Here is a 51,411-nt window from a genome sequence, read left to right on the forward strand (position 1 = left end):
GTCCGTGCCCGTCCGTGCGCGCGTTTCGCCGGGATCAAGGCAGGTCACCGGCGCCCCGCGCGCCGCCATCTGGGCGCGCCGTGCCTCCAGCTGCGCGACACCGCCCGGTGCATGGGCCAGATGCAGCGTGCCGTTGCGCACCGCCTCGCACGCGATCCCGTGCCGCTCGATCAGGCCGAAAACCAGGTCGGGGCCGGCCGCAAGCGCCGCGTTCAACCGCTCGCCGGCCTCCTGTCCCATCTCGTCGCAGACGGCGTCGGGCGGCAGCCACAGCCCGGCATTGACCAGCCCGACATTCCGGCCCGAGCCGCCATGGCCCACGCGCTCGGCCTCAAGCAGAACCACATCGGCTCCCTGCCCCGCGGCCTCCAGCGCCGCCGAACAGCCGGTGAAGCCGCCACCGACGATGGCCAGATCAACATGGCACTCACCTTCGAAAACGCGGCTCTCGACATGCTCCGCGGCCGTGCTCTGCCACAGGATACCAAGCCCGCTCATTGCGCCAGTACCCGTTTCGCGGCCGCGATGATGCTGTCGCGTGACGGTAGGGTCGCACCATAGGCCGGCCCGGTGGCGATGAAGCTGTCGCGCGCCGCCTCGCGGGCCAACCGCGCGCGTGTGCGCTGCGACAGGATCGTCATCAACGCCTCGGACTGCGATCCGGTGGCGCGGCATTCGTCCACCACGAGGATGCGCGCACACCCCGCCACCGCCTTCAGCAGCGCGTCCTCGTCCAGCGGCGCCAGCCATCGCAGGTCCACGATGCGCGTCTCCGCCGGGATGTCGGGCAGCGCCTGATGGCTCAGGTAACTGCCGTTGCCGTAGCTCACGATGGCCAGTTCACGCCCCTGCCCCGTCACGCCCATGTCCCCCGGTGCCAGCCGCTCGCCCTCGGCCGGGTAGCGCCGCATCCAGCCGCCGTCGCCCTCGGCGTGCAGGTCGCGCACGGGGTAAAGCGCGATGGGTTCCACCATCACCACGACGCAGCCTTCCTCGCGGGCCAGCCGGACCGCCTCGCGGTACATGCAGACCGCGTCGTAACCGTTTGACGGACAACCGATAACGATACCCGGGATATCGCGCAGCACGGCCAGCGAATTGTCATTGTGGAAATGCCCGCCAAAGCCCTGCTGATACCCCAGCCCGGCGATCCGCAGAACCATCGGGTTGGCGAACTGGCCGTCGGAAAAGAACGGCAGCGTGGCCGCCTCGCCGCGCAGCTGGTCCTCGGCGTTGTGCAGGTAGGCGAGGAACTGGATTTCGGGCATCGGGACATAGCCGTTCTGCGCCAGCCCCAGTGACAGGCCGAGGATGCTTTGTTCATCCAGCAGGCTGTCGATGACGCGCCGCGTGCCGAACCGCGCCTGAAGCCCCTTCGTGATTCCGTAAACGCCCCCCTTGCGCCCGATATCCTCGCCCGCCATGACGATCTCGGGGAATTGCAGCATCAGGTCGCCAAGGCCGAGATTGATCAGCTTGTTCAGCGGCTGCGGCGCGTCCAGCGCGCGCATGTCCGACGGGCCGAACGCGGCTGCGCGGTCCTCGGGGCTCGGCGTGTTCGCTGCCGGCCGCAATCGGGCAGGCGGCAGCAGCGACGCCATCACCTCGTCGGCCGTCCGCAGCCTCGGCCGCGTGACGGCCGCATCGCATTTGCGCGAAGTTTCTTCCCAAACCTCTTGATAAAGGTCTGCTATTTCTTCTTTTGACAGGCCGGCTTGCCACAACCGCGCGGCGCTGTGCAGCAACGGGTCACGCGCTTCGTCCGCCTCGATCTCGGCCACCGCGCGATAGGCCGATTCAACGTCCGCGCCCGCATGGCCATAAAGCCGCACACAGCGCATGTGCAGGACCGCCGGCTTGCGCCGGTCGCGCACCCATTTCGCGGCCTCCGCCGCCACAGCGCACGTTTCCACAGGGTCGAGGCCATTACAGGCGAAATAGCGCAGGCCAGGGCGGGCACGCAGCACGGCCTCAATCCAGCCGTCAGGCGATTTAACGGAAATACCTATCCCGTTGTCTTCACAACAAAAAAGCAGCGGCAGCGGGACGCCTTGCCAGCTTGTCCAGCCGGCCGTGTTCAGCGCGCCCTGCGCCGTCGAATGGTTCAGCGACGCATCGCCGAAGCTGCAATAGGCGATGGCATCGGCGGCATAATCCGGCTCGGGCGGCGGATGGCGGCGCATCAACCCGATCGCGTAGGCCGCGCCGACGGCCTTGGGCAGATGGCTGGCGATGGTCGAGGTCTGCGGCGGAATGTTCAGCGCCTTCGAGCCCAGCACCTTGTGCCGGCCGCCGCTGATCGGATCCGCCGAGGACGCGGCAAAGCTCAGCGCCATGTCGGTAATCGCGTCCTGCCCGGGCACTTGCAAGGCGCGGGAAAGCTGGAAGGCGCCGTCGCGGTAATGCAGGAAGGCCGGGTCGGTCGGGCGCAGGGCCGCGGCGATGGCCGCCGTTCCCTCGTGCCCGCTGGACCCGATGGTGTAGAACCCCTGCCCGGCTTTCTGCATGTGCCGCGCCTTGCGGTCCAGATGGCGGCTGGCCAGTTGGGCGCGAAAGATCGCGACGAGCGCATCGCGCTCCGCCCCCTGCCCGCTGACCTCGGGCAGCGCCGGCAGATCGCCTTCCGCGACCCGGCGAAGAAAGTTCTCGTGCACGATCTCGGCGCGGTCCATGCGCTCCCTGCCCGCTTGCGTTTCCACCTGCCTAGCCACGCGGCCGCGGCGGTGCAATACCGACGCGATACCACCGTGACGCGGAACTCAGAAAAACGCCTGCAACCCGGTCTGCGCCCGCCCGAGGATCAGCGCGTGAACGTCGTGCGTGCCCTCGTAGGTGTTCACCGTTTCAAGGTTCATCATGTGCCGGATCACCTGGTATTCACCGGAAATCCCGTTGCCGCCATGCATGTCCCGCGCCATCCGCGCGATGTCGAGGGATTTGCCGCAATTATTTCTTTTTATGAGGGAAATCAGCTCCGGGGCGGCACTCGCCTCGTCCATCATCCGCCCGGTGCGCAGGGCCGCCTGGAGGCCGAGCGCGATCTCGGTCTGCATGTCGGCAAGTTTTTTCTGGAAAAGCTGGGTCTGTGCCAGCGGCCTGCCGAACTGGTGCCGCTCGAGCCCGTAGCTGCGCGCGGCGTGCCAGCAGAACTCGGCCGCCCCCATCACGCCCCACGCGATGCCATAGCGCGCCCGGTTGAGACATCCGAAAGGCCCCTTCAGGCCCTGCACGTTGGGCAGCAGCGCGTCGTCGCCCACCTCGACGTTATCGAGCACGATCTCACCCGTGATCGAGGCGCGAAGGCTTTGTTTTCCCTCGATCTTGGGCGCGCTGAGCCCCTTTGCCCCCTTGTTCAGAACGAACCCCCGGATCTTGCCGTCATGGGCGTCGGACTTGGCCCAGACGATGAAGACATCCGCGATCGGGCTGTTGGAAATCCACATCTTGGCGCCGCGCAGGCGGTAGCCGCCGTTAATCTTCTCGGCGCGTGTCTTCATCCCGGCCGGGTCGCTGCCGGCATCCGGCTCGGTCAGGCCGAAACATCCGATCAAATCGCCTTTTGCCAAGCCCGGCAGGTAGTTGCGGCGCTGCTCCTCGCTGCCATAGGCATAGATCGGGTACATCACCAGCGAGGATTGAACGCTCATCATGCTGCGATAGCCCGAGTCGACGCGCTCGATCTCGCGCGCGACAAGACCGTAGCTCACGTAACCGGCCGACAGTCCGCCGTATTCCTCGGGGATCGTCGTGCCAAGCAGGCCCATTTCGCCCATCTCGCCGAAAATCTCCGGGTCGGTCCTTTCCTCGGCATAGGCGTCGACGACCCGCGGTTGCAGCGTTCCCTGCGCGAAGCTGCTGGCACTCTCGGCGATCATGCGCTCTTCCTCGTGCAGCTGGTCCTGCAGGAGAAACGGGTCATCCCAGTTGAAAGACCCGAGATCGGGCTTGTCCTTGTCACACAGCGACGGGGTATCCAGGCTCATGTCGGTATCCTCATGCAGAAATTGCGCATTTTGGATAGATTACACGTGTTTTATACCCCAGTATAACGAAAAACCAGCAAGAATTCATGACTAAACCGCATATATCCGCCCCGCGCCGTCTTTTGCCCTCGACCGCCTCGCTGCAGGCGCTCGAAGCGCTTGACCGGCTGGGCAGCGCGACGGCCGCCGCGCAGGAGCTTCATCTCAGCCAGAGCGCGGTCAGCCGTCAGTTGCGCACGCTGGAGGATCAGCTCGGCGTCGAGCTCGTCATCCGGGAGGGGCGCGGCATGGTCCTGACGCCCGAGGCCGCGGCCTATGCCGAGGACGTGCGCGCCGCGCTCCGGCAGATCACGCAGGCCTCGCTCAGGCTGACGACCACGCCGTCGGGCGGCAGCGTGAACCTTGCCATCCTGCCCACCTTCGGGATGCGCTGGCTGGTCCCCCGGCTGGCCGATTTCACGCGCCGCCACCCTGCCGTCACGATAAACTTGTCGACCCGGCTCAAGCCATTCAATTTCGGCACCGAACCCTTTGACGCAGCGATACATTTCGGCCAGGAAGACTGGCCCGGCACGCAGGCCATGCGCCTGCGGGGCGAGGCCGTCGTACCGGTATGCGCGCCGGCCCTGCTGGACGGGACACGCATCGCAGCACCGGGCGACCTGCGCCAGCTGCCGCTCATGCATATCGAAACCCGGCCCGACGCGTGGCCGGCATGGTTCGCCGCGCACGGCATCGCCGGGGCGCGGGTGACCGGCACGACCTATGACCAGTTTGGCACGCTGACGCAGGCGGCGCTTCACGGTCTCGGCGTGGCGCTGCTTCCCGATTACCTGGTCGAGCAGGATCTGGCGACCGGCCGGCTTGTCACGGCATGGGGCGGACCGACGCCCATGCCGGGCGCCTATTGGCTGGTCTGGCCGGTGGAGAAATCGCGCAGCCCGGCGCTGATGAAATTCCGCGACTGGCTGGCCGGGCAGGCCGACGACGATGACGGGTTGCCGCGGTGATCGTCGGGGGCCGGCGCGGCCCGCTCATGGTACCAGCGGCAGGATAACCCGGAACTCGCTGCCCTTGCCCAACGTGGATTCGACCCGCAGGCGCCCCCTGTGGCGGTTGATGATGTGCTTGACGATGGCCAGCCCCAGCCCCGTGCCACCCTTCTCGCGCGAGCGGTGGCTGTCCACCCTGTAGAAGCGTTCCGTCAGGCGGGGAATGTGACGCTCGTCAATGCCGGGGCCCTCGTCGTGAACCGCACACACCGCCGCCGGCCCGCGTACCGACGGGGCGTGCTCGTTCCGGCTGGCCAAGACGGTAACCGTCTTGCCGGCGCCGCCGTACTTGATCGCGTTCTCGATGAGGTTGGTGAACACCTGCGACAGCTGGTCGGCATCGCCTGTGACGACAAGCGGCTCGCTCGGCAGGGTCAGCTCGATGCTGACATCCTTTTCATCCGCGAGCGGCTTGAGCGCGTGATGCACGCCCCGCAGCGTCTGTTGCAGCGTGACGCGATCCCTCGGGCGCACGCGCTCCTGATCCTCGACCCGGCTCAGCGACAGCAGGTCCTTTACCAGCCGTTCCATCCGCGCGGCTTCCCTGTGCATGGTGTGCAGAAACCGCTCGGTGGCGGCGGGATCGTTCCGCGCGGGGCCGCGCAGCGTTTCGATGAAGCCCATGAGCGAGGTCAGGGGCGTGCGCAGTTCATGGCTGACATTGGCAACGAAATCGCGGCGCATCTGCCCGGCGGTTTCAAGGTGGGTGATATCCTCGAAACAGACGAGCGCCCCGTTGCCCGTCTGCGTCTCCACCCGGCTGCATGTCACGATGAACGTGGTGTCGCGCGCGCCGTCATTGGTCAGGTACCGTGTCTTGCGCTGCGTGCCGTCCCGAAGGCAGGCCTCGATCGCGTCAAGCACGTTGGGCTGACGCAGCGCGGTGATGAAATGCCGCCCCACGATCGCCTGCCCCAGCAGGTCGCGGGCATCCTTGTTGGCGCCGAGGATACGCTCACCCCGGCCGATCAGGACGGCCGGCAGGGGAATGCCCTCCAGCAGCGTGGCGATCGTCTGATCAGCCATGTCCCTAGAGCGCGACCAGACCCGCGCGGAAGCGGCGCATGTTCTCCTGGTAGTTGCGCGCGGAGGCTTTCAGCCCCTCGATGGCCTCGTCGTCGAGCTGGCGCACCACCTTGCCCGGCGCCCCCATCACGAGGCTGCCATCGGGAATTTCCTTGCCCTCGGTGACCAGCGCGCCGGCCCCGATCAGGCAGTTCCGGCCAATCCGCGCCCCGTTGAGCACCGTCGCCCCCATCCCGATCAGGCTGTTCTCGCCGATGGTGCAGCCGTGCAGCATCGCCTTGTGCCCGATCGTGCAGCCCGGGTCGACCGTCAGCGGATAGCCCATGTCAGTGTGCATCACCGTGTTTTCCTGCACGTTGCTGCCCGCGCCGATCACGATGGGTTCGTTGTCACCGCGCAGAGTGCAGCCGAACCAGACCGACGCGGCCTGTTCCAGAACGATCCTGCCGATCAGGTTGGCATCGGGTGCCACCCAGGTGTCCGCGGCGATCTGCGGCGCGTGGCCGTCCAGTTCATAAAGCGTCATTGCATGTCCTCGAATTCCTGATGCAGGGCCTTTACATGGGCGTTCAGCCCCGGCTGTTGCAACCGCTTCAGCCGCGCGGCGGTGACGATCGTCCTGAGTTTCTCGTCGGTGGCGTCAAGATCGTCGTTGACCAGCACGTAATCGTATTCCGCCCAGTGGCTGATCTCGTCCCAGCTCTTGCGCATCCGCTTGGCGATCACCTCGGGCGTGTCCTGCCCGCGCGTGGTCAGGCGGCGGTGCAATTCCTGGATCGACGGCGGCAGGATGAAGATCGACAGCGTGTGCTGCCCAAGTGCCGAGTTCTGGATCTGCTGCGCACCTTGCCAGTCGATGTCGAAAAGAACGTCGCGGCCCGCGTTGATCGCCGTCTCGACAGGCCCTTTCGGAGAACCATAAAAGTTGCCGAACACGTGCGCATGTTCAAGCATCTCGCCCGCCGCGACGTCGCGCTGAAACTGCTGTTCGCTCAGGAAGTGGTACTCGCGCCCGTCGACTTCACCCTCGCGCGGGGTCCGCGTGGTGGCCGAAACCGAAAAGGAAAGCGTCGGATCCCATTGGCGCAGCCGGCGGGTCAGCGTGGATTTTCCCGCCCCCGAGGGCGATGAAAGGATGATCAGCAATCCGCGCCGTGTGCTCATGCCCTGCCCCTGCCTTCGCTTGCGGCCTTCACGGCCGCGATACCTGTTTCATTCCACATTCTGCACCTGTTCCCGCATCTGGTCGATCACGCTCTTGAGGTTCAGCCCGACCGCCGTCAGGTTCGGGTCCTGCGCCTTGGAACACAGAGTGTTGGCCTCGCGGTTGAACTCCTGGCTCAGGAAATCCAGCTTGCGCCCGACAGGGGACCCTGTCGCAAGCAACTCGCGCGCCGCCTCGACATGGGCACGCAGGCGGTCGATCTCCTCGGTCACGTCGGATTTCACCGACAGGACCGCCAGTTCCTGTGCCACGCGCGCCTCGTCCACCGCCGGGGCGTTTTCGCTCACCCGCGCCAGCGCCTTTTGCAACGCGTCGGCCATGCGGGAGCGCCGCGCCTCGGCGGCGGCGGCGGCGTCATCCGTCAGGCGCGTGATATCGGCAAGCTGCCGCGTCAGCACCTCCTCTAGTGCCGCGCCTTCGCGCTGCCGCATGTCCACGAAGGTTTCCAGAAGCGCGTCGAAATCCGCCAGCAGGGCCGCCGCAAGCTCGGCGGTAGCCTCCGGTGCCGCGGCCGTTTCCATCACCCCGCGCATGCCCAGCACGTCCGCCGCCGTCAACGGCGCGAGGGACATGCCACGCGCCGTTGCCCGTGCCTCGGCCTGCGTGACGGCGTCAAGCGCCGCCTCCAACGCGGCCGCGTTGACCGCGAGGGGGCCACTCTCCGCGCGGGTCTGCACCTTGAGCGAGAGCGTGACATTGCCGCGCGCCAGAACCTTGGCAAGCCGCGCGCGCAGCGCCGGTTCCAGCCCCTCGACCCAGTCCGGGACGCGCAGGCGGACATCAAGGCCCTTGCCGTTGACGCCACGCAATTCCCACGCCCAGTCATGGGCGCCGTCCCCTCCCTTGGCAGAGGCGAATGCCGTCATGGAACAAAGCAAGCGAAGCTCCCCGGATCGTGCGATGGTGTCCTAGCCATTCCCCGCCCAACTGGCAAGCGATGCGCGACCGCGTGGGCGGACCGGTTGCCATCGGGTTAACCAATCGCACAGGAATTTCGACAATTTCGCGCTTAATTGTGGCATATTGTCCTTACGGCCACGACGCGGGGGCCGTCTCGACAAGGGCAAGGGAACCACCATGCAGAACGACCGGCCATCATGGATGTTAGACGAAACGTTGCTTGGCGACGTTCCGGCGAAATCGCACGAGTTGCGGGACCTGCTTGGCTACTGGGACGCGATGCGCGGACAGGACGACGTGCCGCGCCGCGAGGATATCGACCCGCGCCGGATCGAACCCCTGCTGGCCCATGCCTTCATCGCCGAACGCATTGCACCGGGCCAGTCCCGTCTCAGGATCGCCGGCTCGCACCTGCGTGACCTGATGGGCATGGAGGTGCGGGGGATGCCCGTGAGCTGCTTCGTCGAACCGGGCAGCCGTGCGCAATTGGCGGACAGGACGGTCGAGCTCTTCGATGCGCCGGCCCTCGTGCGGTTTTCCCTGCGCGCGGCCGGGACATCCGGAACGCTGCTGATGCTGCCCCTGCGCAGCGATCTGGGCGACATATCCCGCGCGCTTGGCTGCCTCGTCACCGGGGCGTCTGCCGCCCCGCCACCGCGCCGCTTCGAGATATCGGCATCGCGCGTCCTGCGCGTCGGCCGCGACCGCCAGCCGGTGGCAGACGGTCTGTCCGCGCCTGCGGAGGGATTCCAGCACGGCACACGCCACCCGAGCGAACGGCCGTGGCTGCGCGTGGTCAAGTAGGATAGCGCTGCATCCGGCCACCACGGAGGCGGCCGGACAACGGCGTTATCATCACCCTGCCCGCGCCGCCGCGCGTTCCTCGCGCAGGCCCGACAGCTGCTCGGCCACGAGAAAGGCGAGCTCCAGCGATTGCGACGCGTTCAGACGCGGGTCGCAGGCGGTGTGGTAGCGATCGCTGAGGCTTTCCTCGCTCACCGCGCGCACCCCGCCGGTGCATTCCGTCACGTCCTGCCCCGTCATTTCGAAATGCACACCCCCGGGGATCGTGCCTTCGGCGCGATGCACGCCGAAAAATTCCTGCACTTCGCGCAGCACGTTCTCGAAGGGGCGGGTCTTGTACCCGCTGGCCGACTTGATGGTGTTGCCGTGCATCGGATCGCACACCCAGACGACGTTCGCGCCTTCTTCCTCGACGGCCCGGATCAGCCGCGGCAGATTTTCGGCCACCTTGCTTGCGCCGAAGCGTGATATCAGCGTCAGACGCCCGGCCTCGTTGTCAGGGTTCAGGGTGGCCAGCAGCCGCTTGAGGTCGTCGGTCTCCATCGTCGGGCCGCATTTCAGCCCAACGGGATTCAAGACACCGCGGGCGAACTCGACATGCGCACCGTCGGGCTGCCGCGTCCGGTCACCGATCCAGATCATGTGGCCCGATCCGGCCAGCCATTTCCCGCTGGTCGAATCCAGCCGGGTCAGCGCCTCTTCGTATTCCAGCAGCAGCGCCTCGTGGCTAGTGTAGAAATCCACCGTCTGCAACGTGTGCGCGCGATCGCTGTCGACACCCGCCGCTTTCATGAAATCCAGCGCGTCGCTGATGTGGTTGGCCATCTCGCGGTACCTGGTGGCCTTCTCGCTTTCGGTGAAGCCGAGCGTCCATGCATGGACCTGGTGCACATCCGCGTAGCCACCCGTAGAGAAGGCCCGCAGCAGGTTGAGCGTGGCCGCGGCCTGCGTGTATGCCTGCAGCATCTTCTCCGGGTCCGGCACGCGGGACTCTTCTGTGAAGGCCAGTTCGTTGATGATGTCGCCGCGATAGCTGGGCAGTTCCACGCCATCCACGACCTCGGTAGGTGCGCTGCGCGGTTTGGCGAACTGGCCCGCCATCCTGCCGACTTTCACGACCGGCACCTTGGCGCCATAGGTCAGCACCATCGCCATCTGTAGCATCACCTTGAAGGTGTCCCGGATCGCGTCGGCGCTGAATTGTTCGAAGCTCTCCGCGCAGTCCCCGCCTTGCAGCAGGAACGCCTCCCCGCGGGATGCAGCGCCCAGTTGCGCTTTCAGCTTGCGTGCCTCACCGGCGAAAACCAGCGGCGGATACTGCGACAGCCGCTCTTCCACGCGCCTGAGAGCGGCGGCGTCGGTATAGTCGGGCATTTGTATCCGCGGTTTCGCGCGCCAATCGGATTTTTGCCACTCGGCCATCGTGTCTCTCCGCTAAAAACTGTGCCCGCTCTATACTAAACCGGCACCCAAGTTACCATATGGGTGCCAGAGGAAATTTCGCAATTCCGGACGGCGGGACTTGTCAAGTGCGACGGTTTCGTGAAAGTGGCCAACAACGGGATATGACCGGAGAATCGGCAGCAATGCGGACTGAAGCGTCAAAACGCGGCGAGAGCGGCCAGACGCCCCCGCAACGGTTCGTTTTCGTGCTGATGGAGGACTTCACGCTCCTCAGTTTCGCGGCAGCAGTGGAATGTCTCAGGATCGCCAATCGCATGGCCGGGCGGACCCTCTACGAATGGGTCGTGAGCGGCGACGCCGAAGAAGTCATCACCTGCTCCTCCGGCGCGCGCTTCCACCTTGACACCGGTCTCGGCGAATTGACGCGCGACGACATCCTGCTGCTCTGCGGTGGCAGCCACATCCAGAAAGCGACGACCAAGCGTCTTCTCAACTGGGTGCGCCGCGAGGCCCGCCGCGGCCTGCGCATCGGCGGGCTGTGCACGGCGGCCTACACGATGGCCAAGGCCGGGCTTCTCGACGGCAAGAGCGCCACGATCCATTGGGAAAACCACGACAGTTTCTCCGAGGAATTCCTCGAGGTCGAACTGACAAAATCCGTCTTCGTGGTTGACGGGGCCCGAATGACGACGGCGGGCGGGACATCCTCCATCGACCTGATGCTCAAGCTCATTGCCGACGATCACGGTGAGAAACTGGCCAACGAGGTCGCCGATCAGTTGATCTATTCGTCCATCCGGACGGATCAGGACACGCAGCGATTGTCCGTGCCCACGCGCATCGGCGTGCGGCATCCCAAGCTGAGCCAGGTCATCCAGATGATGGAAAGCAATATCGAGGAGCCGATCAGCCCCTCCATACTGGCCAAGGAAGTGGGCATGTCCACGCGCCAGCTTGAACGGCTGTTCCGCCGCTACCTGAACCGCAGCCCCAAGCGGTATTACATGGAATTGCGGCTGCAGAAGGCGCGCAACCTCCTGATGCAGACGGACATGACCGTGATCAACGTGGCACTGGCCTGCGGCTTTGCCTCGCCCTCGCATTTCTCCAAATGCTACCGGTCGCACTACAACACCACGCCCTATCGCGAACGCGGCGCGCAGGCCACACGCCTGTCCGTGTGATCGCGGTGTCCTGTCGATCGTCACCCGGGCTGCCGGCCCGGCGTGAAACCGAACGGCCGCCGGGGGCTTCCCCCGGGCCATCGTGCCCGGTAAGGGTGTGAGGATGACCGAGCCGAGCTGGCACATACCCGATCCGGAAACACAGCCGGAATTTTACAGCGACGTGCCGATGAAACGGATTGTCGCGTGGCTGGTCGACACCGTGCTGATCTTGCTCATTTGCCTCGCCGTGCTGCCGTTCACCGCCTTCACCGGAATACTCTTCTTTCCCTTACTGATGCTGAGCGTCGGTTTCGCCTATCGTGTCATCACCATCGCGCGCGGTTCGGCGACATGGGGCATGCGGCTGGCGGCGATCGAGTTCCGCACGCTCGGGGGTGAACGGTTCGATCTTGCCATGGCGTTCTGGCACACGCTGGGGCTGACGATCTCCTTCGGGTTTCCGGTACTTCAGCTGATCTCGATCGTTCTGATGATGACCACGGCCAGGGGGCAGGGGCTGTCGGACCATGTTCTGGGCACTGTCGCGCTAAACCGCCGCGCTGTCGGATAACGGCCCGATTCCCCCTTGGACAATGCCGGCTTCGCTGCTAGCTTTTTAGTAAAAGGAAGCCGAAACATCATATGCGTCATACACTTCCCATAGCCCCCCAGTTCTATGTGACGGCGCCGCAGCCCTGCCCCTATCTCGAGGGGCGGATGGAACGGAAGCTGTTCACGGCGTTGCAGGGGGACGGCGCGCAGCGTCTCAACGACACGCTGTCAAAGCAAGGTTTCAGGCGGTCACAGAACGTTCTCTACCGGCCTTCCTGCGCCGATTGTGCGGCCTGTCTTTCCGCGCGGATCAACGTGGCCGACTTCACGCCGTCCAAAAGCCAGCGCAAGACGCTGCGCCGCAACCAAGGGCTGGAGCGGCGCGCAACCTCCCCGTGGGCGACCGAGGAACAATACGACCTGTTCCGGCGTTACCTCGAAAGCCGGCACGCGGATGGCGGCATGGCGGATATGGACGCTTTCGAATTCGCGGCCATGATCGAGGAAACCCCGATCCGCACCCGGGTCGTAGAATACACCGACCGCGAGACGGGGGACCTGGTGGCGGTGTGCCTGACCGACGTTCTGGATGACGGCGTCAGCCTCGTCTATTCGTTCTACGATCCCGATCGGCCCCGGGCGTCGCTCGGCACCTATGTCATTCTGGACCATGTCGAGATCGCGCGCCAGAGCGGCCTGCCCCACGTGTACCTCGGATACTGGGTGCCGGGCAGCCCCAAGATGGGGTACAAGGCCGCCTTCTCGGGGCTGGAGGTCTATGTCGGGGGACGGTGGCAGAAGATGAAGAACCCGGCCGATTTCGACTCGCAGCGGCATCCGCTGTCGAACGACCCCATAGCCGAACAGGTGGCCAATATCTCGCTGCCCGACGGGAGCCCCCTCCGCAAAGGCTGAGGACGCCTGCCCACCGGACCGACCATCATCAGCGCGAGCGGGCTCTCCACCCCCCGCGCCGCTTGGGCGTCGTTGGCGCGTCCCGGCCGGCGGCAAGAACGCGCGTCATGGGATGATCCGCCGGTTCATCGCCATGCCGCTCCAGCAGCACGGCGATGGCTTTCGTGCTCTCCAGAGTGTCGGGAAGCGACAGTGCCCAATCAAGGAAAACCGACCGGCATTCCTCGATGGTTATGCCCTCGATGCGATAGGCCTCGCGCACCAGCCCCTTCGGGTCGAGCGTGTCATGTGTCATGGGGCGGCCCGCCCGGTACGCGCGCCAGCGCTGCGTCGATCACCGCGCCGGCTTTCTGCGTGGACGTCTCCAACGCGTTCATCAGTGTTTCCATGCTTTCCTCGCCAGTCGCTTTCAGCACGAAGGCGACCCCGCCCTCGCCCAGCTTTTCCGGATCCAGTGCGGCCTCGCTCAAGAGGCGCGACGCCTGAAGCAAAGACCAGCAAAGCGCATGCGCCCCGGCAAGCGCATTCCTTTCGCCGTCATCCAGCCAGCCGATTGCGACACATGCGTCAAGCCCGGCCGCAACGCTCCTGTCGGTTTCCGGTTTCATCAGGCTGCCGGCTTGTGCGATCAGTTCGACTTCCTGCAAGCGGCCATGGCCCAGCTTGGCATCAAGGGGGCCGTCGGGTGTCTTTGCCCGCGCGATGCGTGCGCGCATCTCGGCGACTTCCCTCAGGATCACCTCGCGGTCGCGGCCCTTGCGCATCAGCATCTCGGCGCGGAATGTCTCGACATCGTCGGCGATCTCGTCCGTCCCGGCAATCACGCGGGCCCGGGTCAGGGCCAGATGTTCCCAGACCCATGCCTCATGCCGTTGATACTCCCGGAACGCCGTCCAGCTTGTCGCCACGGGCCCTTGATTGCCCGACGGGCGCAGCCGCATGTCCACCTCGTACAGCCTGCCCTCCGCCGTGGGCGCCGTGACGGCCGTGATCAGGGCCTGCGTGAGCCTTGCATAATACTGCCGCGCCATGAGCGGTCGCTTGCCGTCCGACATGGCGTCACCGGGTGCGTCGTAGATAACGATCAGGTCGAGGTCTGATCCCGCGTTCAGCCGCGCGGCCCCCAAGGACCCCATCCCGAGAACGACTGCCCCGCGACCGGGCGGGCGCCCGTGCTTGGTCGCGAACTGGTCCAGCACCGCGGGCCACAACGCGGCGATCGTGGCCTGCGCGAGATCGGCATATTGCACGCCCGCCTGATCCGCGTCGACGAGGCCGCGCAGATGATGAACCCCGATCCTGAAATGCCACTCCTTGCACCACCGGCGCGCGGCGTCCAGCTTGCGCTCGTAGTCGTCTTCGCGGTCAAGCCGCCGCGACAGGGCCTCCTGCAAGGCGGGGCGCCCGGGCCACGGGGCAAAGAAATCGCCGGCAATCACGGCGTCCAGAACCGCCGCGTTCTGCGAAAGATGGGCCGCCAGCTTGGGCGATGTGCCGGCGATGTCGACCATCAGGTCGATGAGATGCGGATTCGCCTCGAACAGCGAAAAAACCTGAACCCCAGCGGGCAGCCCGGCAAGGAAACCATCGAACGCCATCAGTGCCTCGTTCGGATGGGCGGTTGCCGCCAGCCGCGACAGGATGTCGGGCCGCAAACGCTTGAAAATCTCGACGGCGCGGGAGGACCGCAGGGCCGGATAACCGTACCAGCGTTCGATGACCTCGCTGTCAAGCCGGGTCTCGGCGGTCGACATCCCGGATGTGTCCTCGGGCGAGAAGAACCCCTCGATCAGGGTGTGCACCTCGGTCAGCCGGTCCAGCAGGTCCGCCTTCAGATCATCGGTCTCTCGGCCCATGAACGCCGCGAGCCGGGCAAATTCGTCCTCCGACGTGGGCAGCGCATGGGTCTGCGCGTCGCGCAACATCTGCAAACGGTGCTCGACCTCGCGGTGAAAGCGATAATGCCGCGTCAGGATCTGCGCCGTGTCGGCGCCGATCCAGCCCTTGTCGGCAAGGCGCGCCAGCCCCTCCACCGTGGCGCGCACCCGCAGGTCCGGGTCGCGCCCGCCCGCGATGATCTGCCGGGTCTGGGTGAAGAACTCGATTTCGCGGATCCCGCCGCGGCCAAGTTTCATGTCGTGACCGGGCAACGTGAGCGGCCCGCCGAGCCCCTTGTGTTCGCGGATGCGCAGCCGCATGTTGTGCGCGTCCTCGATCGCCGCGAAGTCCAGATGCTTGCGCCAGACAAAGGGGCGCAGCACCTCGAGAAACCGGTCGCCGGCAGCCACGTCCCCCGCGCAGGGCCGCGCCTTGACATAGGCCGCGCGTTCCCATGTGCGCCCGAGGCTTTCATAGTAGGTCTCGGCGGCGGCCATGGCCATGCAAACCGGGGTCACGGCCGGATCGGGCCGAAGCCTGAGATCGGTACGGAACACGTACCCTTCGGATGTCTTGTCGCTCAGCATCGACGCCATGCGACGGGTGGCCCGGATCAGCGCTGCACGGGCATCATGATAGTCGGCCGCCGCGAACCCGGTTTCATCGAACAGGCAGATGAGGTCGATATCGGAGCTGTAATTCAGTTCGTGCGCGCCCATCTTGCCCATGGCCAGAACGACCATGCCGGCACAAGTGTCGATATCGGCCTCCGTCTTGCCGGGCAGCTTGCCCCGACGGATCTCGCGCCCCACCGTCGCGGTCAGGGCCGCCTGCACGGCATGATCCGCCAAGTCGGTCAAGGTGCCGGTAACCTCTTCGAGCGGCCAGACGCCGGCCAGATCCGCGAGCCCGGCAAGCAACGCGATCCGGCGCTTGGCCTGTCTCAATGCCGACGCGGTCTGTTCCGGCGACCGGTCTGGATCGTGCATCGAGGCGAAAACCGTGTCGCGCGCCTCCTCGGGGTCGGCGACCGCGGCCGAAAACCAGTCCGCTTCGGCCTCGATCAACATTTTCAGGTAGGGGCTGCATCCTGCCGCACCATTGACGAGATCGGCAAGATCGGGGCCCAAGCCGGGAACCCGTGCCCGGGCTTCCGCCCCGTGATCGGGATCGAACGGGCGCGGCAGGCGCGTGATGCGTGACGAAAATTCCATGGTGCCCGTCATAGCGGCACGCACGGGCGGGTCAATGATCCAATGGAGCCCACGCTAGACCAGCGATGTCACCCAAAGGATCATCGCGTCCTCGTCGCTGACCGACACGACGTTGTGGCCCATCGTGGCATCGTAATACGCGCTGTCGCCGCGGCGCATCTCGATCGGCTCGTAGAACTCGGTGTAAAGACGCACGACACCGGTCAGCACGTACAGGAATTCCTCGCCGTCATGGCGTACCCAGCCGTCGAACTCCTCGACGGACCGCGCCCTGACCCGCGCGCGGTACGGCAGCATCTGCTTCTTGCTGAGCGTCTCGCCCAGCAACTCGTGCTCGTAGGTGACGGTCGCGTGATGGTCGCCCTCGCCCGCGCGCGTCACCGACATGCGGCCGCTGATCTGGTCGCGCTGCGGCGGCGTGAAGAGCTGCGGCACCGAGATTTGCAGACCGACGGCGAGTTTCTTCAGCGCCTCGTAGGTGGGCGACATCTGCCCGTTCTCGATCTTGGACAACGTGGATCGCGCAAGACCTGCCTGGCTCGCGGCCTGTTCAAGCGTCCAGCCGCGCGCCTTGCGCAGCTCGCGCACACGCTCGCCCAGATTCAAAGGCTCGACGGCATCCTTCTCGCCGTTCTGGCGCGCGACGCGGATCAGGTTGACCGGGCTCTTGTCACTCATGCCTGCAGCCTATACGCGCAGGTCCGCGCACTTGCAACTCGCCCCTGTGCCGCCTAAGGCTGCCACATGCTTTCCGTATTCGATCAAGGGCCGCCGTTGCCCTGCCCCGCACCGTTCAACATGGCCGCGCATGTCCTTGCCGCGGGGCATCACAGCCCCGACAAGATCGCGCTGGCTGTTCTGGGCCTGTCCGGCGCCGAGCGCTGGAGTTACGCCCGCCTCCGGGCGACGGTTCTCGGCACCGGTACCGGGCTGCTGCGCCGCGGCCTGACGCCGGGACAGCATGTCCTGATGCGGTTGGGAAACAATGTCGAATTCCCGATCGCCTATCTCGGGGCGATCGCCGTCGGGCTGGTGCCGGTGCCCACCTCGTCGCAATTAACCGAGCGCGAGGTGGCCGACATCATCGACACCATCCGCCCGGCCGCCATCCTGCACGGGGCCGGCATCGCCTGCCCCGACACCGATGTGCCGGTCATCGACCAAACGGAACTGGCGCGGATGCGGGACCTGCCGCCAGCCGATTTCGACATGGGCGATCCGGGCCGGATGGCCTATGTCATCTACACCTCCGGCACATCCGGGGTCCCCCGGGCGTTGGCTCATGCCCACCGGGCGATCTGGGCCCGGCGCATGATGTTCCGTGATTGGTACGGGATCGACGAAAATGACAGGTTGTGCCACGCGGGGGCCTTCAACTGGACCTACACGCTCGGGACCGGCCTGATGGATCCTTGGACGGTTGGCGCGACCGCCTTGATCCCCGAGCCCGGGATCACCCCCGCGCAATTGCCGCTCCTGCTCAAGAGACACGACGCCACGATTTTCGCGGCCGCGCCCGGCGTCTATCGCAAGCTGCTGAAGGATGGCGGCCCGCTCACGCTGCCGAGGTTGCGACACGGCCTCTCGGCCGGAGAAAAGATGTCCGACACGATCCGGACATCGTGGCAGACCGCCACGGGCACCGATGTCTACGAGGCGTACGGCATGTCCGAATGCTCGACCTTCATCTCGTCCGCCCCCGGCCGCCCTGCCCGCGCCGGTACGCTCGGACGGCCCCAGCAGGGCCGGCGCGTCGCCGTCGTGGGCGCCGAAGGCCCGGTGCCCATGGGCGACGAAGGCACGATCGCGGTGCACAAGGACGACCCCGGACTCATGCTGGGCTATCTCGGCGCACCGGAGGCCAAGCGCGCGAAATTCCGGGGCGAATGGTTCCTGACGGGTGATCAGGGCTGCATGAGCGCGGATGGCGATGTCACCTACCTTGGACGCGCCGACGACATGATGAACGCGGGCGGCTACCGGGTATCGCCGATCGAGGTGGAGAACGTGCTCAATGCCCACCCGGGCGTCACGCAGGCCGCGGTGACCGAAATCGAGGTGCGGCGCGACGCGCGGCTGATCATGGCCTTCTACACCGCCCCCGAACCGGTTGCCGACGCCGAGCTGGACCACTATGTGACGGCGAATCTCGCCGCGTACAAACGCCCGCGCGGTTTCTTCCACGTGCAGACCCTGCCCACCGGGGCCAACGGTAAACTCCTGCGTCGCGAATTGCGGCCGATCTACGATGTGCTCCATGGTAAAACTTGACATCATATCCGATCCCGTCTGCCCCTGGTGCTACATCGGCAAGGCGATGCTTGATCAGGCATGCGCCGAACGGCCCGATCATCCCTTCACGCTGCAATGGCACCCCTACCAGCTCAACCCGGAAATGCCCGCGGGCGGGATGGATCGCGCAACCTACCTCGAGCGGAAATTCGGCGGCAAGGAGGCCGCCGTGCAAGCCTACCTGCCGATCGCGGAACAGGCCGCGCAAGCCGGCCTCACGATCAACTTCGACGTCATCGAGCGTATGCCCAACACGCTTGACGCGCATCGGCTCATCCATTGGGCGGGTATCGAGGATCGGCAGACACCTGCGGCGATGGCGTTGTTCCGGGCCTATTTCGAGGATGGACGCGATATCGGCGATCACGAGGTCCTTGCCGACATTGCCGACAGTGTCGGGATGGATGCCGCCGTGATCCTCAAGCTGCTGGCCGCCGACGCCGACACCGAGGATATCCGCAAACGCGACAGCGATTTCCGCGAAATGGGAATCACCGGCGTGCCGACCTTCATCGTGGCCGGACAGCACGCCGTTCCCGGTTGCCAGCCCAAGGATTTGTGGATCAAGGTCATCGACGAGATCTCCGGGCAACTGCAGGGAGGATGAAACGCGATGCGCGGGGCCAAGGCACTCACCTTGCTCGGAATGCTCGTGCTATTCGTGCTGGGCGGCACGGTGTATTTTCGCCTTGTCGAAGGGTGGAGCTGGCTTGACAGCTATTTCTTCACGGTGGTGACCCTGTCCACCGTCGGCTATGGCAGCCTCGTGCCGGCGACGGCGGCCGGCAAGATCGGCACGACGGTTTTCATTTTCCTCGGCCTCGGCGTCTTTGCCGTTGCGATCCAGCAATTCGGATCCTTCGCCATGCGCAAGCGCGAAGAACATACCGAGTGGCTCATCGCGCGGCTCGGCCATCACGAGCGGCCGGACACGACCGAACCCGAGGCCGCGAACGACTCCGAAAGACCCGGCGAATGACCCACCGGGCCGGGCGGCCCGGCAGGGCCGAGTTCGTGGCGCTGATGGCGATGCTCGTGGCCACCGTCGCGTTCTCCATCGACGCGATGCTGCCGGCCATGTCGCTCATCGCGCAGGAACTCAGCCCGGATGCGCCGAACCGTGCGCAGTTGATCGTGACCGGGTTCGTCCTCGGCATGGGAACGGGTACCTTCCTTGCCGGGCCTCTCTCGGACAGCTTCGGGCGCAAGCCCGTCATCATCGCAGGGGCGTCGCTTTACGTTCTCGCGGCCGCCTTGGCGGCGCTCGCGCCCAGCCTCGAATTGCTGATCGCCGCGCGCGTGTTTCAGGGCCTCGGCGCGTCCGCGGCGCGGGTGGTGCCGCTTGCGATCGTGCGCGACATGGCATTGGGCCGCGAAATGGCGCGGATCGTCTCCTTCATCATGATGGTATTCACGCTCGTACCGGCCGTCGCGCCGCTTGCGGGCGACGGCATCATGGCGCTGACCGGATGGCGCGGGATTTTCGGGGGATTTGTCCTTTTCGCGCTTTTTTCGACAATCTGGCTGGTTTTGCGCATCCCCGAGCCGTTGCCGGCCGCGCGACGGCTTCCCTTCCGGATCAAGCCGCTCACGAGGGCCGCGCGGGACGTGCTGGCGCACCCCGCGCTGCGCCTGATCACCGCCGCGCAGGCGCTCTGCATGACCGCTCTTTTCGCCTCTCTCAGCTCGATACACCAGATATTCACCGTTACCTACGACCGCGCGGAAAGTTTCCCGTGGTGGTTCCTGGTGATCGCGATCCTGTCCGGGGTGGCGAGCCTTTTCAACGCCTCCGTCGTCTTGCGGCTCGGGATGCGGCGCGTGGTCGCCGGGGCGATGACGGCGCTTATCGGCCTGACATGCATCGTCCTACTCTACAGCGCCGTGACCGGCGGGGCGAACCTGCCGTTCGGGGTCTATCTCGTTTGGCAGGCCACCGTGTTCACGCACACGGCGCTGACGCTTGGCAATCTCAATGCGCTCGCGCTCGAACCCATGGGGCATATCGCGGGCACTGCCGCCAGCATCTTCAGCGCGACCGCCACGGTGGGCGCCGTCGTGCTGAGCGTTCCCATCGGGTTGATGTTCAACGGAACACCCGTTCCGCTTTTCGCGGGGGCCCTCGTGGCGGTATCCCTCGCGCTCGGACTGATGCGTTACCTCCGCGATCCCGACTGAATGCCGCACGCCGCTCGGGCCCGATATCGCCTTGACCCGACAGGAAATCCACCCCGATAGTGACTCAAAGCCCCGACACGAGGACACCATGACCAAGGCCTACCTGTTCCTAATCATCGCCGTCCTTTGCGAGGGACTGGGCACGACCTCCTTGCAGGCATCGCAACAATTTTCCCGCTTCTGGCCGTCTGTCGGCGTCGTTATCGGGTTCGGCGCCTCCTTCTATCTTCTTATGATTGTTCTGAAATTCCTGCCGCTCGGGATCACGTATGCGGCATGGTCGGGGCTTGGAATCTGCCTGACAGCCTTCCTTGGCTGGGCGGTGTTCCGCCAGTCGATCGACCTGCCCGCGGTCCTCGGGATGTTGCTTATCATCGCCGGGATCGCGGTGATCAACCTTTTCTCGGACACGGCAACACATTGACCACTCAGCACCGGTTGGCAGCGGCGGATTTCTGCGCCTGCTCGCCGCGAATGGCCGCAAAATCATACCGATTCGGCTTCAGGGGTTTCGGGTTCGCGGCCTGAAATGACACCATCTCGATTTATAAATCTCAAATTTAACGGAAATTATCGCATGCCGCCATGAAAGCGATGATGCCGGTCACAGCGCCCCGGCCGCGGACCATTGTCAAACGAGGGCGAACTGGGCCTCTTCCTTGTCGCTCCATCTGACGCGCAGGTCGAACCCGGTTTGCGTCTGCATTTCCTCCTCGACGAGCCCCCTTTCGAAAAGCCATGCCCGGCGCCGTCCTTCCTCGAACCCGAGGTGCAGGCGTGTCTCGTGGGTCCGGGCGCGCAGGATGCTTGTTATCTTCTCGCTCAGAGCCGTCACGCCCTCGCCGGTCATGGCCGAGGTGATGACCACATCGTCGCGCCGCGCGGCCTGCGTGAGCCGTGCCCCGCGCTGATCGGCCTCCAGTCTATCTATCTTGTTCCAGACTTCCAGTTGCGGCGTGCTTTCGCGCACGCCCAGACCTTCGAGGATATCATGAACATCACGGGCCTGTTCCTCGGTCTCGGGGTGCGATATGTCCCGCACGTGGACGATGATGTCGGCCTCAAGCACTTCCTCCAGTGTCGCGCGGAATGCCGCAACGAGTTCGGTCGGCAGATCGCTGATGAACCCGACCGTGTCACTCAGGATCACCTCGGGGCCGCCCCCGGGCAGTTCGATCCGGCGCATCGTCGGATCAAGGGTGGCGAACAACATGTCCTTCGTCATCACCTCTGCGCCGGTCAGCCTATTGAACAGGCTGGATTTACCAGCGTTCGTATATCCCACGAGCGCGACGATGGGGAACGGCACTTTGGCGCGGGCCTTGCGGTGCAGGCCCCGCGTCTGCACGACCTTGTCCAGTTGGCGGCGCAATCGAACCAGCTGCTCGTCGATGGCCCGCCGGTCCGCCTCTATCTGCGTTTCGCCCGGCCCCCCGACGAAACCGAGCCCCCCGCGCTGCCGTTCAAGGTGGGTCCATGCCCGCACCAGCCGGGTGCGCTGATAGGAAAGGGCCGCCATTTCCACTTGGAGGACTCCCTCGCGCGTGGCCGCACGGTCACTGAAAATCTCGAGAATCAAGCCGGTCCGGTCGAGGAGCTTGACACCCCAAGCCCGTTCGAGGTTTCGCTGCTGCACGGGCGTAACCGGGCCGTCGATCAGCACCAGCTCGATACCCGCTTCGGTGACTTTTGACTTGAATTCCTCGATCTTTCCCTTGCCGAAAAGCGTGCCCGGCTGTGGCCGTGTCAGACGCACGACTTCCGAGCCCGACACCACAAGCCCGGGCAACGCGCGGGCCAGCGCGACAGCTTCGTCAAGAGCCAGTTCCGGGTCACGCGGCGCATCCCTGCCGGGAATGTCCGGATGCAACACCCACGCGCGGGTGTCTTTCCCCTCAGTCCGCATCAAGAGGCGTCGTCACCGTCGTACAGGTTCAGGGTCTGGGATGGCATGATCGTTGAAACCGCATGCTTGTAGACAAGCTGGGATTGTCCATCACGCCGCAGCAGGATGCAGAAATTGTCGAACCACGTTATGACCCCCTGCAACTTGACCCCATTGATCAGGAATACGGTGACGGGAATTTTCGTCTTGCGAACCTGGTTCAGAAATGCGTCTTGCAGATTTTGTCGGTCGGAAGCCATTAACCCTCAATACCTTTTTTCTTGCTCTTGCCGCGGCCCGGCAGTTGCCCGCTCTGGTCCCGATAGAGTATGGAGCCGCACGGCCCGAGTTTCCAGCCCAAAAATAAACGCGTCGGCCATCGCGGCGCCCGATGCGTTTCAATCACGCCACAGTGCCGGGTTGAAAACGGCGATTATGGCGAGTGTTTCCAGACGCCCCACAACCATGGCCGCGCTGAAAATCAGCTTCGCGACCGCCCCCATTTCAAGCAGGGCGACGGGCTCGGTGGCGGCGACGCTTGTCAGCGGCCCCGTTGTCGAAAGCGCAGCGATCGACAGGACGAGCGCTGCCTCGAACTCCTGTCCCAATGCCGCCAGCAGGACCGTGACGAGAGCAAGCGAAAGCGCGAACAGCATGAAAAAAATCCATGCGATGAACGCTCCCTGCCGCCGTATCCTGCGGCTTCGTGCGCCGGCACGTCCCATCGACGACGGATGGATCAGCCTTTCCATTTCCCGCTGGCCATTCAAGTACAGGGTGTAGACCCTGAGCAACTTGACACCACCAGCCGTTGTCGCCACCCCGCCGCCCACGAGCGCGAGGCCAAGCAGGATCAGGCCCGGCGTTCCCAGCCCGGACCAGTCCTGCGCCGCATCCCAGTCGGCGCTTTCGAAACCCGTCGTCGAAAGGAAAGAAAGAACAGTAAAGATACTGCCCCAGAGTCCACGCAACCCCTGTTGCAAATCTTCGGACTGGTCCACTTCGAAGGCGCCGAACCAATGCCGCAGGAACAGCAGCATTGGCACCCCGAGGACGAGCACAACGCCGAGGCGGAATTCCGGGTCGTGATGCAGCCCCGGCCGCGCCGATGTCAGGGTGTCGGAGGAAAACGTCAGCCGCGACAGGGCGAAGAACATGAAGAGAAAGATGACCCCCTCGCCGGCAATTCCCGCACTGCCTTCACCCGGCCCGCCGATGGACGAAATGCCGCTTGTTGCCAGCGTGGACATCGCGTGCACGAGCGCCACGAACGAACGTTCGCCACTGATCACCAAAAGAAGCCATGCCGCCGCGGTAAGGCCGAAATAGATCGGCGCAAGCTGCCGCACGGCCTGCTCGATGCGTTTTGCCGCATCCGCCCGTTCGAACCTGTCAAGCCGGGTATCGCCCTGCCCCGGCTCCGCACTCGCCGTGACCTCGAATCCCCCGAGCGCCAGCGGCGCAAGCACCGCCGACGCGGATACCCAGATCAGCAACCCGCCCCCCCAGCCGACAAGCGCGCGCCACAGGTGCAGGCTGTCGACGAGGCGCCCGGGCACGTCGAAAAGGGTGGCGCCCGTGGTCGTGAAGCACGACACCATTTCGACATAAGCGTTCAGAAAACGCGTTGTCGCAAGGCCTTCGTAGAAAGGTATCGCCATGAACAGCGGCAGCAGGGTGTAGGCCAGGAAAAGCGACAACAGGTTGGCAAGATCACCCGATTTCTTGCGCTGCTCCCCGGAAATGGCCAGCCCGATGACGAAAACGACGAAAAGCCCCAGAAGCCCCGAATACGCGAATGCGCGCGCCATGCTGTGATCGTCGCGTATCAGCGCATCCAGTGCCGGCAGGAACATCAGGACCGCCGAAATGCCGGCCAGTACCAGAAGCAGCGGAAAACTCAGGAGTCGGGCTGTCATCGGCCGTCCCGGATCAGAAGAAATCGATGGAGACCTGAAGCAGCCTTTCGACCCGCTCCACATCCGAGGCCATCGCGAAGATCACGATCACATCCCCGGCCTCGATCCGCAAGCCGCCCGAGGGCTTGATGATCGCGTCGCCCTTCTTGACGGCGCCGACGAGGACACCTTCTGGAAAGTCGATGTCGCGGATCGTGCTGCCCGCGATCGAGGAGGTCGACATGACCTCGGCCTCGATCACTTCGGCCTCGGCGTCGCCTATCGAGTAGACGGCCCGGACGCGCCCGTGCCGGATGTGTCGCAGGATAGAGCTGACCGTTGTTGCACGCGGGTTGATATAGGCGTCGATACCCAACGGCTGCATCAGCGGCAGCAAGGTGGGGTCGTTGATCAGCGCGATGGCGAACGGGCAGCCTTCGGCCTTGGCGCGAACAGCCACCAGCATGTTGGTCTTGTCATCATCCGTGACCGCCAGCACCGCGTCGGCCCGTGCGATCCCGGCCTCGGCAAGAAGCGCACTGTCCATCCCGTCACCGTTGAGCACGATCGTGCGCTCAAGCGCATCGGCAGCCCGTTCCGCGCGCCGCCGGTCACGCTCGATCACCTTGCTGCGGACCCTGTGATGGCGAGATTCGAGGGACAGGGCAACAGACAGGCCAACATTGCCCCCGCCAACGATTACCATTCGCTCCTGCTTGCGATCGGCCTTGCCGAAGACTTCGAGCGTGCGGGGAATGTCCTCCATCGGGGCGAACACATAGGCTTCGTCCCCGACGAAAAGCTGGTCGCCGGCCTCGGGCGCAAACAGCCGCCCGTCGCGCCGGATCGCCAGCACGATCACGCGAAGGGTCGAGAAAAGATCGCTTAGTTGCCGCAGGGGCGTGTTGACCACCGGACAATCCTCGGCCAGCCGGAAGCCCATCAACTGCGCCTTGCCGCCAAAGAACCGCTCGGTATCGAAAGCGGCCGGGGCGGCGAGACGCTGAAGCGCGGCCTCGGCGACCTCGCGTTCGGGGCTGATCACGACGTCGATCGGCATGTGGTCGCGGCGGTACAGGTCAGAATAGATCGCGTTGAGGTAGGATTGCGCCCTCAGACGCGCGATCTTTCGCGAGATGGCGAAGACCGAATGCGCCACCTGGCAGGTGACCATGTTCACCTCGTCCGAATAGGTGGCCGCAATGATCATGTCGGCATCCCGCGCACCGGCGCGGTCCAGAATGTCCGGGTAGCTCGCGAATCCGGCGATGCCCTGCACGTCGAGGGTTTCTGTCGCGCGGCGCACGAGGTCGGGATTGCTGTCAACCACCGTCACGTCGTTCTTTTCGCCGCTCAGATGACGCGCGATCTGCCAGCCCACCTGACCGGCCCCGCAGATGATGACCTTCATGCGCCTTGCCTCACCAGTCCTAGCGTCGCTGAATGGCAGACGGGGTATGGTTGGTCAATTGCTTTGTCACCGTCATGGCAAAGCGAAAGGGCCACCCACCGGGCGGCCCTTTGACAACGGGTCGAAGACGACGTCAGCGCTTCGAGAACTGGAAGCTGCGGCGGGCCTTGCGCCGGCCGAATTTCTTGCGCTCGACAACGCGGCTGTCGCGGGTCAGGAACCCGGCCGCCTTGAGCGGCGAGCGCAACGCCGGATCGTAAAGCTGCAGCGCCTTGGAAATGCCGTGCTTGACGGCGCCGGCCTGCCCGCTGAGCCCGCCACCCTTGACCGTGGCCAGGACATCGAACTGGTCCTCGACGCCCGCGACCTCGAAGGGCTGCCGCAGGATCATCTGCAGCACGGGGCGGGCGAAATACTTGTTCAGTTCCTTGCCGTTCACGGTGACGCGGCCCGAGCCCGGCTTGATCCAGACGCGCGCGGCGGCATCCTTGCGCCTGCCCGTCGCGTAGGACCGGCCCAGCTCGTCGCGAACGGGTTCGCGGGGGGTCTCTTCCTCGCCGGCCGGCTTGACGCCGCCTTCGGTCACCGCTTCGAGACCCTCGAGGGTTTTGATTTCTTCAGCCATCAGTATGCCACCCGCGTATTCTTGGAATTCATGGTCTTCACATCGAGCGTTTCGGGTTGCTGCGCCTCGTGCGGATGTTCGGCCCCCGCATAGACACGCAGGCTGGTCATTTGCTGACGTGCGAGGCGGTTGCCCGGCAACATGCGCTTGACCGCGCGGGTCACGACACGCTCGGGGTGCTCACCCTCCAGCAGCTGTGCCTTCGTGCGCGACTTGATGCCGCCCGGGTGGCCGGTGTGCCAGTAGAAGTTTTCCTCGCGCTTCTTGCCGGTCAGCTGAACCTTGTCGGCATTGATCACGATGACGTTGTCGCCCATGTCCATGTTGGGCGTGAAGCTCGGCTTGTGCTTGCCGCGCAGGCGCGTGGCGATGATCGATGCTAGACGGCCGAGAACGACGCCTTCCGCGTCGATCACGATCCATTTCTTGTCGATATCCGCCGGCGTTGCAGAGAATGTTTTCATTACAGGTGATACCCTATCTTGCGTCGGTGCGGGGCCGCATGTGGCGGACCCGTGTTCGATGGATGCGTTATACCGACAAACAATCGTGGGTCAACACAGAGGAAATTGATTTCCGTGTTTAATTTCAATACTTTGCAAATTAGGTAATATAATACCCCATGCACGTGGACCCATTCAACCGCCTCCCAAAGGCCACGATCACCGCGCCGATACCGTTCGATCGTGACACCCGCAAGCCGCTGTTGCCCCGTCCACGCCGGGCGCTCGACCGCCTCAGCCGCCGGATCGGGGCGGGATCGAATAGGTCAGGCTGGCGCGGGCGACGGGGTCGGCCCCGTTTTCGGAAAATATCAGCACCTCCCCCACGGCGAGAACCCGGCCCAGTTTCAGCAGGCGGCATTCGGCGATCAGATCCGTCCGGGCCGCGGGCTTGCGCATGAAGTCGATGGAACAGTTCGTCGTCACGGCAAGCGCCCGCGGCCCGATCATGGCAAGAATGGCAAGGTAGACGGTGACATCAGCCAGCGCAAAGATCGACGGCCCTGATACCGTGCCGCCCGGGCGCAGATGCGCGTCGCCGACGCGCAAGCGCGTGCGTATACGCATCTCGTCAAGGTCCTCGATCGTGAATTCGCCGGCGACTTGCGGAAACTCGCGATTCAGGAACGCGGTCAGCTCCCCGGCGGTCATTTCAAGGCTCATGCTTTCCTCCCTGCCCGATCACGGCTAATGATGGCCATAACGACAAGGGAGAGACAAGATGGCAATACTGGAGCGAACGGACGCCGGCGGGATCGCGCGACTGACCTTGAACCATCCGGAAAAACTCAACGCCTTGAGTGACTTGATGCTTGCCGCCCTGCAGGACGAATTCGATCGGCTGGCCGATGACCACAGCATTCGGGCCGTCACCCTCGCCGGGGCGGGCAAGGCGTTCTGCGCGGGGCATGACCTCAAGGAAATGACGGCGGGACGTCAGGCCGAGGATGGTGGAAAGGCTTATTTCGCCGATCTCTTCTCGCGGTGCAGCAAGGTGATGACCAGCATCCGCAACCTGCCGCAACCGGTGATCGCGCAGCCCCATGGCATCGCCACCGCAGCGGGCTGCCAACTGGTCGCGTCATGTGACATGGCCGTGGCCGCCCACGGGACGCGCTTCGGGGTCAACGGGGTCAATATCGGGTTGTTCTGCTCCACCCCGATGGTGGCGCTGAGCCGGAATATACCGCGAAAACAAGCATTTGAAATGCTCACCACGGGTGCTTTCATCGAAACGGACCGCGCGCTGGAACTGGGGCTCATCAATCGTGCCGTGCCGGCCGAGGCGTTGGAAACGGCCGCTGATGAACTGGCACAAACGGTGGCGGCCAAGCTCGGCGCGGCCGTGCGGATCGGCAAGCGGGCGTTCTATGACCAGTTGGAAATGCCGGTGGACGAGGCATATGCCTATACCGGCCAGGTGATGGTGGAAAACATGATGGAGCGTGACACCGCGGAGGGGATCAGCGCCTTTCTGGAAAAACGCGCGCCGGAATGGGAACAATGACCTGCATCGCGAATCATGGTTAACGCGTCGAGATGCAACGAATTTCGGCCTTGGTATCGCGGCGGCGGCGCGTCTGCATCGCGTCGGTGGGCCGTGGCGCCGGGGCCGCGTTTAACACGCCGTACGCCGGCCCCCCGTTTCGGGACATCGCGGCCGGGCAGCGGGCCTTTTCAACCGCCGCGCGATGCCCTATATCCCGCGCCATGAACGAGAGACTGCATATCATCGGCGGCGGCATGGCCGGATCGGAGGCCGCGTGGCAGGCGGCCGAAATGGGCGTCGACGTGACCGTCCACGAGATGCGGCCCAAGGTGGGCACCTTCGCGCATCGCACGGGCGACCTGGCCGAGATGGTGTGTTCCAACTCCTTCCGGTCGGATGACGACGAACAGAACGCCGTGGGCCTGCTCCACTGGGAAATGCGCGCGGCGGGCGGGCTCGTGATGGGCATGGCCGACCGGCACCGCCTGCCGGCCGGTGGCGCTCTGGCGGTGGACCGTGACCCTTTCGCCCGATCGGTGACCGGGGCCTTGCGCGCGCACCCGAAGATCACCGTTCAAGAAGATGAAATCACGCAACTTCCCGAAAGCGGCCGATGGATCGTGGCGACCGGGCCGCTGACGTCGGAAGGGCTCGGCGCGGCGATCGCGCGGGAAACCGGGCGCGAGGCTCTGGCCTTCTTCGACGCGATCGCGCCGATCGTGCATCACGACAGCATCGACATGTCCAAGGCGTGGATGCAGTCGCGCTATGACAAGGGCGAAACCGAGGACGAGCGCACCGCCTACCTGAACTGCCCGATGGACCGGGACACCTACGAGGCCTTCGTCGACGCCCTGCTGACCGCCGACAAGACGGAATTTCACGAGGGTGAAACGGCGGAGTACTTCGACGGCTGCCTGCCCATCGAGGTCATGGCCGAACGCGGGCGGGAAACGCTGCGCCATGGCCCGATGAAGCCCGTGGGCCTGACCAACCCCCATGCGCCCGAGGTGAAGCCCCATGCCATCGTCCAGCTGAGGCGGGACAACGCGCTCGGGACGCTCTTCAACATGGTCGGGTTCCAGACCAAGATGAAGTACGGCGCGCAAACCGATGTTTTCCGGATGATTCCGGGGCTTGAAAATGCGCGTTTCGCGCGCCTTGGCGGGATTCACCGCAACACGTTCATCAACTCGCCGACGTTGCTGGACAGGCAGATGCGGATGCGCACGCGGCCGCATATCCGTTTCGCGGGCCAGATCACCGGGGTCGAGGGCTATGTCGAGTCGGCCGCGATGGGGCTACTGGCCGGGCGGTTGGCCGCGGCCGAAATCACCGGTCGCGCCCTGCCCGACGTGCCGCAGGACAGCGCGATGGGCGCGCTGATCCATCACATCACCGGCGGGGCCGACGCCAAGACATTCCAGCCGATGAACGTCAATTTCGGGCTGTTCCGCCCGGTCGAGGGGCTGAAAGGCGGGCGCCGCCGCCGCAAGGACCGGTACAAGGCCTATACCGATCGCGCCAAGGCCGCCTGGCGCGAGTGGCTGGCGCATTCGGCACTGGACGCCGCGACACCCGTGTGATTTCGTTCGGCCATGGGGAAGATTTCACGAGAACCCGTGGTCGGGCCGGCACCTGCGCCGCTGCATCGGGGGCGGGAGTCTGCATGATTGAAAAAACGTGACATTCTCGACCCGATTTGCCCCGTCGCCCACCGGACCGCTGCATCTGGGCCATGCCTATTCGGCGATGCTGGCGCATGACATGGCCCGCGCGGCCGACGGCATGTTTTACCTGCGCTTCGACGATCTTGACCGCGCACGCCGCCGCGCGGCGTGGGAGGCGCGGATCGAGGAGGATCTGCACTGGCTGGGGCTGACATGGCCACAGCCGGTCTGGCGCCAATCCGATCGCCTGAACCGTTACCGGGACGCGCTGAAAGTATTGTGGGATCAGGGGCTTGTCTATCCATGCTCATGTTCACGCGCCGATATCCGCGCCGCGGTCGCCGCCCCGCAGGAGGGCGCGCCGGTGCAGGGGCCGGACGGGATCGTCTATCCCGGCACCTGCCGCCCTGGCACCCCGGCGCGCGGCCAGATGCCCGACGGTGTTCTGCGGCTCGACATGCGCCGGGCCCTCGCACGGCTGGGCGCGGCGCCGGAATTCACCGAAACCGGTACCGGCCCGGACGGCGAGACGGGCATCATCCGCGCGGCGGACATGGTGACCCGCGTGGGCGATGTGGTGCTGGCGCGTCGTGACATGGGCGCGGCCTATCATCTGGCGATCGTGGTCGATGATGCCGACCAAGGGATCACCCACGTCATCCGTGGACAGGATTTGTTCGCGGCAACGCTGATCCACGTGGTGCTGCACCGGTTGCTGGGGCTGCCGAGCCCTGTCTATCGCCATCACCGCCTGATCCGCGACGCGGCGGGCCGGCGGCTGGCCAAGCGCGACGACGCGCGCGCCATCGCGACCTACCGCGCCGACGGCTACGCACCCGGGGACATCCGCCGCCTTGTCGGGCTGTGAGCGCCGCGCGCGCTCACTCGGCCACGGGCGCCATGATCTCGTGTTCCTCGCCCCCGCGGATGGCAGTGTAGAAACAGCTGCGCCGCCCGGTATGACAGGCCGGGCCGGTCTGGCGGATTTGCAGCAGCAGGCAATCGCGGTCGCAATCCACGCGCATGTCGACCAGTTCCTGAACGTGGCCGCTGGTCTCGCCCTTGATCCAGAAGGCTTGCCGCGACCGGCTCCAGTACGTGACGCGGCCCGTCTCGAGGGTGCGCGCGACCGCTTCGGCGTTCATCCACGCCATCATCAGGACCTCGCCGGTCGCCGCGTCCTGCGCGATGGCCGGGATCAGGCCGGACTCGTTGAATTTCAGGCTTGCGGGGTCGAATGTCATGTCGGAAAACCTTTTGCATATCGAGCGTTGGACTCTATCTATGGGATAGAACAACGAGGGGGAAGCCATGAGCGGCGAGACGGACCTGATCAAACTATACTCCGCGCGCATCCTCGAACTGGCCGCCGACATCCCGCATCACGGACGTCTGGCGGAGCCCGAGGCCAGCGTCAAGCACCGCGCCCCGCTTTGCGGATCCACCGTGACGGTGGACATCAAGGCCCGCGACGGGCGCGTCACGGAATACGCCGCCGAGGTCAAGGCCTGCGCCCTGGGCCAGGCCGCCGCCAGTGTCGTTGGCGGCGCCATCATCGGCCGGTCCCTGGAGGAGGTGCGCGCGGCGCGCGATTTTCTCAAGGCCATGCTCAAGGAGGACGGCCCCACCCCGGCGGCGCCGTTCGACGGGCTGGAAGTGCTGCGCCCGGCGCGCGATTACAAGAACCGGCACGATTCGATCATGCTGACGCTCAACGCCGCGGTGGAGGCCCTGGAGGAGATCAAGGCCGCCAGCCCCTGCGCCTGACACCACCGGAACGCGCCCTGTCATGTCGCCCCGCACCGTCTGGACATTCAATTTCACCGGCTGGATCCTGTTCACGGTCTCGGCGCTGTTTTTCACTTTGGGCACATGGCGCGCGGGCGACGTGATCGGCCTGATCGCGAGCCTTGCGTTCCTCGTGGCCTGCATCGCCTTCATCATACCGGTCTGGATCCACCGTCCGTCCAAGACGGATCACGACTTCACCGATTGAGCCGCGCCCGGCGCGGGCGGCGCGCGCCGGCCCGTGCTCACCTCGATCGTGGCGTGATCCATGCCGAAATGCTCGCGCAGGCAGGCGCGCACCGCTTCTCTAACCTCTGCGGGATCGAAGCCGTCGGCCACGCGCAGTTCCAGCGTCGCCATGGGACGTTCCTGCGTCACCTGCCATGCATGGATATGCGTGACCCCTGCCACGCCGGGGATTTCACGGCCCAGCACCTCGGCCACTTCGCGGCGGTCGAAACTTTGCGGGGCGCCTTCCAGAAGGATATGGCCCGACTCGCGCACCACCTGCAGGGCCGAGCGCAGGATGATCACCGCGACGAGCACCGACAGGATCGGGTCGATCGGGGTCCAGCCCGTCCAGAGGATGACCAGCGAGGCGACCAGCGCCGCGACCGAGCCCAGAAGATCGCCCGCCACGTGCAGCGCGGCGGCACGGATGTTGAGGTTGTCGCTGCCGTCGCGCGTCAACACGTAGAAGGACAGGACATTCACCACGAGCCCGGCCAGCGCCACCCACAGCATCAACCCGCCCAGCACGTCGACGGGGTGCGCCAGCCGCTTCACCGCCTCGACGAGGATCCACGCGGCGATCACGAAAAGCGCCATGCCATTGACGAAAGCCGCCAGCACCGAGAAGCGGTCATAGCCGTAGGTGCGTTTCCAGTCCGCCGGCCGGCGGGCGATGCGGAAGGCGAACCACGCCAGCATGAGCGAGGCGAAATCCGTCAGCATGTGCCCGGCATCCGCCAGCAGCGCGAGCGAGCCCGAGATCACGCCGCCGGCCACCTCGGCCAGCATGAAGCCGCCGGTCAGCGCGGCGGCGATGGCGATGGTGCCTTCCTTGCGGGGCCTGTGGGAATGTCCCGAATGCGCATGGGCGTGGTCGTGCATCTGCTGCCTCTTCAACCCTTGCGCGGGGATCTCATGGCAGGCGCGGCAATGCAATGGCACTCGACAGACAAAAAAACCGCCGCGCACCCGAAGGTGGCGGCGGCAGGTTTGGCGGGTGTCCGGTGGTTCCCTGTCGCGAAACCGGGGATCGAGGCAGACCCGGCGGGACATGGGGAACAGGCAGGTTCAGTCACGGCGCGTCGGGGATGGGGACAGGTGACGCGCCGGCGACAGGGCGGACAGCCGCAGGCAGACCCCTAGACGACCCCGGGCAGGTAGAGCGCCCCCATCAGCGCGACCATCAGCGCGGCGGCGCCGATCATGTCCCACAGCAGCGTGGCCCGGGACCGGATGGCAACTTCCTTGATCTGGCGGATCATGGTGCGTCTCCCTGTCTTCGCATTCGTGTTGTCTTTTTGTTCTCATTTCCGCGGTCACTTGTAAAGAACTTTTTAAGAACTTTCGTGAACATTTCAGGATCACACCTGCCAAAGCATTGAAAAAACGGCCATATTGCCGCGTTGCCCGGCGGCGATGCCACGGGCGTCAGCCCACGCCGATCAGGCGAATGGCGCGATCCTGTTCCATGAGCCACAGCATGGTGCGCGCGGCCTGCCCACGCGGCGAGGTCAGCGCGGAATCCTCGGCCAGCAGCTTGCGCGCGTCGCTCTGGGCCACGGCCATCAGGGCCGACTGGTGCTCCATGTCGCCGACCCTGAACCGCGGCAGGCCCGATTGCGCCGTGCCGATCAGGTCCCCCGCGCCGCGCATTTCCAGATCGACCTCGGCGATGCGAAACCCGTCCTCGGTGTCGCGCAGGGTGGTCAGCCGCCGTTCGGCACTGTCGCTCAGGGGCGCGCGATACATCAACAGGCAGGTCGAGGCCGCCTGCCCCCGCCCCACGCGGCCGCGCAACTGGTGCAACTGCGCCAGGCCGAAGCTCTCGGCCCGTTCGATCACCATGATCGAGGCGTTCGGCACATCCACGCCGACCTCGATCACCGTGGTGGAGACAAGCACCTGAACGCGCCCCTGCTGGAAGGCGGTCATGGCGGCGTCCTTTTCCTCGGGCGGCATCTGCCCGTGCACGAGCCCCACCGCCCCCTCGCCGAGCGCGGCCCGCAGCCTTTTGAACCGCTCCTCCGCGCTGGAGAGATCGACGCTTTCGCTTTCATCGACCAGAGGGCAGACCCAGTAGGCCTGCCGCCCCTCGGCGATCGCGTCGCGCAGATGCGCCACCACCTCGTCCATCCGGGTCATGTTGACCAATGCCGTCTTGATCGGCTTGCGGCCGGGCGGTTTCTCGTCAAGGACGCTGACATCCATGTCGCCGTATTGCGCCAGCGCAAGGCTGCGCGGAATCGGCGTGGCCGTCATCACCAGAACGTCGGCCTGCGCGCCCTTCTTGCCGAGTTCAAGGCGCTGGCGCACCCCGAAGCGGTGCTGTTCGTCCACGATGGCAAGGCGCAGGTCGTGAAATTCCACGTCCTTCTGGAAAACCGCGTGGGTGCCGACGAGGATCCGCGTCTTGCCCGTCCGCAGCGCGTCGAGCTTGGCGCGCCGCTCCGCGCCCTTGTCACGGCCGGTCAGCAAGTCGAGCGTCACGCCCGCGGCGTCGGTCAAGGGGCGCAACGCCTCGAAATGCTGGCGCGCAAGGATCTCGGTGGGCGCCATCATCACCCCCTGCCCGCCCGCTTCGACCGCGATCAGCAGCGCCTTGAGCGCGACGAGGGTCTTGCCCGCGCCAACGTCGCCCTGCAACAGGCGGTTCATGCGGCGGGGTTCGGCCATGTCCTCGGCGATCTGGGCGATGGCGCGTTTCTGCGCGCCGGTCAGGTCATAGGGCAGCGCGGCCAGCACCCGGGCCTGCAGATCGCCGGTGCCGACCGTCGCGCGCCCCTTGGCGCGGCGCAGCGTCGTCCGGGCCAGCGCGAGGGTCAGCTGATGGGCCATGAACTCGTCATAGGCCAGCCGTTCCCGCGCGGGATGGGCGGGGGCAAGATCAGCCGCCGATCCCGGCGCGTGCGCCTGTGCCAGCGCGGCTTGCCAGTCGGGCCAACCGGCCTGTGCCTTCTGCACGGGGTCGATCCATTCGGGCAGGTCCGGAACGCGGGCCAGCGCCGAGACCGCCGCGCGGGCCATCATCCGTTGCGTCACGCCGGCGGTCAGCGGATAGACGGGTTCGAAATCGGGGATGTCACCGGCCTCGGCCGGGGGAAGAACGTGATCGGGATGGACCATCTGCGCCATGCCGTCGAACAGCTCGACCCGGCCCGAGACGACGCGCCGCGCGCCGGTGGGCAGCACCCGCTTGAGGTGGTCGCCGCGCGCGTGGAAATAGACCAGCTGAAACGCGCTTGCCGCGTCCTCGACCTGCACGCGGTAGGCCCCGCCCTTGCGCGCGGGCGGGCGGTGCTGGCCCACCGTCACCTCGACCGTCACAACGCCGGGCAGGTCGGCGCCGCGCACGGTGTCCCGCTTGCGCCTGTCGATCCCCGAATGGGGCAGCGTGAAAAGCAGGTCTCGGGGCTTGTCGATGTCGAGCCCCGCCAGAAGCTTGCCCGTCTTGGGCCCGATCCCGTCGAGTGTCTCGATATCCGCGAAAAGCGGAAAGAGGATTTCGGGCCGGGTGCTCATGCCGCCCCGACAAGGGCCAGCCACTCATCCTCGTCAAGGATCTCCACCCCCAGATCGGCGGCTTTCTTGGCCTTGGACCCGGCGCCGGGGCCGGCCACGACAAGATCGGTCCGGGCGCTGACGGAGCCCGAGACCTTGGCGCCAAGGGCCTCGGCCCGCGCCTTGGCCTCGGCCCGTGTCATCTTTTCCAGCGTGCCAGTGAAAACGATGGTCTTGCCCGCCACGGGGCTGCCTTCGGTGTCGGGGCGCTCGGCCGGTTCCACCTCGAGGAAGGCGACCAGCCGCTCGATGCTGGCGCGTTCCTCGGGCTGGGCGAAGGCGGTGACAAGGCTGCGCGCCATCACCTCGCCCACGCCGTCGATCCCCAGCAGCCTGTCCCACTCGGCCCCGGAAAGTGGCGCCGCGGCATCCATGGCGGCGGTGAAATCGGCCCATGTGCCGTAAAACCGCGCGATCAGCGTGCTGACCTGTTCGCCGACATGCCGGATCCCGAGCGCGAACAGAAGCCGCTCGAACGGGATTTTCCGTTTTTCGTCAATGGCGTCAAACAGGTTGTTCGCGCTTTTTTCGCCCCAGCCCTCGCGGTTTTTCAGCTGTGTCAGGCAGCCCGGGCCGTAGCGCTCCTTGAGCGTGAAGATATCCGCCGGTTCGGCGATCCAGCCATCGCGGTGGAACGCCTCGACCTGTTTCGCGCCAAGCCCCTCGATGTCGAAGGCGGCGCGGGACACGAAATGCTTGAGCTTCTCCACCGCCTGTGCCGGGCAGATCAGCCCGCCGGTACAGCGGCGGACGGCATCGCCGTCCTCGCGGATGGCGTCGGAACCGCATTCGGGGCAGGTTCGGGGAAACTGATAGGGCGCGGCGTCGTCGGGGCGTCTGGACAGGTCGACATCCGCGATCTTGGGGATCACGTCGCCCGCGCGGTAGACCTGCACCCAATCGCCGACACGGATATCCCGGCCTTCGCGGATGGGCGCGCCGGTGGCGTCACGGCCGGCGATGTAATCCTCGTTGTGCAGCGTCGCGTTGGACACGACGACACCGCCAACGGTGACGGGATGCAGCCGCGCCACCGGGCTGAGCGCGCCGGTCCGGCCGACCTGGATGTCGATGGAGTCCAGCCGGGTCCAGGCCAGTTCGGCGGGAAACTTGTGCGCGATGGCCCAGCGGGGGGTGGTGGACCGGAAGCCGAGGCGTTGCTGCAGAGACAGGTCGTTGACCTTGTAGACCACGCCGTCGATGTCGTAGTCGAGCTCGCTGCGCAGCTGCTCGATGCGCGCGTACTGGGCCAGCATCTCGGCCGGGCCTTCGCAGAGCGCCGTCAGCTCGTTGATGGAAAACCCCAGCTCGCGCAGCCTGTCGATGGCGCCCATCTGCGTGTCGGCCAGCGGTGCCGCGATCTCGCCCCAGCCATAGGCGAAAAAGCGCAGCGGCCGCGCGGCGGTGATGCGCGGATCGAGCTGGCGCAGCGAGCCGGCGGCAGCGTTGCGGGGGTTGGCGAACTGCTTGTCGCCCGTCCCGGCCTGCCGTTCGTTCAGCGCCTCGAAATCGGCGTGGCTCATGTAGACCTCGCCGCGGATTTCCAGAACGTCGGGCGCGCCGTGCAGGGTTTCGGGAATGTCGTCGATGGTGCGGGCATTGGCGGTCACGTTCTCGCCGACGGCGCCGTCGCCGCGTGTTGCCGCCTGCATCAGCCGACCCGCCTCGTACCGCAGCGACAGGCTCAGCCCGTCGATCTTGGGTTCCGCCGTGTAGGCCAGCGGGGCCTGCGCATCCAGCCCAAGGTACCGCCGGATCCGGTCGTCGAAATCGGCTATGTCGGCATCTTCGAACGCGTTGCCGAGCGAGAGCATGCGCACCGCGTGAGTGACCTTGGCGAACCCTTCGGCCGGGGCGGCGCCGACCTGGTCGGAGGGGCTGTCGGCGCGCTTGAGATGCGGAAAGCGCGCCTCGATCGCCTTGTTGCGCGCCTTGAGCGAGTCATATTCGGCATCGCTGATCTCGGGCGCGTCATGGGCGTGGTAGGCGGTGTCGGCGCGCGCGATCTCCCGCGCGAGGCGCGCGAGCTCGGCGCGGGCTTCATCCTCGTCGAGCTGCGATACATTCTTGTCCCGTGTCACGCCCGCCTCCCCTGGCTGCCCGGCCCGCTTCGGTGTCGCCCGAAGTGATAGGGCGGCGCAGGCGCGAGGTCCAGAGGGGCCGGGCGCGTTCGCGGCCCTCAGGCGCCGATGGCCAGCCGGTCATCGTCGAGCGTCCGCGGCTCCGGGTCGCGCAGCACGTAGCCCCGTCCCCAGACCGTCTCGATATGGCTGTCGCCGCCGGTGGCCTCGGACAGTTTCTTGCGCAGCTTGCAGATGAACACGTCGATGATCTTGAGTTCGGGTTCATCCATGCCGCCGTAAAGATGGTTCAGGAACATCTCCTTGGTGAGCGTGGTCCCCTTGCGCAGGCTCAGCAGTTCCAGCATCTGGTATTCCTTGCCGGTCAGGTGCACCGGCGTGCCGGCGACATCGACGGTCTTGGCGTCGAGGTTGACGGCGATCCGGCCGGTGCGGATCACCGATTGGGAATGCCCCTTGGAGCGGCGGATGATGGCATGGATGCGCGCGACCAGTTCTTCGCGGTGAAACGGCTTGGTCAGGTAGTCATCCGCGCCGAAACCGAAGCCCCTGATCTTGTTCTCGGTATCATCCTCGCCCGACAGGATGAGGATGGGGGTTTCGATGCGCGCCAGCCGCAACTGGCGCAAAACGTCGTGCCCGTTCATGTCGGGCAGGCCGAGGTCGAGGAGGATCAGGTCGTAATCGTAAAGCTTGGCGAGATCGACGCCTTCTTCCCCGAGGTCGGTGGTGTAGACGTTGAGATTGGCATGGGTCAGCATCAATTCGATGCTTTTCGAGGTCGTCGGATCATCTTCCACCAGAAGAACGCGCATCTTGATATCTCCGCTAATGTCCGTTCGGTTGAGATAACACTGGGCAAAATTGGTTAACTACCGGTTACCGTCAGGAGGCAGTATGCGAAATCTACTCAGGGTTGTCTATAATTCTTGAGCGTGGTCGCCTTGAGCGCGGCCTCGCCGTGCCGGCAGGCCGCGTTCACCCAGTCGCTGAATTCCTCGTCGCTCAGGTCATAGCGGCGCAGCGCCTCGTCCCGGGTGATGAGCCCGGACAGCACGCCACGCACCACGGCCATCTTGCGCGAGGCGACCCACCGGCGCGTGTCGCGTGGCGGCAGGTCGGCCCTGGTCATGACGGAGCCGTCCGGCAGGGTGACGGCCCTTGGCCCCTCGGCTTTCTTGAGATACATCGACACGGTCCTCTCAGGCTGGGAGGTCAGACTCGCGCCGGGCCTTTAACGCGCGGTGAAACCCGGTCTTGAGAGTATCTACGATTTTCCTATATTCCGCAGGACTGACCCGGAGGCACGCATGGCGCTTGATACCCAGCTCAATTCACTCGGATTCGCGAAATCGCCCGCGCAGACGCGCGTCGTTGTCGCGATGTCCGGGGGTGTCGACAGCTCGGTCGTGGCTGCCAAGCTGGCCGAGGAAGGCTATGATGTCGTGGGGGTTACGCTTCAGCTTTACGACCACGGCGCGGCGCTGGCCAAGAAGGGCGCGTGCTGCGCGGGGCTCGACATTCACGACGCCCGCCGCGTGGCCGAGGAGATGGGATTCCCGCACTACGTTCTGGATTACGAGAACATCTTCCGCGACGCGGTGATCGACGAATTCGCCGACAGCTACCTTGCCGGCGCCACGCCCGTGCCGTGCATCCGCTGCAACGAGCGGGTGAAGTTCAAGGACCTGCTGGAAACGGCCAGGGACCTGGAGGCCGACTGCATGGCCACCGGCCATTACATCCGGCGCAAGATGGGCGCGGCGGGCCCCGAGCTGCACCGTGCCGAGGACGCCAACCGCGACCAGTCGTATTTCCTGTTCTCGACCACGCCGGAGCAGCTGGATTTCCTGCGCTTTCCGCTGGGGCACCTGCCATCGAAGGACGCGACGCGCGAGCTGGCCGCGAAATACGGGCTGGTCGTGGCCGACAAGCCCGACAGCCAGGACATCTGCTTCGTGCCGAACGGCGATTATGCCAGCGTCATCGAGAAGCTGCGCCCCGGCGCGGCGGAGCCCGGCGATATCGTCGATACTCACGGCCGCGTTCTGGGCACGCATGACGGCGTGATCCATTACACCATCGGGCAGCGCCGGGGCCTCGGCATCGGCGGGCTGAGCGACCCGCTCTATGTCGTCAAGCTGGATGTCGAGACCCGCCGCGTGATCGTCGGGCCGAAGGAGATGCTTGCCACGCGCGTCGTGCCGGTGCGGGAGATCAACTGGCTGGGTGACGTGCTGTTCGACTCGGAGAGCGAATGGCACGTCTCGGTCAAGGTCCGCTCCACCCGTCCGCCGCGCGAGGCGATCATCCGCCCGGCCGGGCCGGACAGGGCGGAGGTGGAACTGCTGACCCCGGAGGAGGGCGTGAGCCCCGGTCAGGCCTGCGTCTTCTACGAAACCGGGAGCACCCGCATCCTTGGCGGCGGCTGGATCTGGAAAGGGTGACATCCCGGCATCCCGGCACCGCAAAAAGTGACGCGGCGGGGATACATCCTATTGGCGTCGCCCAAATGATGCGCTAGAGAGGCGGCGTTCTGGGGGGTTAGCTCAATTGGTCAGAGCAGAGCGCTCATAACGCTTTGGCTGGGGGTTCGAGTCCCTCACCCCCTAGAGGGACAGACCACCAAGCTCCGGAACCCCTCGCCGCGCAATGGCGGTTTGCATGCAGCCTGCCCCGCGCCCTACCCGCCAAGACATCCCGGCGTGCGCCGTGCCTGACCCGAGGGGCGGGTGGTACGCGTGGCGATACCGGGTTTGCAAATCTGCGCATGGTGGGTGATGAGAGACTCGAACTCCCGACATCTTCGGTGTAAACGAAGCGCTCTACCAACTGAGCTAATCACCCGGTGCCGCGCGTCTTAGCCAAGGCCGCGCCGGCTTTCAAGAGGCTTTGCGCCCCGCCGGGCATCATGCTGTCAGCACATGCTGCCGGCCCCGCCTGACATGATAGACGACCCCCTGCCCGCCACCGATCGAGTCGAGGGCGGACTCGTCCTGCCCGGTCAGTACCAGCCGGAGCATCCGCGACGTCATGCCGTGCGTGACCACCACCACCGGCGCCGACCGGTCCTGCAGGAACGACTCGCACCGGGCGCGCAGGGCGGCGAACCCCTCGCCCCCCGGGGCCATGTCGTAGAGGTGCAGCGCGCTTTCCTCCGAGGCGTCCGCGGCCTGCCCGCCCGGCAGATCCTGCCGCAGCCGGGCCTCGAAATCACCGACGCCGATCTCGCGCAGCCTGTCATCGGTGCGGATCCGGCCGATCAGCCCGTCAAGCGCCAGTGCTGCCGTGACGAAGGCACGGCCCTGCGGGCTGCTGTGCGCCCGGAACCCGGTCAGATCGACGGATTGCAGGATCGCGCGCTGCCGCAACGCCTGATCGCGCCCGAGATCGGTGAGCGGGCTGTCGCGGCCGCCCTGCAGGCGTTGCGCGACGTTCCACACCGTCTGACCATGGCGCAGGATATAGGCCTCGGGCCAATCACGCATTGCCGGTGCCCCGGATGAAAAGGCGCGCCACCTGAAGCAGGGGCGCGCCGGAATTCGATGGTGGGTGATAGAAGATTCGAACTTCTGACATCTTCGATGTGAACGAAGCGCTCTACCACTGAGCTAATCACCCGATGCGCCGGTGTTTAGCGTTACTCAGCGGCGTCTGCAACCGTATCTTTCACCCTGTTCTGCGCCGGCGCGGCGGATTTGTTCTGCCGTATCTTCGTGACGTGGATCCGGGCGTTGGCGGTTTCCTTCGTGCGGTTGTGCTTGAGCTTGCCGAAGGGCTGAAGGTTGAGTTCGCGCCCCTGCGCAAGCGACTCGCCCAGCACGTCGAGCATCGCCTCGACCACCGGCTTGGCGTATTTTTTCTTGATGCCCGATTGTTCGACGACCTGTGCCAGAAGTTCCTGTTTCTTCAGGGCCGGTTCGGAGACCACGGGCATGGATTCCGCCACGACGGTCGGCTTGCCCACGGGGCGCGTGGGCCTTGCGGCCGCATCTTGCTCGGCCGCGGATGATGCCGGGCTCTTCGCCGTGCTCTTGTCGGCGTTTCGCGTGCTCATGTCTTGCCTCTTTGCGTTGATTATCGGTGACACCATAGCGTATTCGCCGTTTTCCGGCCAGCCTTCAGTTGACGCCGCCCCGGCGAGATCGGTAAAGAACCGCAATCACGCAACCGTGGGGGAAAAAGTGAAAAACGCGCTCGCAGCCACGATCCTGGCCACCGCCCTTATTGTACCGCCGGCATTCGCCGGTAACCTGTCCGACCCGGTCGTGACGCCCGAACCCGTCGTCGCGCCCGAGGTTGTCGCGGAGGCAGCCGCCGAGGATTCCGGCAAGACAGACGCCCTGATCGTCGCGATCTGGGCCGCGATGGCCGCCATGACGGCTGGCAACGCGTTCTGAACGCGCGACACTGCCGGGCGGTTTTTCGTCACCGGACGTCGACCGGGGCATTCGGGCAATGACGTGGCCCGACATGAGAAGCCGACATGCAAAAGGGCGCCCGTCCGGGCGCCCTTTCATCATTCGTGTTCAGGTGTCACCGGATCAGTGCGCCGTGGCCCCGGTCCCTTTCGCCTCGTGCTTGAGCGCGGCCTCGGCCGTCGCCGCCTCCTCGGCGGCCTCGTCCCATTCCACCGGCTCCGGCGTTTCCAGCAAGGCCAGCTTGAGCACGTCGCGGACGTGATCGACCGGGATGATTTCCAGCCCTTCCTTCACGTTGTCGGGGATCTCGGCAAGGTCCTTTTCGTTCTCGCGCGGGATCAGCACGGTCTTGATACCGCCGCGCAGCGCCGCGAGGAGCTTTTCCTTGAGCCCGCCGATTGGCAGGGCGTTGCCGCGCAGAGTGACCTCGCCGGTCATGGCGATGTCCTTGCGGACCGGGATCCCGGTGAGAACCGAGACGATGGACGTCACCATCGCAAGGCCGGCCGAGGGGCCGTCCTTGGGCGTGGCGCCTTCGGGCACGTGCACGTGGATGTCCCAGTTCTCGAAGCGCGGCGGCCTGATGCCGATCTCGGGCGCCACGGAGCGCACGTAGGACGAGGCCGCGTCGATCGACTCCTTCATCACGTCACCCAGCTTGCCGGTCGTCTTCATCCGGCCCTTGCCGGGCAGGCGCAACGCCTCGATATTCAGAAGCTCGCCGCCGACGGAGGTGTAGGCCAGCCCCGTCACGACGCCCACCTGGTCCTTTTCCTCGGCCAGCCCGTACTTGTGCTTCTTGACGCCGAGGTAGTCGGACAGGTTGTCGGGCGTCACCTTGATGGCCTTTTCCTCGCCCTTGATGATTTGGGTGACCGCCTTGCGCGCGACCTTGGCCAGCTCGCGTTCAAGGTTCCGCACCCCGGCCTCGCGGGTGTAGGTGCGGATGATCGCGGTCAGCGCGTCGTCGGTGATCTCGAATTCGCCCTTCTTCAGGCCGTGGTTCTTGACCTGCTTGGGCAACAGGTGCTGCTTGGCGATCTCGCGCTTCTCGTCCTCGGTATACCCGGCCAGCGGGATGATCTCCATCCGGTCCAGCAGCGGCTCCGGCATGGTGTAGGAGTTCGCCGTGGTCAGGAACATTACGTTGCTGAGGTCGTATTCGACTTCGAGGTAGTGGTCCACGAAGGTGCTGTTCTGCTCGGGGTCGAGCACTTCGAGCATGGCCGAGGCCGGGTCACCGCGGAAATCCTGCCCCATCTTGTCGATCTCGTCGAGCAGGATGAGCGGGTTCGTGGTCTTGGCCTTTTTAAGCCCCTGGATGATCTTGCCGGGCATCGAGCCGATATAGGTCCGGCGGTGGCCGCGGATCTCGGATTCGTCACGCACGCCGCCAAGGCTGATGCGGATGAATTCCCGCCCGGTCGAGCGCGCGACGGATTCCCCGAGGCTGGTCTTGCCCACGCCCGGCGGCCCCACGAGGCACAGGATGGGCCCCTTGAGCTTCTTCGAGCGCTGCTGCACCGCGAGGTACTCGACGATGCGTTCCTTGACCTTTTCCATGCCGTAGTGATCGGCGTCGAGGATCTTCTCGGCCCGGCCGAGATCCTTTTTCACGCGCGATTTCTTGCCCCACGGGATGCTGAGCATCCAGTCGAGGTAATTGCGCACGACCGTGGCCTCGGCCGACATGGGCGACATGTTCTTGAGTTTCTTGAACTCCGCCTCGGCCTTTTCACGCGCCTCCTTCGACAGCTTGGTGTTGGCGATCTTCTCTTCCAGCTCGGCCAGTTCGCCTTCGCCTTCCTCGCCGTCGCCCAGCTCCTTCTGGATGGCCTTCATCTGTTCGTTGAGGTAATACTCGCGCTGGGTCTTCTCCATCTGCGACTTCACGCGGGTCTTGATTTTCTTCTCGACCTGCAGAACGCTCATCTCGCCCTGCATCAGGCCATAGACCTTTTCCAGCCGCTCGCTGATGCTGAGCGTCTCCAGCAGTTCCTGCTTCTGTTCCACCTCGATGCCCAGATGGCCGGCGACAAGGTCGGCCAGCTTCGCCGGTTCCTCGGTTTCCGACACGGCCGTCAGGGCTTCCTCGGGGATGTTCTTCTTGATCTTGGCGTAGCGTTCGAACTCGTCGCCGACGGTGCGCAGCAGCGCCTCGATCGCGGCGGTGTCGCCGGGCATCTCGGTCAGGTACTCCGCGCTGGCCTCGAAGAAGTCGGGATTCTCGAGGTATTCCGTGATGCGCACCCGCGCCACGCCCTCGACAAGCACCTTGACGGTGCCGTCGGGCAGCTTGAGCAGTTGCAGCACGTTGGCCAGGACGCCGGCCTTGTAGATACCGTCGGAGTCCGGGTCGTCGACGCTGGCGTCGATCTGGCTGGACAGCAGGATGTGCTTGTCGTCCTGCATGACCTCTTCAAGCGCGCGGACCGATTTGTCCCGGCCCACGAACAGCGGCACGATCATGTGCGGAAAGACCACGATGTCGCGCAGCGGCAGTACGGGGTAAGAGGCGTTGAGAGGCTCTTGCATGCTCATATCCTTGTTCTTGGCAAGAAGGCGCCGGCCCCAGCACAGGCAGCTCCGGCCTTCTCCGTTACTGGTCTGTTAATTGGGGCGTCGGCCCCCCTCTTTCAACCACGTTTCTCGCACCATGCCCGTCCCCGACACCCCCCGCAAGCGGCGAATCGGCCGGGTTTGATCCAATTGCGCGCCGTTCCGCCGCGACCGCCGCCGTCCCGATCAGAGCGCCGGAATGTCGCCCTGCGCGCGCCCGGCATGAAACGCGGCCTCCCATGCGGCAAAGCGTCCCTCGGTGATGGCCGCGCGCATCTCGTCGATGATCTGCTGGTAGTAGTGCAGGTTGTGCCATGTCAGCAGCATCGACGAGATGATCTCGTGGCTGCGGAAGACGTGGTGCAGGTAGGCCCGGCTGTAGCCCCGGCAGGCCGGGCAGGTGCATTGATCGTCCAGCGGGCGCGGATCGTCGGCGTGGCGGGCGTTCTTGATGTTGAGCTGCCCGTGGCGCGTGAACACCTGCCCCGTCCGACCCGAGCGCGACGGCAGCACGCAATCCATCATGTCGATGCCGCGCTTGACCGCGCCCACGATGTCGTCGGGCTTGCCCACCCCCATCAGGTAGCGCGGCTTGTCCTCGGGCAGCAGCGCCGGCGCGTAGTCGAGCACGCCGAACATCGCCGCCTGCCCCTCGCCCACGGCCAGCCCGCCCACCGCGTAGCCGTCGAAGCCGATCCGGGTGAGCGCGGCGGCGCTTTCCTCGCGCAGCTCGCGGGTAACGCCGCCCTGCATGATCCCGAACAGCGCGTGCCCCGGACGCTCGCCGAAGGCCGCCCTGGACCGTTCGGCCCACCGCATCGACAGGCGCGTGGCGCGGGCGACCTCGGCGTCGGTCGCGGGCAGCGACGGGCATTCGTCGAAGCACATCACGATATCGCTGCCCAGCAGGCGCTGGATGTCCATCGACCGTTCCGGCGTCAGTTCGTGCCGGGAGCCGTCGATGTGGCTCTTGAAGGTCACGCCCTGCTCGGTCAGCTTGCGCAGCCCGGCGAGGCTCATCACCTGGAACCCGCCTGAATCGGTCAGGATCGGCCTGTCCCAGTTCATGAAGGCGTGCAGCCCGCCCAGCCGGGCGATCCGCTCGGCCGTGGGCCGCAGCATCAGGTGATAGGTGTTGCCCAGCAGGATGTCGGCGCCGGTGGCGCGCACGTTTTCGGGCAGCATCGCCTTGACCGTGCCGGCCGTGCCCACCGGCATGAAGGCCGGGGTGCGGATCGTGCCGCGCGGCGTGGTGATCGCGCCCGCGCGCGCCGCGCCACAAGCGGCCTTGAGTTCGAAGCCGAATAATGCTGTCATCCGTAGTCCATGTGATCGGTACGCCCCCTATCGGACAATTCCGGCACGCTGACAAGGAGTGACAGCCCATGACCGACACGCCCGAGGCACCGCAGACCCTGCAATTCGGGTGGGAGGAATGGATCAGCCTGCCGGATCTCGGCGTTCCGGCGTTGCGCGCCAAGGTGGATACCGGCGCGCGCACCTCGGCGCTGCACGCCTTCGACATCGAGACTTTCGGCCCGTCCTCGAAACCCAAGGTGCGGTTCACCGTTCATCCCATTCCCGGGCGCGACGACCTGATCATTCCCTGCTCGGCCGAGATCGTCGACCGCCGCGAGGTCGCCTCGTCGAACGGCGAGAAGGAACTGCGCTACGTGATCCAGAGCACCCTCGCGGTGAACGGGGACAGCTGGCCCATCGAGCTGACGCTGACCAATCGCTCGACCATGACCAGCCGGATGCTGCTGGGCCGGCAGGCGCTGAAGGACCATATCAGCATCGTGGCGACGGACAGGTTCCTGCAGCCGGAACTCAGCTATGACGTCTACCACACCTCGAAGATGCGGCAGGCGCAGCCCAAGCGCGCACTGCGCATCGCCGTGCTGAGCCGCGAGGACAACTACTCGACCCGGCGGCTGGTCGAGGAGGGCGAGAAACGCGGCCACACCGTCGAGGTGATCAGCACCACGCGCTGCTACATGGCGATCAACTCGATGTCGCCCGAGGTGCATTACGACGGCAAGCGCCTGCCGCGCTTCGACGCGGTGATCCCGCGCATCGGCGCGTCGATCACGCCCTACGGCACCGCCATCATCCGGCAGTTCGAGACGATTGGCACCTATTGCGTCAACCCCTCCCACGGGATCAGTTCGAGCCGGGACAAGCTCTATGCCCATCAACTCATGGCCCGGGCACAGGTGGGGATGCCCAACACCGCCTTCGCCGCCTCGCCCAAGGACACGGCCAACCTGATCGGGCTGGTCGGCACGGCGCCGCTGATCGTCAAGCTGCTGGAATCCACGCAGGGCAAGGGCGTTGTGCTGGCCGAAACGAAGAAGGCCGCCGAGTCGGTCATCGACGCCTTCCGCGGGCTCAAGGCCAATTTCCTCGTGCAGGACTTCGTCAAGGAAGCCGCGGGCGAGGATATCCGCTGCCTCGTGATCGGCGGCAAGGTCGTGGCGTCGATGAAACGCACCGGCGCCGATGGCGATTTCCGGTCGAACCTGCACCGGGGCGGCAGCGCGAAATCGGTGCGCATCACCCGTCAGGAACGCGACACGGCGATCCGCGCGGCGCGGGCCTTCGACCTGAACATGGCCGGGGTGGACCTGCTCCGCTCCGAGGCCGGCCCCAAGGTGCTGGAGGTCAATTCCTCCCCCGGTTTCGAGGGGATCGAGAAATCCACCGGCAAGAACATCGCCGGCCAGCTTTACGACCAGATCGAAAGCCGCGTGCGGCCCGCGCCCGTGCGGCGACGCAAGAAAGCCGCTTCCGCCAAGAAGTGAGCGCGCACGGCTCTGGACGGGCGGCACAATAAATCTTATATGTTTGGTCGGAAAAGATAGCAGGATATGTTCATGGCCCAGAGTCCGGAACCGCTTGAAGGGGCGCCGCTCATCGCGCCGTCGAGTACTGATCACCCTCTCTATGAGCAGGTCGTGGAGGCATGCCGCTCCGTCTACGACCCGGAAATCCCGGTCAATATCTACGATCTGGGCCTGATCTACACCATCGACATCGACGCCGAGAGCGCCGTCAAGGTGATCATGACGCTGACCGCCCCCGGGTGCCCCGTGGCCGGCGAGATGCCGGGCTGGGTGGCCGAGGCGATCGAGCCGCTGGCCGGGGTCAAGCAGGTGGATGTCGAGCTTGTCTGGGAACCGCCCTGGGGCATGGACATGATGAGCGACGAGGCGCGGCTGGAACTCGGCTTCATGTAAGAGCAAGCGAAAAAGCTTGCTTTCGGAAAAAGAAGCCGGTTATGCTTGCTTGCATCGGCAACCGGGAAAGGATGAGCCGGTGCGCTTCGCGGTCCTCACAGGTGATATCGTCGGCTCCGGCACGTTGTCCGCGTCCGAATTGGACGCGGCGATCGCGGCCATCGACACGGCCGCGCGCGACATCGCGGGCTGGCAGGACGAGCCCGTGAAGGGGTTCGGCCGCCGCGGCGGGGACAGCTGGCAATGCGCGATCGGGTCGCCCGTGCTCGGTCTGCGGGCGGCGCTCTACATCCGGGCCGCCCTGCGCCGCGAGGGAAAGACGCTTGCCACGCGGATCGCCATCGCGGCCGGTGCCGGGGCCCTGCCCGCCGACGGGGACACCAACAGCGCACACGGCCCCGCCTTCACGGCCTCGGGGCGGCTGCTGGAGACCATCACCGGACATGCCGAACTGGCGCATGATACCGGCGGGGCGCTGGGCGCGGCCACGCGCCTTGCCGATCACATCAGCCAGGGCTGGACCGTCGCACAGGCCCGGGCCATGCACGCCGCCCTGCCCCCCGGCGCCGGCCCGCGGTCGGATATTGCCGGGACGCTGGGCATCACGCGGCAGGCCGTCAATCAGGCCCTCTGGGCGGCCGGGTTCCCGGCAATCGACGACGCCCTGCGCCTGATCGAAGCGGAGGGCTGACAAGTTGATCCGGTTTCCCCGTTACAAGGAAAGCATGAACGCCTGCGGGGCCCTGGCATGATCGAAACCTTCATCGCCCTGCTTTTCGCGCATGCGCTGGCCGATTTCGTGCTCCAGACGCGCTGGATCGTCGACAACAAGCGGCGCCCGCATGTGCTGCTGCTGCACGGCGTGATCGTGCTGATCACGGCGCAGGCGGCGCTGGGCCATCCCGCCGCGGCGCCCCTGCTGGCGCTGGCCGCGGCCCATGTCGCGATCGACGCGGTCAAGACATACACCCGGTTCGGCGGGTTGCCGGGTTTCATGGCCGATCAGGGCGCGCATCTGGCAAGCATCGCCGCGGTCGCGGTGCTGGTGCCCGAGCTGTGGGCAACCGGCGCGCTGGCCACCCACCTGCCCGGCCTTGCCCGGGCCCTGCCGCACGCGATGCTTCTGGGTGCGGCGCTGATCCTCGCCCTGCGGGCGGGCGATTTCGCCATCCGGCTGCTGATGGCCGCGCATGACGCGCCGGCCGAGGACGCCGCCGGCCTGCCCAACGCGGGCCGCAGCATCGGCCATCTTGAGCGCTTGCTGATCCTCGTGCTGATGCTTGCCGGCGAGATCACCGCCATCGGCTTTCTCGTGGCGGCCAAGTCGATCCTGCGTTTCGGCACGGTGGCCGACAACCGGCGCGTGACGGAATACGTGATCATCGGCACGCTGGCCTCTTTCGGGTGGGCCATGGGCGTGGGGCTCGGGGCGGAGGCGCTGCTTTCCGCCCTGCCCCCGGTTGAGATCACCGCCGTGCCGCCTTATTTTTGACGAAACGAGAGGGGATTCACATGTTCGGCATTCCGGGAAAACAGGCCGTCACCATGACGCCCAAGGCGGCGGGGCAGATCGCTAACCTGATGGCGGAGGGCGGCACCAAGGGGCTGCGGATCGGCGTCAAGAAAGGCGGCTGCGCGGGCATGGAATATACCATGGATTATGTCGAGGACATCGACCCCAATGACGAGGTCGTCGAACAGGACGGCGCGCGCGTCATGATCGCGCCGATGGCGCAGATGTTCCTGTTCGGGACCGAGATCGACTACCAGACATCGCTGCTTGAATCCGGCTTCGTTTTCAACAATCCCAACGTGACCGAAGCCTGCGGGTGCGGCGAATCGATCAAGTTCGAAGGCATGTGAGCTGAACGTCGCCCGGCAAGCTACTACAATAAAACAGGAAGGATCCAAGCGGATGAGACGCAAGCTTGCCGCCGGCAACTGGAAGATGAACGGCACGAAACAGTCGCTGGCGGAGCTGGAAACCCTCGCGGCGGCCCATCCCGCCCCCGGGATCGACATCATCGTCTGCCCCCCTGCCACGCTGCTTTTCCCGGCTGCCGACTTTACCGCCGAAGGGGGCGTGGAGTTGGGCGCGCAGGATTGCCACACGGCGGACTCGGGTGCCCATACCGGCGATATCGCCGCCCCGATGATTGCCGATGCCGGCGCCACCGCCGTCATTCTCGGCCATTCGGAACGGCGCGAGGACCACGGCGAGACGAGTGAGCTTGTCCGCGAAAAGGCCCGCGCGGCGCACCATGCAGGGCTGGTCGCGATCATTTGCGTGGGCGAATCCCTCGCGCAGCGGGATGCCGCCAACACGCTCGATATCATCGCCGGGCAATTGTCGGCCTCGGTTCCGGATACGGCAACCGGGCACAACACCGTTATCGCCTATGAACCGATCTGGGCCATCGGCACGGGCCGCACCCCCACCACCGGGCAGATCGGCGAGGTACACGATTTCATGCGTGCCCGCTTGGAACAGCGGTTCGGCGCCGGGGTCGGGCGGTCCGTCCGGCTGCTTTACGGCGGATCGGTGAAACCCGCCAACGCGCCCGAGGTTTTCGCCGTGTCGAACGTCGATGGGGCGCTGGTCGGCGGCGCCAGCCTGAAGGCGCAGGATTTTTCAGGCATCATCAATGCTCTGGAAGACAGCGCTAAAGCGGAAGAGACGTTGTCGACTTGATTTCCTCCATCGACAGCAGCGCGGTGACATTGTGCACTTTCACCTCTGATATCAGCGCTTGGTAGAAACTGTCGTAAGCGCGGGCATTGGCCACGCGAACCTTGAGGATATAGTCGATATCCCCGGCAAGGCGGTGCGCTTCCATCACCTCGGGACGGTCGCGTAGCGCCTGCAGGAATTTCGCCTGCCAGTCGGCATCGTGTTCGGCCGTTCGTATCAGCACGAAGAAGCACGCTTCGAAGCCGAGCGCCTCGGGGTCCAGCAGATAGGTCTGCTGCCGGATCACGCCCGCCTCGCGCATCTTGCGAATCCGGTTCCAGACCGGCGTCTTGGAGCTGCCGACGATGCGCGCGATCTCGTCCAGCGATTGCCCCCCGTCCTGCTGCAGTTGCACAAGGATTTTCCTGTCCAGATCATCGAGACGAACAGCCATTCCAAAATTTCCCTCTACCCGGAACGCCCTGTGGCGAGATCGCCCAAAACGAAACATGTGTTCTTATTGAAGCCATCATATGGCGTTCAATCGGGAATAAATTCTATATTGCGGCCAAAGTCAAATCGAAGGCAGGGCCGTGACATGAAACATTTCCCGATCTTCATCGCGCTGGAGGGCCGCCGCGTGGTGCTGTCAGGCGGCGGCGAGGCCGCGCTGGCCAAGCTGCGCCTGCTCATGAAGACCGAGGCGCGGATCACCGTGTTCGCCGCCGACCCGGCCCCCGAGATCGCCGATTGGGCGGCGCGGGACAGGCTGCGGCTCGTGCGGCGCGCGATG

The 51,411-nt window shown here is 65.6% G+C and carries 54 protein-coding genes and 3 tRNA genes; 25 read left to right on the top strand and 32 right to left on the bottom strand.

Going from position 1 to position 51,411, the window contains the following annotated elements; translation table 11 throughout:
* The 3 genes from ACH107_RS05765 to ACH107_RS05775 all read right to left on the bottom strand — a co-directional run.
* Positions 1 to 498: NAD(P)/FAD-dependent oxidoreductase (locus ACH107_RS05765; RefSeq protein WP_412504997.1), on the bottom strand; the 498-nt coding region annotated here is incomplete at its 3' end.
* Positions 495 to 2,672 carry a dehydrogenase E1 component subunit alpha/beta gene (locus tag ACH107_RS05770; protein ID WP_412504998.1) on the bottom strand — a complete coding sequence of 726 codons (2,178 nt, stop codon included), beginning with the start codon at positions 2,670 to 2,672 and terminating at the stop codon, positions 495 to 497. The genes ACH107_RS05770 and ACH107_RS05765, both read right to left, overlap by 4 nt.
* An 87-nt stretch (positions 2,673 to 2,759) precedes the next feature.
* Complete coding sequence (locus tag ACH107_RS05775) at positions 2,760 to 3,983, bottom strand: acyl-CoA dehydrogenase (RefSeq protein WP_412504999.1); 1,224 nt, start codon at positions 3,981 to 3,983, stop codon at positions 2,760 to 2,762.
* Positions 3,984 to 4,084: 101 nt separating this feature from the next.
* Between ACH107_RS05775 and ACH107_RS05780 the strand changes: the two genes are divergently transcribed.
* The gene (locus ACH107_RS05780) at positions 4,085 to 4,993 is read left to right on the top strand and encodes a LysR family transcriptional regulator (RefSeq protein WP_412505049.1); all 909 of its coding nucleotides are present in this window, start codon (positions 4,085 to 4,087) and stop codon (positions 4,991 to 4,993) included.
* Between the two features lie 24 nt (positions 4,994 to 5,017).
* Here the strand turns inward: ACH107_RS05780 and ACH107_RS05785 are convergent, their stop codons facing one another.
* The 4 genes from ACH107_RS05785 to ACH107_RS05800 are packed head-to-tail and all read right to left on the bottom strand — an operon-like array spanning position 5,018 to position 8,152.
* Positions 5,018 to 6,061, bottom strand: a complete 1,044-nt coding sequence (locus ACH107_RS05785) for a sensor histidine kinase (RefSeq protein WP_412505000.1) — start codon at positions 6,059 to 6,061, stop codon at positions 5,018 to 5,020.
* Between the two features lie 4 nt (positions 6,062 to 6,065).
* A complete protein-coding gene (locus tag ACH107_RS05790; RefSeq protein ID WP_412505001.1) occupies positions 6,066 to 6,587 on the bottom strand; it encodes a gamma carbonic anhydrase family protein in 522 nt (173 codons plus the stop codon).
* Positions 6,584 to 7,225, bottom strand: a complete 642-nt coding sequence (gene gmk, locus ACH107_RS05795) for a guanylate kinase (RefSeq protein ID WP_412505002.1) — start codon at positions 7,223 to 7,225, stop codon at positions 6,584 to 6,586. The genes ACH107_RS05790 and gmk overlap by 4 nt, the downstream gene beginning before the upstream one ends.
* A 48-nt stretch (positions 7,226 to 7,273) precedes the next feature.
* On the bottom strand, positions 7,274 to 8,152 hold the full coding sequence (locus tag ACH107_RS05800; protein ID WP_412505003.1) for a YicC/YloC family endoribonuclease: 879 nt from the start codon (positions 8,150 to 8,152) through the stop codon (positions 7,274 to 7,276).
* 211 nt (positions 8,153 to 8,363) lie between these two features.
* On the opposite strand from ACH107_RS05800, the gene ACH107_RS05805 reads away from it, so the two are divergent.
* Positions 8,364 to 8,990: a PAS domain-containing protein gene (locus ACH107_RS05805; protein WP_412505004.1), complete on the top strand. Its 627-nt coding sequence runs from the start codon at positions 8,364 to 8,366 to the stop codon at positions 8,988 to 8,990.
* A 51-nt stretch (positions 8,991 to 9,041) separates the two neighbouring features.
* On the opposite strand, the gene ACH107_RS05810 is transcribed toward ACH107_RS05805, so the two are convergent.
* Positions 9,042 to 10,412 (bottom strand): class II 3-deoxy-7-phosphoheptulonate synthase, encoded by a 1,371-nt coding sequence (locus ACH107_RS05810; protein ID WP_412505005.1) that lies wholly within the window; start codon positions 10,410 to 10,412, stop codon positions 9,042 to 9,044.
* Between the two features lie 164 nt (positions 10,413 to 10,576).
* On the opposite strand from ACH107_RS05810, the gene ACH107_RS05815 reads away from it, so the two are divergent.
* The 3 genes from ACH107_RS05815 (at position 10,577) to ACH107_RS05825 (ending at position 13,027) form a co-directional block, all read left to right on the top strand.
* On the top strand, positions 10,577 to 11,578 hold the full coding sequence (locus ACH107_RS05815; protein WP_412505006.1) for a GlxA family transcriptional regulator: 1,002 nt from the start codon (positions 10,577 to 10,579) through the stop codon (positions 11,576 to 11,578).
* A 103-nt stretch (positions 11,579 to 11,681) separates the two neighbouring features.
* Positions 11,682 to 12,131: an RDD family protein gene (locus tag ACH107_RS05820; protein WP_412505007.1), complete on the top strand. Its 450-nt coding sequence runs from the start codon at positions 11,682 to 11,684 to the stop codon at positions 12,129 to 12,131.
* A 71-nt stretch (positions 12,132 to 12,202) separates the two neighbouring features.
* The gene (locus tag ACH107_RS05825; protein ID WP_412505008.1) at positions 12,203 to 13,027 is read left to right on the top strand and encodes an arginyltransferase; all 825 of its coding nucleotides are present in this window, start codon (positions 12,203 to 12,205) and stop codon (positions 13,025 to 13,027) included.
* 28 nt (positions 13,028 to 13,055) lie between these two features.
* Here the strand turns inward: ACH107_RS05825 and ACH107_RS05830 are convergent, their stop codons facing one another.
* From ACH107_RS05830 to ACH107_RS05840, 3 genes are read right to left on the bottom strand one after another with little or no spacing between them, the layout of a single operon-like run.
* Positions 13,056 to 13,322: a hypothetical protein gene (locus ACH107_RS05830; RefSeq protein WP_412505009.1), complete on the bottom strand. Its 267-nt coding sequence runs from the start codon at positions 13,320 to 13,322 to the stop codon at positions 13,056 to 13,058.
* Positions 13,312 to 16,119: a glutamine-synthetase adenylyltransferase gene (locus ACH107_RS05835; protein WP_412505010.1), complete on the bottom strand. Its 2,808-nt coding sequence runs from the start codon at positions 16,117 to 16,119 to the stop codon at positions 13,312 to 13,314. Before ACH107_RS05835 ends, ACH107_RS05830 begins: the two co-directional genes overlap by 11 nt.
* A gap of 54 nt (positions 16,120 to 16,173) precedes the next feature.
* Positions 16,174 to 16,797 carry a helix-turn-helix domain-containing protein gene (locus ACH107_RS05840; RefSeq protein WP_412505011.1) on the bottom strand — a complete coding sequence of 208 codons (624 nt, stop codon included), beginning with the start codon at positions 16,795 to 16,797 and terminating at the stop codon, positions 16,174 to 16,176.
* A 66-nt stretch (positions 16,798 to 16,863) separates the two neighbouring features.
* On the opposite strand from ACH107_RS05840, the gene ACH107_RS05845 reads away from it, so the two are divergent.
* From ACH107_RS05845 to ACH107_RS05865, 5 genes are all read left to right on the top strand, one after another.
* Positions 16,864 to 18,390, top strand: coding sequence for a class I adenylate-forming enzyme family protein (locus ACH107_RS05845; protein ID WP_412505012.1), 1,527 nt, complete (start codon positions 16,864 to 16,866; stop codon positions 18,388 to 18,390).
* Positions 18,377 to 19,018, top strand: coding sequence for a DsbA family oxidoreductase (locus ACH107_RS05850; RefSeq protein ID WP_412505013.1), 642 nt, complete (start codon positions 18,377 to 18,379; stop codon positions 19,016 to 19,018). The genes ACH107_RS05845 and ACH107_RS05850 overlap by 14 nt, the downstream gene beginning before the upstream one ends.
* A 6-nt stretch (positions 19,019 to 19,024) precedes the next feature.
* Positions 19,025 to 19,390 (top strand): potassium channel family protein, encoded by a 366-nt coding sequence (locus ACH107_RS05855; RefSeq protein WP_412505014.1) that lies wholly within the window; start codon positions 19,025 to 19,027, stop codon positions 19,388 to 19,390.
* Positions 19,387 to 20,589, top strand: coding sequence for an MFS transporter (locus tag ACH107_RS05860; protein ID WP_412505015.1), 1,203 nt, complete (start codon positions 19,387 to 19,389; stop codon positions 20,587 to 20,589). Before ACH107_RS05855 ends, ACH107_RS05860 begins: the two co-directional genes overlap by 4 nt.
* An 88-nt stretch (positions 20,590 to 20,677) precedes the next feature.
* Positions 20,678 to 21,013, top strand: coding sequence for a DMT family transporter (locus ACH107_RS05865; RefSeq protein ID WP_412505016.1), 336 nt, complete (start codon positions 20,678 to 20,680; stop codon positions 21,011 to 21,013).
* Positions 21,014 to 21,220: 207 nt separating this feature from the next.
* On the opposite strand, the gene hflX is transcribed toward ACH107_RS05865, so the two are convergent.
* From hflX to ACH107_RS05900, 7 genes are all read right to left on the bottom strand, one after another.
* Positions 21,221 to 22,495 (bottom strand): GTPase HflX, encoded by a 1,275-nt coding sequence (hflX, locus tag ACH107_RS05870; protein ID WP_412505017.1) that lies wholly within the window; start codon positions 22,493 to 22,495, stop codon positions 21,221 to 21,223.
* Complete coding sequence (gene hfq / locus ACH107_RS05875) at positions 22,495 to 22,734, bottom strand: RNA chaperone Hfq (protein WP_412505018.1); 240 nt, start codon at positions 22,732 to 22,734, stop codon at positions 22,495 to 22,497. Before hfq ends, hflX begins: the two co-directional genes overlap by 1 nt.
* A gap of 138 nt (positions 22,735 to 22,872) precedes the next feature.
* On the bottom strand, positions 22,873 to 24,393 hold the full coding sequence (locus ACH107_RS05880; protein ID WP_412505019.1) for a TrkH family potassium uptake protein: 1,521 nt from the start codon (positions 24,391 to 24,393) through the stop codon (positions 22,873 to 22,875).
* Positions 24,394 to 24,406: 13 nt separating this feature from the next.
* A complete protein-coding gene (gene trkA / locus ACH107_RS05885) occupies positions 24,407 to 25,783 on the bottom strand; it encodes a Trk system potassium transporter TrkA (RefSeq protein ID WP_412505020.1) in 1,377 nt (458 codons plus the stop codon).
* A gap of 133 nt (positions 25,784 to 25,916) precedes the next feature.
* Positions 25,917 to 26,408 carry a 30S ribosomal protein S9 gene (gene rpsI, locus ACH107_RS05890; protein ID WP_412505021.1) on the bottom strand — a complete coding sequence of 164 codons (492 nt, stop codon included), beginning with the start codon at positions 26,406 to 26,408 and terminating at the stop codon, positions 25,917 to 25,919.
* Positions 26,408 to 26,872: a 50S ribosomal protein L13 gene (rplM, locus tag ACH107_RS05895; protein ID WP_412505022.1), complete on the bottom strand. Its 465-nt coding sequence runs from the start codon at positions 26,870 to 26,872 to the stop codon at positions 26,408 to 26,410. Before rplM ends, rpsI begins: the two co-directional genes overlap by 1 nt.
* A 273-nt stretch (positions 26,873 to 27,145) precedes the next feature.
* Positions 27,146 to 27,574, bottom strand: coding sequence for a PaaI family thioesterase (locus ACH107_RS05900; RefSeq protein ID WP_412505023.1), 429 nt, complete (start codon positions 27,572 to 27,574; stop codon positions 27,146 to 27,148).
* Positions 27,575 to 27,632: 58 nt separating this feature from the next.
* On the opposite strand from ACH107_RS05900, the gene ACH107_RS05905 reads away from it, so the two are divergent.
* The 3 genes from ACH107_RS05905 (at position 27,633) to gluQRS (ending at position 30,938) form a co-directional block, all read left to right on the top strand.
* Positions 27,633 to 28,418 (top strand): enoyl-CoA hydratase, encoded by a 786-nt coding sequence (locus tag ACH107_RS05905; RefSeq protein WP_412505024.1) that lies wholly within the window; start codon positions 27,633 to 27,635, stop codon positions 28,416 to 28,418.
* Between the two features lie 191 nt (positions 28,419 to 28,609).
* Positions 28,610 to 29,986: a methylenetetrahydrofolate--tRNA-(uracil(54)-C(5))-methyltransferase (FADH(2)-oxidizing) TrmFO gene (gene trmFO / locus ACH107_RS05910; RefSeq protein ID WP_412505050.1), complete on the top strand. Its 1,377-nt coding sequence runs from the start codon at positions 28,610 to 28,612 to the stop codon at positions 29,984 to 29,986.
* A 97-nt stretch (positions 29,987 to 30,083) separates the two neighbouring features.
* Entirely contained in the window at positions 30,084 to 30,938 is an 855-nt protein-coding gene (gene gluQRS / locus ACH107_RS05915; protein ID WP_412505025.1) for a tRNA glutamyl-Q(34) synthetase GluQRS, read from the top strand.
* A gap of 13 nt (positions 30,939 to 30,951) precedes the next feature.
* On the opposite strand, the gene hisI is transcribed toward gluQRS, so the two are convergent.
* On the bottom strand, positions 30,952 to 31,314 hold the full coding sequence (hisI, locus tag ACH107_RS05920; RefSeq protein WP_412505026.1) for a phosphoribosyl-AMP cyclohydrolase: 363 nt from the start codon (positions 31,312 to 31,314) through the stop codon (positions 30,952 to 30,954).
* A gap of 67 nt (positions 31,315 to 31,381) precedes the next feature.
* Between hisI and ACH107_RS05925 the strand changes: the two genes are divergently transcribed.
* The gene (locus ACH107_RS05925; RefSeq protein WP_412505027.1) at positions 31,382 to 31,837 is read left to right on the top strand and encodes an iron-sulfur cluster assembly scaffold protein; all 456 of its coding nucleotides are present in this window, start codon (positions 31,382 to 31,384) and stop codon (positions 31,835 to 31,837) included.
* Between the two features lie 22 nt (positions 31,838 to 31,859).
* A complete protein-coding gene (locus ACH107_RS05930; protein WP_412505028.1) occupies positions 31,860 to 32,066 on the top strand; it encodes a hypothetical protein in 207 nt (68 codons plus the stop codon).
* On the opposite strand, the gene ACH107_RS05935 is transcribed toward ACH107_RS05930, so the two are convergent.
* The 6 genes from ACH107_RS05935 to ACH107_RS05960 form a co-directional block, all read right to left on the bottom strand.
* Positions 32,048 to 32,971: a cation diffusion facilitator family transporter gene (locus ACH107_RS05935; RefSeq protein ID WP_412505029.1), complete on the bottom strand. Its 924-nt coding sequence runs from the start codon at positions 32,969 to 32,971 to the stop codon at positions 32,048 to 32,050. The genes ACH107_RS05930 and ACH107_RS05935 overlap by 19 nt on opposite strands.
* 257 nt (positions 32,972 to 33,228) lie before the next feature.
* The gene (locus ACH107_RS05940) at positions 33,229 to 33,351 is read right to left on the bottom strand and encodes a hypothetical protein (protein ID WP_412505030.1); all 123 of its coding nucleotides are present in this window, start codon (positions 33,349 to 33,351) and stop codon (positions 33,229 to 33,231) included.
* A 166-nt stretch (positions 33,352 to 33,517) separates the two neighbouring features.
* Entirely contained in the window at positions 33,518 to 35,608 is a 2,091-nt protein-coding gene (gene recG / locus ACH107_RS05945) for an ATP-dependent DNA helicase RecG (protein ID WP_412505031.1), read from the bottom strand.
* Entirely contained in the window at positions 35,605 to 37,728 is a 2,124-nt protein-coding gene (ligA, locus tag ACH107_RS05950) for an NAD-dependent DNA ligase LigA (protein WP_412505032.1), read from the bottom strand. Before ligA ends, recG begins: the two co-directional genes overlap by 4 nt.
* Positions 37,729 to 37,826: 98 nt before the next feature.
* A complete protein-coding gene (gene ctrA, locus ACH107_RS05955; RefSeq protein ID WP_412505033.1) occupies positions 37,827 to 38,543 on the bottom strand; it encodes a response regulator transcription factor CtrA in 717 nt (238 codons plus the stop codon).
* A 95-nt stretch (positions 38,544 to 38,638) separates the two neighbouring features.
* Positions 38,639 to 38,917 (bottom strand): DUF1153 domain-containing protein, encoded by a 279-nt coding sequence (locus ACH107_RS05960; RefSeq protein ID WP_412505034.1) that lies wholly within the window; start codon positions 38,915 to 38,917, stop codon positions 38,639 to 38,641.
* A gap of 121 nt (positions 38,918 to 39,038) precedes the next feature.
* Here ACH107_RS05960 and mnmA point away from each other — a divergent pair, with 121 nt between their 5' ends.
* Positions 39,039 to 40,175, top strand: coding sequence for a tRNA 2-thiouridine(34) synthase MnmA (gene mnmA / locus ACH107_RS05965; protein ID WP_412505035.1), 1,137 nt, complete (start codon positions 39,039 to 39,041; stop codon positions 40,173 to 40,175).
* A 91-nt stretch (positions 40,176 to 40,266) separates the two neighbouring features.
* A tRNA-Ile gene (locus tag ACH107_RS05970) sits at positions 40,267 to 40,340 on the top strand.
* A 159-nt stretch (positions 40,341 to 40,499) separates the two neighbouring features.
* On the opposite strand, the gene ACH107_RS05975 is transcribed toward ACH107_RS05970, so the two are convergent.
* The 4 genes from ACH107_RS05975 to ACH107_RS05990 form a co-directional block, all read right to left on the bottom strand.
* Positions 40,500 to 40,575 (bottom strand) — tRNA-Val (locus tag ACH107_RS05975).
* 62 nt (positions 40,576 to 40,637) lie between these two features.
* Complete coding sequence (locus tag ACH107_RS05980; protein WP_412505036.1) at positions 40,638 to 41,216, bottom strand: histidine phosphatase family protein; 579 nt, start codon at positions 41,214 to 41,216, stop codon at positions 40,638 to 40,640.
* 58 nt (positions 41,217 to 41,274) lie between these two features.
* Positions 41,275 to 41,349, bottom strand: a tRNA-Val gene (locus ACH107_RS05985).
* A gap of 19 nt (positions 41,350 to 41,368) precedes the next feature.
* Positions 41,369 to 41,665 (bottom strand): HU family DNA-binding protein, encoded by a 297-nt coding sequence (locus tag ACH107_RS05990; protein WP_412505037.1) that lies wholly within the window; start codon positions 41,663 to 41,665, stop codon positions 41,369 to 41,371.
* On the opposite strand from ACH107_RS05990, the gene ACH107_RS05995 reads away from it, so the two are divergent.
* Positions 41,664 to 42,128 carry a hypothetical protein gene (locus ACH107_RS05995; protein ID WP_412505038.1) on the top strand — a complete coding sequence of 155 codons (465 nt, stop codon included), beginning with the start codon at positions 41,664 to 41,666 and terminating at the stop codon, positions 42,126 to 42,128. The genes ACH107_RS05990 and ACH107_RS05995 overlap by 2 nt on opposite strands.
* A 144-nt stretch (positions 42,129 to 42,272) precedes the next feature.
* Here ACH107_RS05995 and lon read toward each other — a convergent pair whose 3' ends face one another.
* Positions 42,273 to 44,684 carry an endopeptidase La gene (gene lon, locus ACH107_RS06000; RefSeq protein ID WP_412505039.1) on the bottom strand — a complete coding sequence of 804 codons (2,412 nt, stop codon included), beginning with the start codon at positions 44,682 to 44,684 and terminating at the stop codon, positions 42,273 to 42,275.
* Positions 44,685 to 44,894: 210 nt separating this feature from the next.
* Positions 44,895 to 46,025 carry a tRNA guanosine(34) transglycosylase Tgt gene (gene tgt, locus ACH107_RS06005; RefSeq protein ID WP_412505040.1) on the bottom strand — a complete coding sequence of 377 codons (1,131 nt, stop codon included), beginning with the start codon at positions 46,023 to 46,025 and terminating at the stop codon, positions 44,895 to 44,897.
* A 68-nt stretch (positions 46,026 to 46,093) separates the two neighbouring features.
* Here tgt and rimK point away from each other — a divergent pair, with 68 nt between their 5' ends.
* From rimK to tpiA, 6 genes are all read left to right on the top strand, one after another.
* The gene (rimK, locus tag ACH107_RS06010) at positions 46,094 to 47,512 is read left to right on the top strand and encodes a 30S ribosomal protein S6--L-glutamate ligase (protein ID WP_412505041.1); all 1,419 of its coding nucleotides are present in this window, start codon (positions 46,094 to 46,096) and stop codon (positions 47,510 to 47,512) included.
* A gap of 72 nt (positions 47,513 to 47,584) precedes the next feature.
* Positions 47,585 to 47,947, top strand: coding sequence for an SUF system Fe-S cluster assembly protein (locus ACH107_RS06015; RefSeq protein WP_412505042.1), 363 nt, complete (start codon positions 47,585 to 47,587; stop codon positions 47,945 to 47,947).
* Between the two features lie 79 nt (positions 47,948 to 48,026).
* The gene (locus ACH107_RS06020) at positions 48,027 to 48,638 is read left to right on the top strand and encodes a MarR family transcriptional regulator (RefSeq protein WP_412505043.1); all 612 of its coding nucleotides are present in this window, start codon (positions 48,027 to 48,029) and stop codon (positions 48,636 to 48,638) included.
* Positions 48,639 to 48,695: 57 nt separating this feature from the next.
* Positions 48,696 to 49,439: a DUF3307 domain-containing protein gene (locus ACH107_RS06025; protein WP_412505044.1), complete on the top strand. Its 744-nt coding sequence runs from the start codon at positions 48,696 to 48,698 to the stop codon at positions 49,437 to 49,439.
* Positions 49,440 to 49,459: 20 nt separating this feature from the next.
* Positions 49,460 to 49,810, top strand: a complete 351-nt coding sequence (locus tag ACH107_RS06030) for a HesB/IscA family protein (protein ID WP_412505045.1) — start codon at positions 49,460 to 49,462, stop codon at positions 49,808 to 49,810.
* Positions 49,811 to 49,862: 52 nt separating this feature from the next.
* Complete coding sequence (gene tpiA / locus ACH107_RS06035; protein ID WP_412505046.1) at positions 49,863 to 50,639, top strand: triose-phosphate isomerase; 777 nt, start codon at positions 49,863 to 49,865, stop codon at positions 50,637 to 50,639.
* Here tpiA and ACH107_RS06040 read toward each other — a convergent pair.
* Entirely contained in the window at positions 50,611 to 51,072 is a 462-nt protein-coding gene (locus ACH107_RS06040) for an Lrp/AsnC family transcriptional regulator (RefSeq protein WP_412505047.1), read from the bottom strand. The two genes, tpiA and ACH107_RS06040, sit on opposite strands and share 29 nt — an antisense overlap.
* A gap of 144 nt (positions 51,073 to 51,216) precedes the next feature.
* Between ACH107_RS06040 and ACH107_RS06045 the strand changes: the two genes are divergently transcribed.
* Positions 51,217 to 51,411 (top strand): bifunctional precorrin-2 dehydrogenase/sirohydrochlorin ferrochelatase (locus ACH107_RS06045; protein ID WP_412505048.1); only part of this gene is annotated, 195 nt, incomplete at its 3' end.

Source organism: Roseovarius halophilus (ex Wu et al. 2025) (assembly GCF_047086965.1).

Coding starts and splice junctions, on each gene's coding strand:
- hflX (WP_412505017.1), bottom strand. CDS start 22,495: ATGCGGACTGAGGGGAAAGACACCCGCGCGTGGGTGTTGCATCCGGAC.
- recG (WP_412505031.1), bottom strand. CDS start 35,608: ATGAGCACCCGGCCCGAAATCCTCTTTCCGCTTTTCGCGGATATCGAG.
- ACH107_RS05880 (WP_412505019.1), bottom strand. CDS start 24,393: ATGACAGCCCGACTCCTGAGTTTTCCGCTGCTTCTGGTACTGGCCGGC.
- gmk (WP_412505002.1), bottom strand. CDS start 7,225: ATGAGCACACGGCGCGGATTGCTGATCATCCTTTCATCGCCCTCGGGG.
- ACH107_RS05855 (WP_412505014.1), top strand. CDS start 19,025: ATGCGCGGGGCCAAGGCACTCACCTTGCTCGGAATGCTCGTGCTATTC.
- rplM (WP_412505022.1), bottom strand. CDS start 26,872: ATGAAAACATTCTCTGCAACGCCGGCGGATATCGACAAGAAATGGATC.
- ACH107_RS05815 (WP_412505006.1), top strand. CDS start 10,577: ATGCGGACTGAAGCGTCAAAACGCGGCGAGAGCGGCCAGACGCCCCCG.
- ACH107_RS06025 (WP_412505044.1), top strand. CDS start 48,696: ATGATCGAAACCTTCATCGCCCTGCTTTTCGCGCATGCGCTGGCCGAT.
- ACH107_RS05830 (WP_412505009.1), bottom strand. CDS start 13,322: ATGACACATGACACGCTCGACCCGAAGGGGCTGGTGCGCGAGGCCTAT.
- tgt (WP_412505040.1), bottom strand. CDS start 46,025: ATGACAGCATTATTCGGCTTCGAACTCAAGGCCGCTTGTGGCGCGGCG.
- ACH107_RS05860 (WP_412505015.1), top strand. CDS start 19,387: ATGACCCACCGGGCCGGGCGGCCCGGCAGGGCCGAGTTCGTGGCGCTG.
- ACH107_RS05790 (WP_412505001.1), bottom strand. CDS start 6,587: ATGACGCTTTATGAACTGGACGGCCACGCGCCGCAGATCGCCGCGGAC.
- trkA (WP_412505020.1), bottom strand. CDS start 25,783: ATGAAGGTCATCATCTGCGGGGCCGGTCAGGTGGGCTGGCAGATCGCG.
- ACH107_RS06015 (WP_412505042.1), top strand. CDS start 47,585: ATGGCCCAGAGTCCGGAACCGCTTGAAGGGGCGCCGCTCATCGCGCCG.
- lon (WP_412505039.1), bottom strand. CDS start 44,684: ATGCAAGAGCCTCTCAACGCCTCTTACCCCGTACTGCCGCTGCGCGAC.
- ACH107_RS05995 (WP_412505038.1), top strand. CDS start 41,664: ATGGATTCCGCCACGACGGTCGGCTTGCCCACGGGGCGCGTGGGCCTT.
- ACH107_RS05845 (WP_412505012.1), top strand. CDS start 16,864: ATGCTTTCCGTATTCGATCAAGGGCCGCCGTTGCCCTGCCCCGCACCG.
- ACH107_RS05905 (WP_412505024.1), top strand. CDS start 27,633: ATGGCAATACTGGAGCGAACGGACGCCGGCGGGATCGCGCGACTGACC.
- ACH107_RS05925 (WP_412505027.1), top strand. CDS start 31,382: ATGAGCGGCGAGACGGACCTGATCAAACTATACTCCGCGCGCATCCTC.
- ACH107_RS05930 (WP_412505028.1), top strand. CDS start 31,860: ATGTCGCCCCGCACCGTCTGGACATTCAATTTCACCGGCTGGATCCTG.
- ACH107_RS05810 (WP_412505005.1), bottom strand. CDS start 10,412: ATGGCCGAGTGGCAAAAATCCGATTGGCGCGCGAAACCGCGGATACAA.
- ACH107_RS05940 (WP_412505030.1), bottom strand. CDS start 33,351: ATGATCCGCCAGATCAAGGAAGTTGCCATCCGGTCCCGGGCCACGCTG.
- rpsI (WP_412505021.1), bottom strand. CDS start 26,408: ATGGCTGAAGAAATCAAAACCCTCGAGGGTCTCGAAGCGGTGACCGAA.
- ACH107_RS05785 (WP_412505000.1), bottom strand. CDS start 6,061: ATGGCTGATCAGACGATCGCCACGCTGCTGGAGGGCATTCCCCTGCCG.
- ACH107_RS05960 (WP_412505034.1), bottom strand. CDS start 38,917: ATGTATCTCAAGAAAGCCGAGGGGCCAAGGGCCGTCACCCTGCCGGAC.
- ctrA (WP_412505033.1), bottom strand. CDS start 38,543: ATGCGCGTTCTTCTGGTGGAAGATGATCCGACGACCTCGAAAAGCATC.
- mnmA (WP_412505035.1), top strand. CDS start 39,039: ATGGCGCTTGATACCCAGCTCAATTCACTCGGATTCGCGAAATCGCCC.
- hfq (WP_412505018.1), bottom strand. CDS start 22,734: ATGGCTTCCGACCGACAAAATCTGCAAGACGCATTTCTGAACCAGGTT.
- ACH107_RS05770 (WP_412504998.1), bottom strand. CDS start 2,672: ATGGACCGCGCCGAGATCGTGCACGAGAACTTTCTTCGCCGGGTCGCG.
- ACH107_RS05850 (WP_412505013.1), top strand. CDS start 18,377: ATGGTAAAACTTGACATCATATCCGATCCCGTCTGCCCCTGGTGCTAC.
- hisI (WP_412505026.1), bottom strand. CDS start 31,314: ATGACATTCGACCCCGCAAGCCTGAAATTCAACGAGTCCGGCCTGATC.
- rimK (WP_412505041.1), top strand. CDS start 46,094: ATGACCGACACGCCCGAGGCACCGCAGACCCTGCAATTCGGGTGGGAG.
- ACH107_RS06030 (WP_412505045.1), top strand. CDS start 49,460: ATGTTCGGCATTCCGGGAAAACAGGCCGTCACCATGACGCCCAAGGCG.
- ACH107_RS05800 (WP_412505003.1), bottom strand. CDS start 8,152: ATGACGGCATTCGCCTCTGCCAAGGGAGGGGACGGCGCCCATGACTGG.
- ACH107_RS05825 (WP_412505008.1), top strand. CDS start 12,203: ATGCGTCATACACTTCCCATAGCCCCCCAGTTCTATGTGACGGCGCCG.
- ACH107_RS05990 (WP_412505037.1), bottom strand. CDS start 41,665: ATGCCCGTGGTCTCCGAACCGGCCCTGAAGAAACAGGAACTTCTGGCA.
- ACH107_RS05865 (WP_412505016.1), top strand. CDS start 20,678: ATGACCAAGGCCTACCTGTTCCTAATCATCGCCGTCCTTTGCGAGGGA.
- ACH107_RS06040 (WP_412505047.1), bottom strand. CDS start 51,072: ATGGCTGTTCGTCTCGATGATCTGGACAGGAAAATCCTTGTGCAACTG.
- ACH107_RS05980 (WP_412505036.1), bottom strand. CDS start 41,216: ATGCGTGATTGGCCCGAGGCCTATATCCTGCGCCATGGTCAGACGGTG.
- ACH107_RS05820 (WP_412505007.1), top strand. CDS start 11,682: ATGACCGAGCCGAGCTGGCACATACCCGATCCGGAAACACAGCCGGAA.
- tpiA (WP_412505046.1), top strand. CDS start 49,863: ATGAGACGCAAGCTTGCCGCCGGCAACTGGAAGATGAACGGCACGAAA.
- ACH107_RS05775 (WP_412504999.1), bottom strand. CDS start 3,983: ATGAGCCTGGATACCCCGTCGCTGTGTGACAAGGACAAGCCCGATCTC.
- ACH107_RS05900 (WP_412505023.1), bottom strand. CDS start 27,574: ATGAGCCTTGAAATGACCGCCGGGGAGCTGACCGCGTTCCTGAATCGC.
- ACH107_RS05935 (WP_412505029.1), bottom strand. CDS start 32,971: ATGCACGACCACGCCCATGCGCATTCGGGACATTCCCACAGGCCCCGC.
- ACH107_RS05835 (WP_412505010.1), bottom strand. CDS start 16,119: ATGGAATTTTCGTCACGCATCACGCGCCTGCCGCGCCCGTTCGATCCC.
- ACH107_RS05805 (WP_412505004.1), top strand. CDS start 8,364: ATGCAGAACGACCGGCCATCATGGATGTTAGACGAAACGTTGCTTGGC.
- ACH107_RS05840 (WP_412505011.1), bottom strand. CDS start 16,797: ATGAGTGACAAGAGCCCGGTCAACCTGATCCGCGTCGCGCGCCAGAAC.